Source organism: endosymbiont of Lamellibrachia barhami (assembly GCF_011947365.2).
Lineage (GTDB): Bacteria > Pseudomonadota > Gammaproteobacteria > Chromatiales > Chromatiaceae > QGON01.
In genome coordinates, this window is record NZ_JAAVSH020000001.1 from 121,917 (window position 1) to 179,587 (window position 57,671).

General features: G+C 55.5%; 49 protein-coding genes and 2 pseudogenes (1 of these 51 only partly in view). 23 read left to right on the top strand and 28 right to left on the bottom strand.

All coding sequences use genetic code 11. From position 1 onward, the window contains the following. Positions 1 to 3 precede the first annotated feature (3 nt). From G9Q73_RS00560 to G9Q73_RS00625, 15 genes and pseudogenes are all read right to left on the bottom strand, one after another. Positions 4 to 204 (bottom strand): hypothetical protein, encoded by a 201-nt coding sequence (locus tag G9Q73_RS00560; protein WP_177418012.1) that lies wholly within the window; start codon positions 202 to 204, stop codon positions 4 to 6. Between the two features lie 155 nt (positions 205 to 359). Continuing rightward, positions 360 to 515, bottom strand: a pseudogene (locus tag G9Q73_RS20640) (transposase); the annotation flags it as partial. A 335-nt stretch (positions 516 to 850) separates the two neighbouring features. Further along, positions 851 to 2,074, bottom strand: a complete 1,224-nt coding sequence (gene trpB / locus G9Q73_RS00565) for a tryptophan synthase subunit beta (protein WP_177418013.1) — start codon at positions 2,072 to 2,074, stop codon at positions 851 to 853. Positions 2,075 to 2,213: 139 nt separating this feature from the next. Next, positions 2,214 to 2,405 (bottom strand): CPXCG motif-containing cysteine-rich protein, encoded by a 192-nt coding sequence (locus G9Q73_RS00570; RefSeq protein ID WP_177418014.1) that lies wholly within the window; start codon positions 2,403 to 2,405, stop codon positions 2,214 to 2,216. Positions 2,406 to 2,414: 9 nt separating this feature from the next. Then, positions 2,415 to 2,828 (bottom strand): hypothetical protein, encoded by a 414-nt coding sequence (locus G9Q73_RS00575; RefSeq protein WP_177418015.1) that lies wholly within the window; start codon positions 2,826 to 2,828, stop codon positions 2,415 to 2,417. 22 nt (positions 2,829 to 2,850) lie between these two features. Beyond that, on the bottom strand, positions 2,851 to 3,078 hold the full coding sequence (locus tag G9Q73_RS00580) for a DUF2835 domain-containing protein (protein WP_177418016.1): 228 nt from the start codon (positions 3,076 to 3,078) through the stop codon (positions 2,851 to 2,853). Positions 3,079 to 3,086: 8 nt separating this feature from the next. Next, entirely contained in the window at positions 3,087 to 3,752 is a 666-nt protein-coding gene (locus tag G9Q73_RS00585; RefSeq protein WP_246344889.1) for a tRNA1(Val) (adenine(37)-N6)-methyltransferase, read from the bottom strand. A 115-nt stretch (positions 3,753 to 3,867) separates the two neighbouring features. Beyond that, positions 3,868 to 4,737: a succinate--CoA ligase subunit alpha gene (gene sucD, locus G9Q73_RS00590; RefSeq protein WP_177418018.1), complete on the bottom strand. Its 870-nt coding sequence runs from the start codon at positions 4,735 to 4,737 to the stop codon at positions 3,868 to 3,870. A 155-nt stretch (positions 4,738 to 4,892) separates the two neighbouring features. Next, positions 4,893 to 6,053 carry an ADP-forming succinate--CoA ligase subunit beta gene (gene sucC, locus G9Q73_RS00595; RefSeq protein ID WP_177418019.1) on the bottom strand — a complete coding sequence of 387 codons (1,161 nt, stop codon included), beginning with the start codon at positions 6,051 to 6,053 and terminating at the stop codon, positions 4,893 to 4,895. Between the two features lie 146 nt (positions 6,054 to 6,199). After that, positions 6,200 to 10,717, bottom strand: a complete 4,518-nt coding sequence (locus G9Q73_RS00600; protein ID WP_177418020.1) for a 4Fe-4S binding protein — start codon at positions 10,715 to 10,717, stop codon at positions 6,200 to 6,202. Between the two features lie 8 nt (positions 10,718 to 10,725). Further along, positions 10,726 to 11,601, bottom strand: a complete 876-nt coding sequence (locus tag G9Q73_RS00605) for an RnfABCDGE type electron transport complex subunit B (RefSeq protein WP_177418021.1) — start codon at positions 11,599 to 11,601, stop codon at positions 10,726 to 10,728. A 51-nt stretch (positions 11,602 to 11,652) separates the two neighbouring features. Continuing rightward, entirely contained in the window at positions 11,653 to 12,033 is a 381-nt protein-coding gene (locus tag G9Q73_RS00610) for a four helix bundle protein (RefSeq protein WP_177418022.1), read from the bottom strand. A gap of 167 nt (positions 12,034 to 12,200) precedes the next feature. Beyond that, entirely contained in the window at positions 12,201 to 14,672 is a 2,472-nt protein-coding gene (locus G9Q73_RS00615) for a ferredoxin (RefSeq protein ID WP_177418023.1), read from the bottom strand. A 27-nt stretch (positions 14,673 to 14,699) separates the two neighbouring features. Then, positions 14,700 to 15,653 carry a thiamine pyrophosphate-dependent enzyme gene (locus G9Q73_RS00620; protein ID WP_177418024.1) on the bottom strand — a complete coding sequence of 318 codons (954 nt, stop codon included), beginning with the start codon at positions 15,651 to 15,653 and terminating at the stop codon, positions 14,700 to 14,702. A 13-nt stretch (positions 15,654 to 15,666) separates the two neighbouring features. Beyond that, positions 15,667 to 17,577 carry a 2-oxoacid:acceptor oxidoreductase subunit alpha gene (locus G9Q73_RS00625; protein ID WP_177418025.1) on the bottom strand — a complete coding sequence of 637 codons (1,911 nt, stop codon included), beginning with the start codon at positions 17,575 to 17,577 and terminating at the stop codon, positions 15,667 to 15,669. A 485-nt stretch (positions 17,578 to 18,062) separates the two neighbouring features. On the opposite strand from G9Q73_RS00625, the gene G9Q73_RS00630 reads away from it, so the two are divergent. Further along, complete coding sequence (locus G9Q73_RS00630; protein ID WP_177418026.1) at positions 18,063 to 18,416, top strand: hypothetical protein; 354 nt, start codon at positions 18,063 to 18,065, stop codon at positions 18,414 to 18,416. Positions 18,417 to 18,520: 104 nt separating this feature from the next. On the opposite strand, the gene G9Q73_RS19270 is transcribed toward G9Q73_RS00630, so the two are convergent. Continuing rightward, the gene (locus G9Q73_RS19270) at positions 18,521 to 19,039 is read right to left on the bottom strand and encodes an NADH-ubiquinone oxidoreductase-F iron-sulfur binding region domain-containing protein (RefSeq protein ID WP_246344891.1); all 519 of its coding nucleotides are present in this window, start codon (positions 19,037 to 19,039) and stop codon (positions 18,521 to 18,523) included. A gap of 205 nt (positions 19,040 to 19,244) precedes the next feature. Here G9Q73_RS19270 and G9Q73_RS00640 point away from each other — a divergent pair. After that, positions 19,245 to 19,818: pseudogene (locus G9Q73_RS00640) on the top strand (translational GTPase TypA); the annotation flags it as partial. 16 nt (positions 19,819 to 19,834) lie between these two features. Here the strand turns inward: G9Q73_RS00640 and G9Q73_RS00645 are convergent. Continuing rightward, positions 19,835 to 20,044, bottom strand: coding sequence for a hypothetical protein (locus G9Q73_RS00645; protein WP_177418027.1), 210 nt, complete (start codon positions 20,042 to 20,044; stop codon positions 19,835 to 19,837). A 343-nt stretch (positions 20,045 to 20,387) separates the two neighbouring features. Between G9Q73_RS00645 and dtd the strand changes: the two genes are divergently transcribed. Further along, positions 20,388 to 20,825, top strand: a complete 438-nt coding sequence (gene dtd / locus G9Q73_RS00650) for a D-aminoacyl-tRNA deacylase (RefSeq protein WP_177418028.1) — start codon at positions 20,388 to 20,390, stop codon at positions 20,823 to 20,825. A gap of 23 nt (positions 20,826 to 20,848) precedes the next feature. Here the strand turns inward: dtd and G9Q73_RS00655 are convergent, their stop codons facing one another. Further along, entirely contained in the window at positions 20,849 to 22,321 is a 1,473-nt protein-coding gene (locus tag G9Q73_RS00655) for an MltF family protein (protein ID WP_177418029.1), read from the bottom strand. Between the two features lie 115 nt (positions 22,322 to 22,436). On the opposite strand from G9Q73_RS00655, the gene lexA reads away from it, so the two are divergent. The 9 genes from lexA (at position 22,437) to der (ending at position 31,776) form a co-directional block, all read left to right on the top strand. Continuing rightward, entirely contained in the window at positions 22,437 to 23,078 is a 642-nt protein-coding gene (lexA, locus tag G9Q73_RS00660; protein WP_177418030.1) for a transcriptional repressor LexA, read from the top strand. Between the two features lie 146 nt (positions 23,079 to 23,224). Next, positions 23,225 to 23,914, top strand: coding sequence for an urease accessory protein (locus G9Q73_RS00665; protein ID WP_177418031.1), 690 nt, complete (start codon positions 23,225 to 23,227; stop codon positions 23,912 to 23,914). 153 nt (positions 23,915 to 24,067) lie between these two features. Continuing rightward, the gene (gene rlmN, locus G9Q73_RS00670) at positions 24,068 to 25,153 is read left to right on the top strand and encodes a dual-specificity RNA methyltransferase RlmN (protein ID WP_439654683.1); all 1,086 of its coding nucleotides are present in this window, start codon (positions 24,068 to 24,070) and stop codon (positions 25,151 to 25,153) included. Next, positions 25,150 to 25,938, top strand: coding sequence for a type IV pilus biogenesis/stability protein PilW (pilW, locus tag G9Q73_RS00675; protein ID WP_177418033.1), 789 nt, complete (start codon positions 25,150 to 25,152; stop codon positions 25,936 to 25,938). Before rlmN ends, pilW begins: the two co-directional genes overlap by 4 nt. After that, positions 25,938 to 26,960 carry a RodZ domain-containing protein gene (locus G9Q73_RS00680; protein WP_177418034.1) on the top strand — a complete coding sequence of 341 codons (1,023 nt, stop codon included), beginning with the start codon at positions 25,938 to 25,940 and terminating at the stop codon, positions 26,958 to 26,960. The genes pilW and G9Q73_RS00680 overlap by 1 nt, the downstream gene beginning before the upstream one ends. A 104-nt stretch (positions 26,961 to 27,064) precedes the next feature. Beyond that, positions 27,065 to 28,336, top strand: a complete 1,272-nt coding sequence (gene hisS, locus G9Q73_RS00685) for a histidine--tRNA ligase (protein WP_177418035.1) — start codon at positions 27,065 to 27,067, stop codon at positions 28,334 to 28,336. A gap of 235 nt (positions 28,337 to 28,571) precedes the next feature. Continuing rightward, positions 28,572 to 29,198: a YfgM family protein gene (locus G9Q73_RS00690; RefSeq protein ID WP_177418036.1), complete on the top strand. Its 627-nt coding sequence runs from the start codon at positions 28,572 to 28,574 to the stop codon at positions 29,196 to 29,198. Then, a complete protein-coding gene (gene bamB / locus G9Q73_RS00695; protein ID WP_177418037.1) occupies positions 29,170 to 30,369 on the top strand; it encodes an outer membrane protein assembly factor BamB in 1,200 nt (399 codons plus the stop codon). The genes G9Q73_RS00690 and bamB overlap by 29 nt, the downstream gene beginning before the upstream one ends. Before the next feature lie 9 nt (positions 30,370 to 30,378). After that, positions 30,379 to 31,776, top strand: a complete 1,398-nt coding sequence (der, locus tag G9Q73_RS00700; RefSeq protein ID WP_177418038.1) for a ribosome biogenesis GTPase Der — start codon at positions 30,379 to 30,381, stop codon at positions 31,774 to 31,776. Positions 31,777 to 31,819: 43 nt separating this feature from the next. Here der and G9Q73_RS00705 read toward each other — a convergent pair whose 3' ends face one another. Then, a complete protein-coding gene (locus G9Q73_RS00705) occupies positions 31,820 to 33,241 on the bottom strand; it encodes a Glu/Leu/Phe/Val family dehydrogenase (protein WP_177418039.1) in 1,422 nt (473 codons plus the stop codon). A 60-nt stretch (positions 33,242 to 33,301) separates the two neighbouring features. Further along, positions 33,302 to 34,063 carry a pteridine reductase gene (locus G9Q73_RS00710; RefSeq protein WP_369408797.1) on the bottom strand — a complete coding sequence of 254 codons (762 nt, stop codon included), beginning with the start codon at positions 34,061 to 34,063 and terminating at the stop codon, positions 33,302 to 33,304. Between the two features lie 59 nt (positions 34,064 to 34,122). On the opposite strand from G9Q73_RS00710, the gene G9Q73_RS00715 reads away from it, so the two are divergent. Further along, complete coding sequence (locus tag G9Q73_RS00715) at positions 34,123 to 35,328, top strand: class I SAM-dependent methyltransferase (RefSeq protein WP_177418040.1); 1,206 nt, start codon at positions 34,123 to 34,125, stop codon at positions 35,326 to 35,328. On the opposite strand, the gene G9Q73_RS00720 is transcribed toward G9Q73_RS00715, so the two are convergent. The 3 genes from G9Q73_RS00720 to G9Q73_RS00730 form a co-directional block, all read right to left on the bottom strand. Then, on the bottom strand, positions 35,325 to 35,834 hold the full coding sequence (locus tag G9Q73_RS00720; RefSeq protein ID WP_369408798.1) for a thioredoxin family protein: 510 nt from the start codon (positions 35,832 to 35,834) through the stop codon (positions 35,325 to 35,327). The genes G9Q73_RS00715 and G9Q73_RS00720 overlap by 4 nt on opposite strands. 115 nt (positions 35,835 to 35,949) lie before the next feature. Continuing rightward, on the bottom strand, positions 35,950 to 36,504 hold the full coding sequence (locus tag G9Q73_RS00725) for a thioredoxin family protein (protein ID WP_177418041.1): 555 nt from the start codon (positions 36,502 to 36,504) through the stop codon (positions 35,950 to 35,952). 175 nt (positions 36,505 to 36,679) lie between these two features. Further along, positions 36,680 to 37,639: a complex I NDUFA9 subunit family protein gene (locus G9Q73_RS00730; RefSeq protein WP_177418042.1), complete on the bottom strand. Its 960-nt coding sequence runs from the start codon at positions 37,637 to 37,639 to the stop codon at positions 36,680 to 36,682. A 128-nt stretch (positions 37,640 to 37,767) separates the two neighbouring features. Between G9Q73_RS00730 and G9Q73_RS00735 the strand changes: the two genes are divergently transcribed. Continuing rightward, a complete protein-coding gene (locus tag G9Q73_RS00735; RefSeq protein WP_177418043.1) occupies positions 37,768 to 38,583 on the top strand; it encodes a sulfite exporter TauE/SafE family protein in 816 nt (271 codons plus the stop codon). Here the strand turns inward: G9Q73_RS00735 and G9Q73_RS00740 are convergent. Continuing rightward, positions 38,569 to 39,282 (bottom strand): hypothetical protein, encoded by a 714-nt coding sequence (locus G9Q73_RS00740; protein WP_177418044.1) that lies wholly within the window; start codon positions 39,280 to 39,282, stop codon positions 38,569 to 38,571. The genes G9Q73_RS00735 and G9Q73_RS00740 overlap by 15 nt on opposite strands. A gap of 342 nt (positions 39,283 to 39,624) precedes the next feature. Here G9Q73_RS00740 and G9Q73_RS00745 point away from each other — a divergent pair, with 342 nt between their 5' ends. The 6 genes from G9Q73_RS00745 (at position 39,625) to G9Q73_RS00770 (ending at position 46,710) form a co-directional block, all read left to right on the top strand. Next, entirely contained in the window at positions 39,625 to 40,074 is a 450-nt protein-coding gene (locus tag G9Q73_RS00745; protein ID WP_177418045.1) for an Rsd/AlgQ family anti-sigma factor, read from the top strand. Positions 40,075 to 40,302: 228 nt separating this feature from the next. Further along, positions 40,303 to 42,702 carry a nucleotidyl cyclase domain-containing protein gene (locus G9Q73_RS00750; RefSeq protein ID WP_177418046.1) on the top strand — a complete coding sequence of 800 codons (2,400 nt, stop codon included), beginning with the start codon at positions 40,303 to 40,305 and terminating at the stop codon, positions 42,700 to 42,702. A gap of 360 nt (positions 42,703 to 43,062) precedes the next feature. Then, complete coding sequence (gene asnB / locus G9Q73_RS00755) at positions 43,063 to 44,136, top strand: asparagine synthase (glutamine-hydrolyzing) (protein ID WP_177418047.1); 1,074 nt, start codon at positions 43,063 to 43,065, stop codon at positions 44,134 to 44,136. A 278-nt stretch (positions 44,137 to 44,414) separates the two neighbouring features. Next, on the top strand, positions 44,415 to 44,666 hold the full coding sequence (locus G9Q73_RS20255) for an HDOD domain-containing protein (protein ID WP_218649995.1): 252 nt from the start codon (positions 44,415 to 44,417) through the stop codon (positions 44,664 to 44,666). After that, complete coding sequence (locus G9Q73_RS00765; RefSeq protein WP_177421190.1) at positions 44,560 to 45,192, top strand: HDOD domain-containing protein; 633 nt, start codon at positions 44,560 to 44,562, stop codon at positions 45,190 to 45,192. The genes G9Q73_RS20255 and G9Q73_RS00765 overlap by 107 nt, the downstream gene beginning before the upstream one ends. A gap of 117 nt (positions 45,193 to 45,309) precedes the next feature. Beyond that, positions 45,310 to 46,710 carry a methyl-accepting chemotaxis protein gene (locus G9Q73_RS00770; RefSeq protein WP_177418048.1) on the top strand — a complete coding sequence of 467 codons (1,401 nt, stop codon included), beginning with the start codon at positions 45,310 to 45,312 and terminating at the stop codon, positions 46,708 to 46,710. Between the two features lie 97 nt (positions 46,711 to 46,807). On the opposite strand, the gene G9Q73_RS00775 is transcribed toward G9Q73_RS00770, so the two are convergent. Both G9Q73_RS00775 and mepK read right to left on the bottom strand, forming a co-directional pair. After that, on the bottom strand, positions 46,808 to 49,222 hold the full coding sequence (locus G9Q73_RS00775) for a DNA polymerase II (protein ID WP_369408799.1): 2,415 nt from the start codon (positions 49,220 to 49,222) through the stop codon (positions 46,808 to 46,810). Next, positions 49,155 to 49,733 carry a peptidoglycan L,D-endopeptidase MepK gene (mepK, locus tag G9Q73_RS00780; RefSeq protein WP_177418049.1) on the bottom strand — a complete coding sequence of 193 codons (579 nt, stop codon included), beginning with the start codon at positions 49,731 to 49,733 and terminating at the stop codon, positions 49,155 to 49,157. The genes G9Q73_RS00775 and mepK overlap by 68 nt, the downstream gene beginning before the upstream one ends. 500 nt (positions 49,734 to 50,233) lie before the next feature. Between mepK and G9Q73_RS00785 the strand changes: the two genes are divergently transcribed. Next, positions 50,234 to 50,584: a hypothetical protein gene (locus tag G9Q73_RS00785; RefSeq protein WP_177418050.1), complete on the top strand. Its 351-nt coding sequence runs from the start codon at positions 50,234 to 50,236 to the stop codon at positions 50,582 to 50,584. After that, entirely contained in the window at positions 50,577 to 52,958 is a 2,382-nt protein-coding gene (locus G9Q73_RS00790) for a PKD domain-containing protein (protein WP_177418051.1), read from the top strand. The genes G9Q73_RS00785 and G9Q73_RS00790 overlap by 8 nt, the downstream gene beginning before the upstream one ends. Positions 52,959 to 52,992: 34 nt before the next feature. On the opposite strand, the gene G9Q73_RS00795 is transcribed toward G9Q73_RS00790, so the two are convergent. Continuing rightward, on the bottom strand, positions 52,993 to 54,702 hold the full coding sequence (locus tag G9Q73_RS00795; protein WP_177418052.1) for a L,D-transpeptidase family protein: 1,710 nt from the start codon (positions 54,700 to 54,702) through the stop codon (positions 52,993 to 52,995). A 194-nt stretch (positions 54,703 to 54,896) separates the two neighbouring features. Next, entirely contained in the window at positions 54,897 to 55,955 is a 1,059-nt protein-coding gene (locus G9Q73_RS00800) for a GGDEF domain-containing protein (protein ID WP_177418053.1), read from the bottom strand. A gap of 492 nt (positions 55,956 to 56,447) precedes the next feature. Here G9Q73_RS00800 and G9Q73_RS00805 point away from each other — a divergent pair, with 492 nt between their 5' ends. After that, positions 56,448 to 57,671 carry the 5' portion of an NADP-dependent malic enzyme gene (locus G9Q73_RS00805; RefSeq protein WP_177418054.1) on the top strand. 1,038 nt of this gene lie beyond the right edge of the window, so 1,224 of the gene's 2,262 nt are visible here — the first part of the coding sequence; the start codon lies at positions 56,448 to 56,450; the stop codon falls past the right edge of the window.

The window sequence follows — 57,671 nt, forward strand, 5'->3', positions numbered from 1 at the left end:
ACACTAATCCAGGATCGTATCAAAGGGCTTCTGAATCTCCGCAAAGGCGCTCAGACTGTTATGGGCATGGATCAGCAACCGCCTGGCCTTGTCTGTCTCGCCGTCCTCCAACTTCACCAGAGCAGCACCAATATGATCCCGAACAGTGTTCGCCCATATTGCATAGCGGGGAAAGACTGCAATGTCCTCTTCACACTGGTTCATGACTGAGGTTGGAATCGATAGGGTCAGACTCGATTGATGTATCTCGATTCTCGGTAAATCTTTGATTTCCGATCACCACCTCGTGCCTTCGCCGCCGTAGGTCTGTTCAATTGTTCTTCGACCCGGAACCTGAAGCAATCATTTCCAAGCCCCCACGCCTTGTTGGTGACTGGCCCCTCCTCACGGGACTTCGCCACCAAGGCATCGAAATAGACGATGGGATAGACTGATGAAAGTGGGTGGCCCTGCTACACCTTTACCTCTTCCATCACCTGTGCCGTGACGTTGGAGATCAGTGTGGGAGAAACCTCCGAAGTGCCATTCGGGTCAGTTTCGATTGAATCTCAAGGTATCGCGAAACATTATTGACCCGCGATCCCAATCAATCGAAACTGACCCTTTTGATCTCGGCTGTAAATCCCTGGATGGCGATCAAGTCAGTTTATCGAACGAGGCGAATAGTGGGCCTATTTAATGAGTTCGATAAGCTGATTTGATTCGCCCCCAGTGATTTTCGCTTCAAACGGATAAACCCGACAGTCTCCTAGGCCTGATCAAGCGTAGCGGATCGGGCAAATTCCGAATGGGTAGAATGCTTGCCGATTCCGCTGTGCTTGAACCGGCCTGCTCCAGTCCTCTGCTTGGCTTACAGCAGATTGCTCACCCCGTATTCACTGCCGTAGAGTTCGGTAATGAAGTCGATATCCTTATCGCCCCGGCCGGATAGATTCAACAGAATGGTTCCCTTCTCCCCTTCCTGCGCCATTTTTATTGCGTAGGCGACTGCGTGGGCGGACTCCACCGCAGGGATAATGCCCTCCACCCGGGAGAGTTCGAAAAAGGCGTCGATCGCCTCTTTGTCGTTGATGGTTTTGTACTCCACCCGCTCGATATCTTTCAGATAGCTATGTTGCGGACCGACGGAGGGATAATCCAGTCCGCTGGCAACTGAATAGACCTCCTGGGGTTCTCCTGCCGCGTCCTGGAGCATGTAGGATTTGAAACCATGCATGATGCCGGGCTCACCCTTGGTCAGGGTGGCGGCATGTTCGCCGTCCTGATTGAGGTCGCGGCCGGCGGGTTCTACGCCAAACATGCGCACCGACGCGTCATCGAGAAAGGCATCAAACAGTCCCAGCGCATTGGAGCCACCGCCGACGCAGGCAACCAGGTTGTTGGGGTCACCGCCGGTCATCTCCTGAAACTGCACCTTTGCCTCATTCCCCACGATAGATTGAAAGTCCCGCACCATCATCGGAAAAGGGTGGGGGCCGACCACGGAACCGATGGCGTAAAATTGCGTGACCGGGTCTTTGACATACCCATCAAAGGCAGCATCCACAGCCTCTTTCAGCGTCCTTCTGCCATGGGTGGCCGGGATAACTTTGGCGCCGAGGATCTCCATGCGCACCACGTTCGGGTGCTCCTTTTTAATATCGACCTCGCCCATGTAGATATCGCATTCAAGTCCCAACAGCGCGGCGGCGGTGGCGAGTGCCACCCCGTGTTGTCCCGCACCTGTCTCGGCGATCAGTTTCTTTTTTCCCATCCGTTTGGCGAGCAGCGCCTCTCCCAGACAGTGATTGATTTTGTGCGCGCCGGTATGGTTGAGATCCTCCCGCTTCATATAGATCTCTGCACCATATTTTGCCGACAGGTTTTTCGCGTGGAAGATCGGGCTGGGACGTCCGACATAGTGATCGTAGAGGTCTGCCAACTCGGCCAGAAAATCATCGTCCTGGGTGATCTGTATATAGGCGCTGGTGATCTCGTCGATGATCTGCTGCAGCTGCTCGGGGATAAAGCTGCCGCCATACTCTCCAAAAAATCCCGATTCGTTGGGAAGTGTATGTTTGAAAGTATTCTTCACAAGACCTCTCCTTACTGTTTTAGCTGCGCCGTGTGGATCTGATTCATCGATGATACAACTTTGGTAAATGATTCACCCGGTGATTTATTGATAGAGACTACTGATCGGCATGGAAGATGGAATTGGACATTTCAGTACATCAACACTCATCTTCCCGTTGGGCATTTAGGGTGATTGTCTCCCCCTCGATATCCACCAACAGAGTGATGGGGCGGCAGCAGACACTGCAATCCTCGATATATTGCTGCTGGTCGAGGCTGCAATCGATTTGCACCTCAATCATTTCACCGCAGTAGGGGCAGCCGATCTGGCGGGATTCAAGGGCGAGCATGGTACTTTGCTAATCTTGGTTGGCTGCGGATTTTCCTGCACGGAAGGCTTCGTGCAAGGCTGCTTTCAGCGAAGGGTGTTGGGCGCAATCCTCTCCCTCGAAGTGGTGCTCGATGATGGCGTCCAGGATGGAGAGTTCATTCTCTTCACGCCAGCGTTTTTCAAAGCTGATGAAATCGAACTCAGTCCCTGTGAGATAGTCGGCGGCAAAACCTGTGGGGTTGCTGAATTCGATCGGTTGGGATTCCATCACCTCGTAGAGATAGGAGTAGCTGTCGATGCCGTTGGTTCTGGCAAGCAGCGGGCGGAGCGTGTCATGGGCATTGCCCCCCTTTACCAGTTCATCGAGATCGAGACTGGCCGATGGAGTATGAGTTTCACCTTTAAAGGAGAATGTAATGCGGATGCTGATGCGGTTATCCAATGAGGTGACCTCCGTGATTAGATCAGTTGCTGAGTCGATTGAGCCGTTGCAGACGGTTATTGTCATCGATGAGCAGTTCAAAGCGGCCCTGTACACCACTCTTGGTGACAAAGGGCCGGAGTGCGTTGGCGGGAAACTCGATCCGACGCCCGTCTTCAGCAATCACCGAGACATTTTTGGCATGTCCCTGATAGTGGCTCAGGTAGCGGTCGGCGTTGAGGTTCAAAAAGAAACGAATGCGGTCTGACATGGAAAAACTCAGTTCTGTTGGGAGAACCTTAGCAGAAAAGGGGAAAGGTAGTGCGTACTCTCCTGTGAGTAGATCCGATCCGACTGGTAGAGGGTCAACAGCCCGGACCTGCAGGGTTGTTGTTGATGGCAGAAAGTCAGTGCGGAAACCTTTGCCTGATTATGGCAGTGGCCGCGAAAATCGGTTTGTTCGATAAGGTGCAGGCCGTGTTCCAGCGCCATCCCGGCAAATCCTGTGGCTGCATGGCTTGGCAGGAGCAGATAGAAGTGCCCGCTATCTGCGAGCAGTCTATCCACGCTGGCTAGCAGATCAGGAAATGGCAACAGGTCTGTGTGGCGGGCCTGTCTTTTGAGTTGATCTGAAGTTTTGCTGTGGTTATGAAAGAAGGGTGGATTGCTGATGATGAGGTCATAGCGGTCCGGGGTGTTGACCGAGAAGTGCTGGATGGAGCAGTGAACGGCTTCCATCCGGCCATTCCAGGGGCTGTTGCAGAAGTTGAATTGGGCTTCATCAAAAGCCGCTTCAGTCAGCTCAACCCCAGTGATGTGAGAGGCGCCAAGTTGAGCGGCCATCAAAGCCAGTAGACCCGTGCCGGTGCCGATATCCAAGACCTGCTCGCCCCCTTTGACCGGCGCCATGGCACCGAAAAGCGTGGCGTCGGTACAGACCTTCATGGCCGACTTTTCCTGGCGCACGGAAAACTGTTGAAAGCGAAAGGTCGACATGGCCTGTCAGGTAAAAAGGAGAGCACAGCCCAGATGCCCCAGACACCGTCTGGGGCATCCTGGCCTAGCTCAGTAGCTCCGCCATACGCTTGCCCATTTCTGCAGGGGAGCGGACTACATGAGCGCCAGCGCCCTCCAAGGCCTCGAACTTGGCTTCGGCGGTACCCTTGCCGCCACTGATGATGGCTCCCGCATGGCCCATGCGTTTGCCGGGGGGCGCGGTGACGCCGGCAATGTAGGCGACCACCGGCTTGGAGACGTGCTCCCTGATGTAGTCGGCAGCCTCCTCCTCGGCGGAACCGCCAATCTCGCCTACCATGATGATGCCTTCGGTTTGCTCATCCTTCTCAAACAGTTCCAGACAGTCGATGAAGCTGGTGCCGTTGATGGGGTCGCCCCCCAGCCCGACGCAGGTGCTCTGGCCAAGGCCCGTCTGGGTGGTCTGGTGAACCGCCTCGTAGGTCAATGTGCCGGAGCGGGACATGACGCCAATCCTGCCGGGCTGATGGATCATGCCGGGCATGATGCCGATCTTGCACTCTCCGGGTGTGATGATGCCGGGGCAGTTGGGGCCAATGAGGCGGGAGCCGGTGGATTTCAGCGACTGCTTTACCTTCAGCATATCCAGTACTGGGATGCCTTCGGTGATGCAGGCGATGACCTTGATACCGGCATCGGCTGCTTCCAGGATCGCATCGGCGGCGAAGGGTGGCGGCACGTAGATCATGCTAGCGTCGGCGCCGGTCTCGGCGACAGCGTCATGCACGGTATTGAATACCGGGCGATCCAGGTGGGATTGGCCACCCTTGCCTGGGGTCACGCCACCCACCAGGTTGGTGCCGTAGGCGATGGCCTGTTCGGAGTGGAAGGTGCCCTGTTTGCCGGTGAAGCCCTGGCAGATGACCTTGGTGTCTTTGTTGACGAGTATGCTCATGTTCGGTTTAGGCAAAAGGCAAAAGGCGAAAGGCGAAAGGAATCAGTTCCCTAAGCCGGCGTCTTTGTTACCTTTTTTCGCCCCCCCTTGTTGTTTAGATCTGAGTGGAGTTAATCTTGTTAGCCGTTAGCCGTTAGCCGTTAGCCGTTAGCCTTCTATGCAGCCGCTGCGACCGCTTTTTTGGCCGCTTCGGTGAAGTCGGCGGCGGTGATGAAGTCGAGTCCGCTCTCCTCCAGCATCTTCAGCCCCTGTTCGGCATTGGTGCCTTCCAAACGCACCACAACCGGCACCTGCACGCCGACATTCTTAGCGGCGGTGATGACACCCTCGGCGATCAGATCGCAACGCACGATGCCGCCGAAGATGTTGACCAGCACGGTCTTCACCTTGCTGTCGGAGAGGATCAGCTTGAAGGCCTCTGTGACCCGCTCGGCAGTGGCGCCACCGCCCACATCGAGGAAGTTGGCCGGGTCGCCACCGTGCAGTTTGACCATGTCCATGGTGGCCATCGCCAGACCTGCGCCGTTGACCATGCAGCCGATGCTGCCGTCGAGGGTGATGTAGTTGAGATCGTGTTTGGCGGCAGCCGCCTCCTTCTCATCCTCCTGACTCGGATCGCGCAGGGCGACGATATCCTGGTGGCGGTAGAGGGCGTTGCTGTCGATGTTGATCTTGGCGTCCAGCGCCATCAGGTCACCATCGCCGGTGACGATCAGCGGGTTGATCTCGATCAGGCTGACATCCTTCTCCATGTAGAATCGGTAGAGACCCATCATGATCTTGCTGAACTGTTTGATCTGGTCGCCTTCAAGCCCCAGGCCGAAGGCGAGCTTGCGGCACTGATAGGGCTGCAGACCGGCTGCCGGATCTATCACAGTGGTGAGAATCTTCTCCGGTGTCTCCTCGGCGACCTCTTCGATGTTCATGCCACCTTCGGTAGAAGCCATGAAGGTGATACGGGAACAGGCGCGATCCAGCAGTGCGCCGAGGTAGAGTTCACGGGCGATGTTACTGCCCTGCTCCACCAGCACCAGGTTTACCGGAAGCCCGTCGGGACCGGTCTGCTTGGTGACCAGGGTCATGCCGAGGATCTCCTCCGCAGCGGTTTCAACCGCATCCAGACTCTTGGCCAGTATCACTCCGCCCGCCTTGCCCCGACCGCCGGTGTGGGCCTGGGCCTTGACCACCCAGATTTCGCCGCCAAGCGCCTGGGCTGCAGCCCGTGCATCACTCGGCGTGGAGACCGCCTTGCCCTCGGGGACAGGGATGCCGTACTCGGAAAAGAGCGCCTTAGCTTGGTATTCGTGTAGATTCATGATTCTTCCTCTGGAAGAAGAGGCAAAAGGCAAAAGGCGAAAGGCGAAAGGAAGCGTTCCCCAGCGCCAATGCAAAATCTACCTTTTTCACTCCTAGTTGTTTAAATCTGAGTCGAGTTTAATTTGTTAGCCTTTAGCCTTTAGCCTTATCTGTATCCCGCAAGCACCATCAGCCGCTCGCGAATGTGTCCCGCTATCTCCTCCTCCGCGCCTTTGCGAGAGGCGTTGAGCTGCGTCTCGAATTCGGCCCGGAGGGCGTTGATCTCTGTCTCATGTTCTGCTGCGACACGAACCTCTGCCGCCTGCTCCACGCGGGCGGTGAAGGGTGTGACTATCCCGGCCAGCTCCTGCAGGGTGCGCCAGGCATCGAGTTGTTCCACCACGACTTGGCCCAACTGCGGATCGACACGGTAGACCTCTGCACTCTCCTCGTTACGGGGTACAGAGATGATCGGGGTCTTTTTAGCGCGGCTGGCCGCATCCAGGGCGAGCCAGTCTTCCAGGGCGGTGGGTGCTGAATCATCGTCCGCCAGGGGCCGGAAGCGGCTGGCGAAGCGGTCTTCAGTCAGTGCCCAGTGAGCGAGAGTGATGACCTGCTGATCGCTGCTGTTGTGTAGCAGGGTGCCCCGCGCCGGATTGCCAGCAAGATTGAGGCGAGAGCCGAACACGCCTTCCCCACGGGGATCGTACTGGAATAGCGGAAAGGCCCGGCTGTGTACTGCCAATCTCGCCTGATCCAGGGTCCTGTCGGTGGCGAAGCCGTGTCGCGCCGGGCTGGGAGTGTGGATGCGCAGCAGCGCCGGACCCTGGAAGGCCAATGCTGCCGAGACGCTCTCCCGCAGATGGGCTGGGTCGGCAATGCTGGTCTGCGCCACATAAGCATTGCGCTGGGAGAGGGCGAGCAGTCCGAGGTTGCCCTTGGGGTCGCTGAGACGTTGCAGGGGTGCGTCTTCGAGACCCCGGCTGTCGAGTCCGAAGTCGAGCTCTGTGAGGGTGAGTATCTTGATCGGCAGGCCGGAATTCAGCAGCCAGGCGACCTGGCTGAAGTTACGCCCGCCGAGGGTCTCTTCGTTACCCACCAGCAGCAGCGGTGGGCAGAGCGCCTTCTCTTCATCGGTGAGATCCTGCCAGCTGAGCAGGTCGGGGTCGCTGGCATTACGCCCACCCTCCCCCAGCTCGATCTTTGCCTTGCGGACCAGCCGAATCGAGGTGAGAGCCTCCCCTATCTGCCCTTCCAGCAGGCCGGCAGCGAGCTGGGCGGTTTCGCCGCTGCTGTCCAGCGCAACGGGAACCTGGAAGGGGTTATGCGGAAATGACGCCGCCCAGGTGGCCATAATGCCGGGCGCCAGCGCGAGACCGTAGCGGGCGCGTCCGAGACCCTGTTGGCCCTCTGTCAGTCGCCAGTGCTGTTCTGTCAGCTGCTGAGCCAGGGTGGTGAGACGGCGCAGATGATCGGCATCGACACCGCTGTTCTCCAGGCTGCCTTCGGGCTGCCGGGTCAATTCGTTGATGTCGATCTGACCGTCGTCGAGCTCTGCCAGTCTGCCTGCGAGACGTTCGAGGTCCTCGGTGGGCAGCGCGTCCACCAGGGTCTCCTTGATGGCATCATTCAGCCGCTGCTTGAGTTGTCCTACTTCTCCGGCAAATCGGTGCAGCAAAGGCTGCTGACGATATTCGATGGTTGCCAGGGTCAGCCGGACCGCGATCTTCTCGCCGGAGCCGGATTCGGCGCTGTCGCCGCTGGCCAGCGAGAGCAGACTGTAGCGGGAGAGCAGTTGCGCGGCCATGGTCGTTAAATCGGGATGGGCGGCAACCCGTTCGATGGTCTCGGAGGCAGTGTCAGGCGTGACTTCCCAGGCGGCCCAGATCTGGTGGCTCTGCTGCAACAGTTCAGGCGTCTGTGGAGCGATGCTCAAGGATTGTGGTTGGCAGGCAGCGATGCAGAGTCCGCAGGCCTTGCAGGCGTCGGGATTGATACCCAGGGCCAGCAGTTCACCGCCATCTTTTTTCGCCTGTTCACCGGCCTGGAAGAGTGGCTCGGTGACGGCCAGAGGCAGTGCGCCGTAGAGTTTTTCCAGATCCTTGATACCGCTCTCTGCGGCGCTCCTGCGATCTTTGGCCAGAGGCGCTTTCTCCTGCAGCCAGTCGAAGGCCTCCCGGATCAGATCCGCCGCGCTACCGCCCTGTATGGCGTTCTGCCGGCCGCGGGCGCTGATTCGTCCACCAAGTTTGGCGGCCAGGGGGCGCAGGGCGCTGGCTCCGGCAAGGCCGATACCGACATTGATCAGCGTGGTGGGTGAGAGCGCGGTGACGCCAATGGCGCCATCAGGGCACGCGCTCCAGCAGTCGCCGCAGGCGGTGCAGGTCAGGGGGTCGAACACCGGCAGCAGGCTGCGGCTGCCGCTGTGGTCGCTGAAGGTGGCGGAGAGCGGTGGCACCAAACCGGACGCCAGATAGGGGTCGGGTGTGAGGCTGTCGAGGTCGCCGTCCCGATAGAGTATACCGGTCTGGTCCCAGAAGCGGGGCAGACTGTCGTAACTGTCGTTGTTGCCTGCCAGATGACGGACGGCCATAGGTGTCGGCCTGGGAGCTGCCGCTTCATCTTGGGTGCCGGTTTCCGCGCTGAGGTCGGTGGCAGAGGTCTGTTCCAGGCCTGTTCTGAAGGCCTCGGTCAGAATCCCCTGTTGAAGATGCTGTTCACGTGTGGTGATGAGCTTGCGGGGCTGTAGCGGCAATTTCTCTTCCGCAATCAGAACGCTGCAGATTGCACCGAGGCAGGTCTCACGGCGGGTTGTTTCATCCATCCCGCTGGTGGAGGGCATGCGATAGCACTTGAGCCCCCGGCTCTGGATGGCCTGGCGCAGGACAGGCGAAAGAGGAGATTCGGCGCCCTCTTCGTCTGCTGCCATCAGCAGGCAGCCGCCCCGGGGGAGTTGCCTTGCAGGGATCAGTTGCGGATGGTTCAAGGGGCCGTCGAGCAGGACCAGATCCAGGGGCATTTCACTGCCGCAGTCGCGCAACCCTTCGGGGGCCATTACCACCCGGTCGGTCAGCCACTCACCCCAGGCGTTCCAGCTTTCGCCGCAGCGGATACGCGCCTCACCTTCCACGAGCTGGTAGATAAAGGTTGCGGTTTCGGCTGCAAGTCCCTGATCCCCCTCGCTGCTGAGACGCTGCACTGCGAAACTCAGGGATGCGTCGGGACGCAGGTCCCGAGCGGGGGTTTTGGCGCAGATGCCGAGATCGTTGATCTCCGGGTAGTCGCGGCGCAGCGCATCGAGCAGTACCTGACGTTTGGGATGTTTATCGTTGGCACGGGTGAAGTCGATGCCCAGATAGCGCCCCTTTGGCTCTGCCTGGCTGATGAGGGTGACGAGGTCGGCGCTGTTCAGCGCCAGTCCGCCCAGGCCGTAGATGACCGGGCGAAGGCGTGGCAGGTCACTTTCGCGCAGTGCCGGCAGACCGGGATGTGTCTCTTCCCCGAAGCGACCGTTTTCCAGTGCCTGGCCCAGCGCCATGCGCAGTTCCCGCAGCAGGGGTGGGTCTCCCGCCAACGGCGTTTCGGTACGCTCAAGAACGGTGACGGTGGCTTTGCCCTGCAACAGATTCAGCAGTTCCGCAGAGGGGAAGGGGCGCAAGGCGTGGATACCGACGATGCCAATCCGTTGTTTGTCGTGCTTCTTCAGGTGGGCGGAGAGTGCAAGCAGTGTCTCTGTGGCCGCGCCCTGAACAAGAATCAGCTGTTTGGCTTTTTCCGTGTTCAGTGTGGTGATGAGCGGCTGGCTGCGACCGGTCTGCTCTGCAAAGGTATCGCAGGCGTCCTGCAGGGTCGTACTGATGTGGCCGTCGAAGAACAGCGTGTGGGCGGCACGGCCCAGACCGTGGCTGCGCCGGTCCATCAGGGGTTCCTGCAGTACCGGCCGATCGAGATTGTGCCGCCGTGGCAGACGGCGCCGGGTCTCGCCATGCAGTAGTTTCTCAGCGGCGCTGGCGCATTCAACCTGTTCATCGGCCCTGCCCAGGTAGCGCTGGATCAAGCCAGGTGAAAGCAGATGGACGTTTTGTATTGCAGCGGCGGTTTCGTCCTGATCGATAACCACCAGTCCGGGGGTCAGGGTCTCTTCAGCGACGCGCCGGGCAATCAGGGTGAAGTCGACCGCTTGCTGGACGTTACTGGCGAACAGGACAAAAAAACCGGCATCGCAGATCTGGTGCAGGGCTTGGTGACAGGTGCCGGCACTGCCCCCCAGTGCCCGGTTGTTGGCATGCAGCACCAGTGGCAGTTGCCTGGCAGCGGCGCTGTTGAGCAGGTCCAGTGCGGCGGTCAGATCCGGTGTGAAGAGGAATGCGGTGGCGCGTCGTCCGGCCATTGCGAGGCCGCTGGCGGCAGCGATGGCGCCTCGGGGACTCTCCACCGGATGAGTGCCAAGCAGTTCGCCGAAGACGTTGTGCTGTTGACGGGTCTGTTCAGACTGCCACGCAAGGTCTGCACCACTGGCCGGAAATGCGCTGGCGAGTGCCGCGTTCTCGGCGATACAGGCCTCGGTTACAGCGACGGCGCTGTTGCCGTCAAGCAGGGTATGGATTCCCGTGTCCTTTGGTCCAAGTCCAGCCGGTGTGCCGAAGAGTCGGCGATAGAGGCGGATTGCGATATTAGCGGACATAGGAAACCTCAATGGAGCTGGGCATAGCGTTTTTCACTCTCAGCTTGCTCAGACGGCTGGCGGGTAAACTGTCCCTCCTCCAGCCATTGGATAGCGTTGGTGGGGCAGCGTTTGATGGCGATCTTGGTCATGGGGGCGCCGGAGTCGAGATCGATGGCCGGCAGGTTGTTTCGCATATCGATCAGGCCTGGGGATGCATCAGCCGCACATTTACCGCAGGCATCACAGCCCACGGAGCAGAGCACGGTTACCGCCTCGCCCTCCAACGGGTTATTGCACTGGACGTAAAGTTTCTGGTTCAAAGGCAGGATCTCGAAGAGGTCCTTGGGGCAGGCCTCGACGCAATCTTCGCAGGCGGTGCACTTATCGACATCGACGGTGGGCAGGCCGTTGGCGTTCATGTGGATGGCATCGAAATCGCAGGAGACCTCGCAGTCAGCCAATCCCAGGCAGCCCCAGGAGCAGCCTTTACCGCCTCCAGAGACTGTGGCGGCGGCGCGGCAGCTTTCGAAGCCGTCATATTCGGCGATTTGAAAGGCCTGTGATTTACCGCCGGCACATCTCAGCCGGGCGACCTGCTTGTCGGCCTGACCGGCATCGACCCCAAGAAAATCGGCAATGGCATCGATGGTGTTCTCATCGGCCACGGTGCAGCCGCTCGGCTGCACACTGCCATCCACCAGGGCTTCAGCAAAGGGCAGGCAGCCTGGTTCGCCGCAGGCACCGCAGTTGGTGCCGGGCAGCAGATCTTCTGTGGTGGCGATGCGGGGATCCTCCTCCACCTTGAGGAACTTGTAGGCGACCGCCAGCACCACGCCGAAAAACAGAGCGATGCCTGTCATGATGGCTGGGGCGAGGACAAAATTGGATAGAGTGTCAGGCACGGAGGGATTCTCGTACTCGGGGAAACAGGAAAAAGGATAAAGGATAAAGGATCATGTGGGGGCTGTACGTGACTGTTGGCGCACAAAGTTGCGCCTTGTCCGAATCAATCCGGCAAGCATGACGGAAATCTGTTTTGATTCTGTAATCCATCTTTTTCCAGTCACTGTATCGATATAGCCGATTTTGATGCCAATGTAGGTCTGTGTGCGCAGTTCGCCGCATGAGCCTTTAGCATATGAGAGGAAGTTCAAACTCTCTTTGAGCGATTCTCTCTCAAAGCCTTCTGCAATATTGCTCGGAACGGAAAGCCCGCTCCTGCTCAGCTGATCTTTGAAGCTGTAATCCCGGCAATCACGCAGTACTTTGTAAATCTCCACACTCAGACGGGCAGAGCGTTTCCAAACTTCAAGTTCTTCAAACTGTGTAGTCATCCATGACTCCGAGTTTTAAGTAAGAGACTTAAGGAGCCTCTAAACGAAGTCTGAATCCCAATCTGTTTCGCCCAGATTTATTCAGAGGCTCCTAACCTTGGGCCAAGGTACCATTCTGGCGTGACCCGCCAATCCCAATTCTTATCCTTTAACCTTTTTCCTTTCGCCTAGTTATATTTCGCCGCCCTTTCAATCAACTCATCCAGCCCTGCTTCGGAGTCGCTGAGGGGTTTCCCCGGATGGATGCAGTCGGAGGGGCAGATCTCCGCCGCTTCCACCATTTGGGCATAGGTGCCGGCGCTGGCGTCAGCGATGTAGGCCTGGTTCTCGTCGTTGTAGACAAATACCTGGGGATTGATCGCCAGACAGTCGTTGCAGGTGGTGCAGAGAACACTGTCGATCCAGGGCTCTTCGCTGCCGAGATCTTCCTCTTCTTCGACAGGCGCCGCAGACGCTTCCGCTGTGGGTTCTGCCGTGGTTTCCGCAGCTGTTGTGGTTGCATCAGCCGTTGGTGCGGCTGGCATTCGTGGTGCGCCACTGGTGAAGTCCATGCCCAACAGCACTTCGGTGAGGCGGGACATGACCTCACCGGCAGCTTCGTTGCGTGCCTCGACCAGTTTTTGGTCCTGTTCAGCTGTCAGCGCCTCAATCTTTGCCTCGGCTGCGCTGTTGATCTCTGCGCGGGCCTCGGCAATGCCTATCTCAAGATAACGGCTGCGAACACCCGCCATCTCCTGCAGGGCGTGCCAGAAATTGAGACGGTCACGGCAGGCATGGATCAGGGTGCGGCTCACTGCCAATTGGCGCAGCTCGCCCTTGCCGTTGAGGGCAAGGATGTAGGGGATGTGCTGGGCCGACTCTTCTTCCGGCATGGCCAGATAGTCGGCGATGGGCAGCAGAGAGTCGGTCTCACAGATCAGGGGGACTGGGGTGAAGTGCCCGTGCAGGCGAGGGATCAGTAGTGCATAGTCGGCAAAGGTGAAGGCCAGTTCGATAGTCATGGCCTCGCCGTTCTCATCCCGGTAGCTGAATTCGTGAACCGCCCAATCCCTCTCTGGTTGCGGGTTGCCGCTGAAGTCGACCCGGTCCGCAAAGCTGTCGCCGACGGAGGGATTGATCTGGAAGAAGGGATGAACCCGCCCTTCGAGTGCGGCACCGGCCACCAGCCAGCCATTGAGTCCCACGTCCTGTCCAGTGGGGCGAAGCCCGACGTTGATGACATGCAGCCCGGTGCGGGTCGCGTCGAGTGCGGTGGAGAATTGATCCAGGAGGTGCTCGTGCCTTGCCGCCGAGGTCTGGGAGACGAAAGCCTGGCGGTGACTGATGCCGAGGTAACCCAGTTCGGTGCGGAAGTGGGCAAAGGGGTCTTTGTCGGAGTCCCGGCCGGGATTGGCGTGTCCCAGAACCCGCACCAGGATCTGCACGGGACGACCGGAATTGAGCAGACGGGAGAAGTCGGGCATCGCTTCACCGGCTACGCGCAGGGCGGTCTCCAGGGCAATGACCGCCGGTACCAGTAGCAGTTCATCGTGGGAGAATGCCTCCCAGTTGAAGGTCTCAAACCAGGGGTCATGGATGGATTCGTCGTAGAGATCGTCGATCTCCAGTTTGGCAATACGCGCGGCGGCAAAGACTTTGGCAAGGCGCGCCGCCTGTTCGTCGAAGATCTCCTTGGCGCGAATACAGGGATTGTCGGAGACGACGCTCTCGAAGCCGGGGATGTCGCCCAGCAGTGTCTCGTCCAGGCCTTCGGTGTGAACAAAGCGTACCAGGACCGACTCCCGACCGTAGGATTCCAGCGTCTTCAGCGCCCCTTCCACCCGCTCACGGCGAACTGTTGTCATGCCGATGGAGCCGTGGGAGTGGTCCATCACATCTGCGAGTGCGTTGGCGTCGAACATGTGGGATGAGTGGCCCACGGCCTCTTCCAGTGCGGCCGGCGCTTTGGCTTCGTCTGATTTTTCCTTTTCAACCGCCAGCAACAGCTTGAGTCCGCGGATATACTTCTCGATCTCCCGCTGGAAATGTGCATGACGGGGGATCACCTGGCTGCGGATGACGTGGATCATCAGATGCAGCGCCGGGTGTTGTCCGTAGGCCAGGAACTGGCCACTCTCGGGGATCGAATCCAGCAGGTCGTGCAGATCACTCTGCAGTTTTTCTGTACTGCCGCTGTCGAGCCCCAACTGTTTCACCATCCAGCTGGAGAGCTCGCTGAGCAGGGGTTTTGCGGGTACGGGGGTCTGGCTCTCCTGCAGGGCGAGGCGCAGAGCCTGCTCGAGACGTGGCAGGTTGTCTTTCAGGATGCGGGCGCTGCCCTCCCCCGGTGCAACAGCCTCGGTGGCTTCAGCCAGAAAGGCTCCCAGAGGCTTGGCCAGTTCGGCGCCCCGGCGCTCTTCGTCGCCGCCCTCGGCGGGATAGAGAAACAGCGGGTAGTCATAGCGCAGCCGGGAGGCGTCCCGATAGGGGGCCATCAGTGCGGGCAGAAAGTCGTCACCAAGCGGCTCCAGTTGACCCCTGACGCTGGGATTTCCAAGGTGGAAATGGCGCAGGGTGTGCAAAATCGTCTTGGTGGCCTCCGCATCCTTGATGGCGGAGGGCATGGCCGGCGTGGATTCGCCTGTCTGTACTGCTGTCATCGTAGGATTTTCCCGGCTTTGTCTGACTTAGATCGCGAAGGCGTCGAGAGCGGTGTTGATTGCAGCCAGCTTCTCTTCGTTGGTTTTGTTGAGGCCTTTCGCGGAGAAATCCTCATACACCACGGCGTCTGGATCATGATAGAGCAGACCCACCGGCAGTTTCGACTCGTCACGGGCGACCTTCATCGCCTCCAACCAGTCTGCAGGATCGTGTTCAATCTGCTCCTGGAACAGCCGTTTCACATTGTCTTCGGTCGGGATGCCGTTTTCGTGGGTCAGCAGCAGCATATTCTCAGGGTGGTCCTGATAAGGCTTGCAGAAGCTGTCCGAGAAGACGGGGCAGCGCTGTATGATGCGCACGAAGCTGGTGCCCCGGTGTTTATGGGCGGCCTTGATCGTTTCGTAGAGCAGCGGAGGATTCCAGTCCGGCACCTGTGCTACGAAGGATACGTTGGTGATGCCCAGAGTTACCGTGAGCGGGTTCATTGCAGGCAGCAGCGAACCTTCTGGATGAGTATTGGTACGTTCGCCAGTGGGGGTGGTGGGCGAGGTCTGCTTTTTGGTCAGGCCGTAGATGCCGTTATCGAAGATCAATATGACCATATCCATGTTGTAACGCATGGCGTGGAGCCAGTGACCTCCGCCGATGGAGAAGCAGTCGCCGTCGCCGGTGCCGACCCAGACGTCAAGGTCGGGACGGCGCGCCTTGACACCGTTGGCAAGCGGCAGGGCGCGGCCGTGCAGACCGTGCAGGCCGTAGGTGCCGACATAGTGGGGCAGGCGGCTGGAGCAGCCGATACCAGAGACGACGACACTCTTCTCCGGTGGCATCTGGGCATCGCGCAGCACGCGGTGAACGGTGTTGAGTACGGCAAAGTCGCCGCAACCGGGGCACCAGCGGGCTTCACCGCCGGCGTAGTTACCGAGGGTGAAGTAGCGTTCAAAAACATCGACGGACCAGTCAGCTTTCAATCCAAACATTTGGCTAATCTCCTCAGTTGTTCAGGGCATCGAGCCGCTGGTTGAATTCTGCCTGCAGCATACCGGGTTGCAGCGGATGGCCGTAGACCACAGACCAGCAGTCTATGTCGATCAGGGTCTGCGCCCGCAACATCATGGCGAGTTGCGCATAGCGGCGGTTCTCTTCGGTGATCAGCGGGCCGTTTGGATCATCGCTGTAGTTGATCTCCACCGTCATGACCTTCTTGAATTTGCTGAAGATCTCTTTCAGTCCCGGCTCCAGTGGTGAGAGGAATCGCAGGTGCAGGGTGGAGATGCTCTTGCCCTGCTCGCGCAGGGTGTCGACCGACTCTTCGATGGCGCCCATGGTTGAGCCCCAGCCGATGATGAGCAGATCGCCGCCCGCTTCATCGCCATGGACCTTCGGTGGCTTGAGGGTTTTTTGCAGGGCCGCCAGTTTGCGGCTGCGGTGGGCCATGCTGGTCTGGTTGGTGTCGGAGTCGTAGGCCACCTTACTGCGATCGGTGTGGGAGAGACCGGTCAAGACATATTCGCCATTGCGTTGTCCTGGGATCGGACGCTGGGAGAGACCCGTGCCTTGGTCCCAGTCGAAGGCCGGTACGGCGTCATCCCAGGGGGACTGATCGACTGGTGCGGAGAGCCACTCCTCCTGAATCTCAGGGCGGGTGTAGGGCTGTACGCCGGTAGCCAGATTGGCATCGGTGAGCAGAATGACAGGGGTACGGAAGGCCTCCGCCAGCTTGCGCGCCAAAACCACGAAATGAAAACACTCCTCAATGGTGGCGGCGGCGATGACCACCTTCGGGGCATCCCCCGGCTCGCCGTATATGGAGGAGAGCAGATCAGCCTGCTCCACCTTGGTGGGCAGGCCGGTGGAGGGACCGCCACGCTGTACGTCGACGATGACCAGCGGTACCTCGGCCATTACCGCAAGACCGATCAGTTCGGTCTTCAGCGCCATGCCGGGACCCGAAGTGATAGTGCAGGCGGTCTTGCCGGCGTAGGAGGCGCCGAGGGCAAAGCCCATCGCGGCGATCTCATCCTCGGCCTGATGGACGAAGCCGCCGACATTGTCGAAGACATCCGCAACATAGTGAGTGGCGGAGGTGGCCGGTGTAATCGGGTACATGGAGATCAGCTCCATGCCCGCCGCCATGACCCCCAGGCCAACCGCCTGGTTGCCATTGGTGATGATGGTCGGTTTGGTCGTGTCAGTGGTGTAGGGTGGAATTTCCCACAGATAGTCGAGATGTTCAGCGGCGAAGGCGTAGCCAGCGTCAAACAGATCGATGTTGGGCTGGATTACCTTGTCACCCTTGTGAGCGAAGGTGTTGGCGATCTCTTTACGCCCCAGATCAGGCTCGCGGCTGAAGATATGACTGATCATGCCGAGTACGAACATGTTCTTGCCCTTGCGGGCATTTTTGACGATCTTCAGGCACGCCTCTTCCATCGGCAGCTCATGCACGATCAGTCCGTGCTCGGCAAACTCTTTTACCGCTGCGGTGTATTGATTGCGGATCTTCTCGTCGGGATCGGTCTCCCACTTGTTTTCCAGCAGAACGATGGTGCCCTCTTTATAGGCGCCGTTGGCTATGCGGGAGAAGAGTACCTGCTCATTGAAGGCGACAACCAGTTCGGCCTCGTTGCCCATATTCGTAATGTACTTTGAGCCGATGCGAATACGGATGCCGGATGCGCCTGCGGGAGAGCGGGCCGGGGGTTGGATCTCCGCCGGAATGATCTCAACGGTCCAGACGCCGTTGCCCATCTTACCGCTGATATTGCCGAAGGTCTGGCCGCACTTCTGCGCGCCCTCGCCTGAATCGGAGACGATCTCGACAATATATTCATCTACCTTGGCGGCGGTTTTGTTCCCGCCAATCTGCACGGCACTCTCGCCGTTGTCAGCCTGTTGCGTCATATACCACCTGTTTTATGCTGCGTGTTGCCGTGGGCCGAAGGCCCTGCTGAAAAGGCGCGAGCGGTTCAAGTCTGTCGACTTTCCTGGGGTTTGTGCACCGGCAGATCGAGGATCTGCTAGGGATGGGGCCTACCACGGAATTTCTATCGCCGGTCCGGTATGGAACGCAAACCAGCGCCTGGAAACATGTGGTGCCCCGAGTCCCAACGGACAGGAGAGCGCAATTTCAAAAGGGGAAAATATCTCAAAACCAACGGTTTGGGTCAATGTTTTTGTCCTGTTAAATCATGGGTTTTCCTGATAACTCTTTAGTATTCATGTGCTTATTCCATGTATGACGCTTCTGTCAAAAGATGAGCATATGGTGATGTTCCAATAATCAGCCTGCCAGAATCAATCGTCCACGAGGGCGTGAATTTTTCTGAAGTGGCTTATCTGCTAGGCTTGGCGTTGCATCAATAATTTTAATGAAGGTTTGAGTTGGCATGCCAAAGGATATTTTTAGAAATTTTGCCTTGGGGTTGGCGATCATCATGCTGGGCGTCTGGGGTGTGATCCTGATCGTCGCTCCGGGAGAGATCACCCACATGTTCAGCAATGAACCGGTAAATCATGCATTCGCCGGCATGATGGGTGGGGCGTTGCTCGGTCTGGCACTGATCTCTCTGGCAAGTATCACCCAGTGGATGAGTGCGCCTCGGGGACTGGGGCTGGCGATGATGATTTTGGTGGTCGAGGCCGCCTACCTCATGCTCGTTACCGGGGTGATGCTGGTGACGCCGCTGACCACCGTGAGCCTGGTAACGGCAGCGGCTGTGGCCTTTTTTCTCTTGATCTGACATGTTACGAGTCGGCCGGTTCAAGCATAGCGGAACCTGCAATCCATATGTCCCGGTAATTCGACAAGGCCCGATCCGCTGCGCTTGATCGAGCCTGCGCCCTATCAGTCGGTGCCGCCAAAATTCCCCATTCCAAAACGGATGGTGGGCATGATCGCCTCCTCATACTCCTCCTTGAAGTGGTAGAGGGAGCTCTCCACCACCTTGACCGCGCCGTCCAGCAGATGGCAGCGACCGGTACCCGGCAACATTTCGCACAGACTGTAGAGTGAATCCAGATCGGCCTGACTGCCCTGCCCCGTGTCTATCTTGCTCAACAGGCGGGAGATGTAGTAGGTGCCGGTCTTGCATGGCGGGCATTGGCCGCAGGAGGCGTCGGCAAAAAAGTTGACGTACTCGGTGACCCGCTTGACGATGCCGGTGCCCTCCGAGACGACGATCATGGCGCCGGTGCCCAGCGCCGAGCGGCGTGCCGCCACTGAATCGAAGTCGAGAGGCACGTCCAGGTCCATCGGGGTCAGGATGGTGTTCGAGGGGCCGCCGGTAAACACTGCCTTCAACAGTTTACCCACCAGCATGCCGCCGCCGTAGTCGAAGATCAGATCCGCCAGTGGTGTGCCCATCGGCAGTTCGTAGGCACCAGGTTTGAGGACATCGCCACTGAGGCAGTAGATCTTGGTGCCGCTGGCTTCACCGAGTCCCTGGTCCTGGTAATTGCGCCGCGCTTACGCTTGATGATAGCCTTACATTGGCGATGGTCTCGGTGTTGTTGATGAGTGGATGGCCGTACTCCTGATTCAGTGGAAACAGTATGCTTCGTTCAGTTACATGTGCTCTTTGGGTGCCCGCAAAGGCGAGCTTAAGGATATGGTGCCCGATGGTCAGGGGCGTGTGCGTCTTGACTATGTCATCCCTTCCCGTGGCTTGATCGGCTTTCAGACTGAGTTTATGACCAGCACCTCAGGTACCGGTCTGATATATCACGTGTTCGACCATTATGGGCCTGCTCAGCACGGTGGTATCGCGCCGCGTAAGAACGGTGTGCTGATCTCCAACGGTCAGGGCAAGTAAGGTGCTGGGGTTCGCTCTGTTCAACCTGCAGGAACGGGGCAAGATGTTCGCTTCACCGGGGGATAAGGTCTATGAGGGGCAGCTGGTGGGTATCCATGCGCGGGCCAACGATCTTGTTGTCAATCCGCTGAAAGGCAAGCAGCTTACCAATGTTCGTGCCTCAGGCAAGGATGATGCGATTATGCTTACAACGCCGTTGAAGTTTACCCTGGAACAGGCGCTGGAGTTCATTGAGGAGGATGAGCTGGTGGAGATTACCCCCAGTGCGATTCGCCTGCGCAAAAAGCATCTCAAGGAGCACGAGCGGAAGAAAGCGGCCCGGGGCGGCTGAAGTCAGCCTCCTGGATTCAGAAGAGATCTATATCGCCGCTCGACATTTCGTTGGTCTGCACTGATTTTTCCTTGAGTCTGCCGAAATCCTGCTGAATCTGCTGCAGTATTGATGAGAGTTCTGTCAGGGGTGGTTCGCCCCCCTGATGGTGCAGCAGGATGCCGCTGATCTGGTTGGTGACTTCTGTAAGTCGCTCGAGCCAGAAGTAAACGTTAAGAGTTTGCAAGCTTCGCAGAAAAGAAAAACCCCGGCGGCATTCCATGCTGTCGGGGTTTTAGTCGCCTGGTTGTGGTTGGCAAAGGTGTTCTATCCGTAGCTGCGCCGTTCCTGCGCATTTCGTCGTTCCATCTGCATCCCTGCCGGCGACAGGTAGAGACTCACACAAAGCGGTGAAATTTTGTGTGGGCAATAACCTCATCTCTTGTAGGAATTTTCTGAACATTGTGACTGTTGCAGGTGAAATATGCGGTGTTTCCCTGCGGGTTGTCAGGGTAAACTCTCGATTTCATGACAACTATCTATTCTAAAATCGAAAGCTGCGAAACTCATTGCTTTGCCAGGAGAGAGAAATGATTGGACTGCTGCAGCGAGTGTCAAATGGAAGCGTAAAGGTAGAGCAGGAGGTGATCGGAGAGATCGGTCGTGGGCTGCTGGTGCTGGTTGGGGTGCAGAGGGACGATAACGAGACCAAGGCCGACAGACTGTTGGAGCGTCTGCTCGGTTATCGGGTATTTCCTGATGAAACCGGACGCATGAATCTGGGGTTGCGTGATATAGGTGGCGGTCTCTTGCTGGTGCCTCAGTTCACCCTGGCGGCGGATACGCATAAAGGAAAACGCGCCGGATTTTCCACTGCGGCACCCCCTGCAATGGGGGAGGCCCTTTTTCTCTATCTGCTCGATCGTGCACGGGAGACTCACGGGGATGTGGCGAATGGTCGCTTTGGTGCGGACATGCAGGTGGCGTTGACCAATAAGGGTCCAGTGACCTTCTGGTTGGAAACGTGATGCTCTGACAGAGCGCCTCCCTCCTACTTCTTTGCTTTTCTGGTCGCCTCACGCAAGTCGAATGCCAATCGATATGCCGTATAGTATTTGACGATATTACGTGTATAGCGCACGGTCTCCTGTCCTACGATCCTGAGCGCTGCGTACTCGACATTGAGGAACCAGCGGTTCCTGTCCAGCCCCATTTTTGCGGCTTTTGCGCGCATTTTGCGTACTTTTGCCGGGCCGGCATTGTAGGCGGCCCGGCTGAAAAAAACGCTGTCCTGCGGTGAGATGGAGGGATCGCTGAAGTAGTGTTTGCGCAGCCAGGCCAAGTATTTAATCCCGGCGTGAATATTGTTCTCCAGCTTCTCAATGTCCGAAATGGCGACATGTTTGTCGGCGGCTGTCGCCTTGCGTATCTGCATGATGCCGATAGCCCCTGAGGGATTGCGTTTGCTCTGATCGAGTCCGGATTCCTGGTAAGCCTGAGCGGCAACGACCAGCCAGTCGAAATTATACTGTTCGGCATATTTTTTAAAGAGGTCACTGACACGATTCAGGCGGTCATGTTCATTGGGTTCCAGGGGGTTTTTAATCCATCTGGTCTTTTCGTAGTAGCGCTTGAACATCATGTTGCCGAGCAGGCTGCCCTTTTTGATCTTCCCCATATAGCTATTAAGGCTTTGCAGCAGTTTCGGATTGTTCTTTCTTACCGCCCAGGCAAGCTGGCTGCCGGAATGGATAGGGTGTCCTGGAAATAGCTGAATATTTTTCAGCACCTGTGACCAGATCCTGGCGATGTGGTCGTCGGCGACCGTGTAGTCGATGACCCCGGCGTTGGCCATTTCAAGCAGATCTTCGGTCTGCAGGTATTCACTCACTTCGATGACCTTGACCGGCAGCCGGTTTTCCCTGCGGAATCGTTGATTGAGCTGTTTCAGATGTGTGACGTAGCTGCTGCCTTTCAGCAGATGGAGGGTCTTCCCCGCCAAGTCATTCAGGGAATTCAGGGGTGCGGTGGATTTCGCGGCTACGATGATCTCCTGCACGTCGGGCAGATAGGGTTTGGTAAATGCCACCATTTTTTCCCGATCCGGCGTAATGGTCAGTCCGGCTGCGGCGATGTCCCCTTTGCCTGCGAGTAGAGAGGGCAGCAACTGATCGAAAGGAACAGGGATAAATACCAGGGCGGTATTGATCTGGTTTCGCTTATTGTCTTTGTTGAGGTGTTCTTTATATTGCTCCAGCAATTCGGCTTCGAATCCCTTGCGGTTACCGTTGTGGAGAAAAAAACCGGTGCGGTTGTAACTGACCAGTACACGAATGGCGGCACGTGCCTGTATCTCGTCGAGATCGCCGGAGAATTTCCGGGTGACGGTCTCGAGTATGGAAGTGCCGTCCGACGCAAAGAGGCCAAGAGGGAGGCAGAAGAGCAGCAACAGAGTGACCAGCGTTTTTATGTCGGCAGGTTTATGGTTGCGTTTGTCCGGTTCTGTTTGAGTGGGATATTTCATTTGTATGAGCTCTGGTGGTTATTATTCTCAAATCCCTGTTCAAACTATCCTTCTCTTGCGCCATAATCGATACTGTATATAATAACAGTATGAAAATAACCACAGGTCAAGCCCGATGAAGTTGACGCCAAGACAGACAGAGGTTCTTGAGTTGGTTCGTTCTCACCTGGAGGTGACAGGTTTTCCACCAACCCGCGCGGAGATTGCGGAGGCTCTGGGTTTCCGTTCTGTGAATGCCGCTGAGGAGCATCTGCGGGCACTTGCGAAAAAGGGGGCCATTGAACTTCTGAAGGGCCGTTCACGCGGAATTCGGCTATTGTTGCCGGGCAAGCCGGATGAAGGCATGCCCGTGGTTGGCCGGGTGGCGGCAGGCAGTCCGATTCTGGCAGAAGAGCATATTGAAGAGCGCTACCCTTTCTCTCCGGAGCTTTTTCATCCACCGGCAGACTATTTGCTGAGGGTGTCGGGTGCGAGTATGCGGGATGTGGGCATTATGGATGGTGACCTGCTCGCAGTACATCGAACTTCTGAGGCGCACAACGGCCAGATCGTGGTGGCGCGTCTGGATGATGAGGTGACAGTAAAACGGTTTCATCGCGATGCTCTGCATCGGCATCTGGTGGTCCTGTTGCCGGAGAATGACGATTTTGAGCCACTAAGGGTTGATCTGCGGGAACAGCACTTAGTGATTGAAGGGTTGGGTGTCGGTGTTCTGCGCCAGGGACTGGAGGTTTCGAACCGTTTCAGGCGCACCTAAAAGCGTTGTACCGTATATACTGGGATCCAGGAAGTCTTTGAAATCATGGGCCTCCTGGGCGATTGCCGGCGCTGTGTAACTGCTGAGATCTACACGGGTCGTTGTCGCTGTATTGTCGATTTCGTGCAGGCAGGGGAGACGGTTAGGTGCTGGGAGTTCTGTTACTGGGGTTTCTGATAGGCCTGCAGCACGCGATGGAAGCGGATCATGTTGCTGCAGTCGCGTCCCTGGCAACTCAAAACCGTACACTCGCACAGACAGCCAGGCAGGGTGTTGTCTGGGGTTTGGGACACGCCTTGACGCTGTTTCTCTTTGCTGGCGTGGTGCTGGTTTTCGACCTGATCTTGCCTGAGTCTCTGGCTCGTACCCTGGAATTGACGGTGGGCGTGATGCTGATTCTACTGGGCGTTGATGTTTTGCGTCGTCTGATAAGTGAGCGAGTGCACTTTCACGCCCACAGTCACGGAGAACTGACCCATTTTCATGCCCACTCCCATCAGGGAGGTGGTGCGCATAATGCTGACCCGCATTTGCACAAACACTCCGAGCGGTTTCCCCTGCGGGCACTTTTTGTCGGCATGATGCATGGTATGGCGGGTTCCGCTGCGCTGATCCTGCTGGCGCTGGAGACAGTGGTGTCTCCTCTTGAAGGTCTGCTCTATATCCTGGTTTTCGGTTTCGGTTCAATAGCCGGGATGGGGCTTTTGGCGCTGGTGATCGGTCTGCCCCTGCGTCTCTCATCCCGTTCTCTCACATGGGCGCATAACGGCCTGAAAGGGGGGGTGGGTTTTCTCACGGTGGGGCTGGGCGCTGCTGTGATCGTGTCGGTCATTTAACGTTTTTTTCCGTATCCGCTGACGGTGCATCACACTTTGTCTGCACGGGTGGATGGAACAAATTGCCTGATTCCCCAGCTCCGGTTAAACTCGACAGTTGATAACTCCCGATTTTTTCACAAATATTCAGCTACGGAAAAACATTTGGAAGCGGTGCAAAAAACCAATCTGCTGGAGTTCGACCTTGAGTCGATGGAGGCTTTTTTTGTCGACCTGGGCTCAAAGGCCTTTCATGGCCGCAATGTGTTCAAGTGGATTCACAAACACGGGGTGGTTGATTTTACGGCCATGACCGATATCTCCAAACGGTTGAGAGAACAACTGGAAGCCGTGGCCGAGGTGCGTCTGCCAAAACTGGTTTTCGAACAGCCATCCCGGGACGGCACCCGCAAGTGGGTATTGGAACTTGAGGATGGCCAGCGCATCGAAACCGTTTATATCCCGGACGATGGGCGCAGTACCATCTGTGTCTCCTCGCAGGTGGGTTGTGCTCTGGACTGCTCCTTCTGCTCCACCGCCCAGCAGGGGTTCAACCGTAACCTGAGTGTGGCTGAGATTATCGGTCAGGTCTGGGTGGCGGCCCGGGAGCTGGGTCACTCCCCCACCAATGTGGTGATGATGGGCATGGGCGAGCCACTGGCCAACTTCGATCCTGTGGTGACCGCGATGGACATCATGCAGGACGATCTGGCTTACATGCTCTCCAAATACCGCGTGACCATCAGTACCTCCGGGATCGTGCCTGCCCTGCGGAAGCTGAAGGAGGTGAGCGATGTCAGTCTCGCCGTCTCCCTGCACGCGCCGGATAATGCGCTCCGTGATGAATTGGTGCCGATCAACCGGAAATATCCCCTGGAAGAACTGATTCCCGCCTGCCGTGACTTCATAGAAGGTGATAAGCGGCGCAAGGTGACCTGGGAATATGTGATGCTTGATGGGATCAATGACAGCATCAAACACGCCAAGGCGCTGATTCGCCTGCTTGAGGGGACACCCTCCAAGGTCAACCTGATTCCGTTCAACCCGTTCCCCGGCAGCGACTATAAAACCTCATCGCCGGAATGTATCGAGGCCTTTCGCCAACGGCTGAAACGCTCGGGTATTATTGCCATGACCCGCAAGACCCGTGGTGACGACATCGATGCCGCTTGCGGCCAATTAGTGGGTAAGGTGCGGGATCGTAGTCGCCGTGATCTCAAACGCAGGCAATCGCAGCCATTGCAGGTAAATCTCTCGTGAAAGGTATAGGTGTGCTGCCTCTTTTTAGTGTGTTGTCAGTGGTGTTGTTGCTGGGTGCCTGCGCCGGTCAGGAGACCAGGCAGGAACAGGATAATATTGGAGATCTGGGAAGGAGTACGCAGGAGAGCCCGGCCGATATATATTTACAGATGGGCATTGCTTATTTGCAGGATGGCCAACTGGCGATTGCGCTGAAGAAGCTGAAGAAGGGGCTTGTTATTGATACTGACAATGCCGAGATTCACAATGTAATCGCCATTTTATACGAACGTTTGGGCGAGATGCAATTGGCTGAAACGCACTACGGTACGGCGGTAAAACTGCAGCCGAAAAACCCTTATATCCATAACGCCCGCGGCAGTTTCTTTTGCAAACAGAAACGCTATCAAGAAGCGAAGGATGAGTTTGAACGCGCGGTGAGTAATCCGCTCTACCCCACTCCATGGGTCGCACTGGCAAATGCAGGAATCTGCGCCGAACGGGCTGACGACAAGACCCTGGCAGAATCCTATTACCGGCGGGCGCTCTCCAGCAAAAAAGACTATCCGCTGGCGCTCTACCAAATGGCGGAAGCCAGCCTGGATCAGGGGAACTATCTGCCGGCACGGGGTTATCTGGAACGTTACAATTCAGTGGCTCAGCCAACTGCAGGGTCATTGTGGCTTGGAGTGCGGATCGAGCATGCATTGGGTGGCCGGGAGCAGGCCGCTGCATATAAAAAGCTGCTCAGGGACAAGTTTCCGGACGCCCCTGAGGTTCAGCTCCTCAACAAAATAGAACGATAATGAGTGTGCTTACCAATAGTGAAACTGAGTCGGAAGCGGCAGCAGAGTCCATTGAGGGCCCTGGGGCGCGTCTGCGCAAGACGCGTCAGTCTCTAGGCTTGGACCAGTCGAAAGTTGCCGCCGAGCTTCATCTCAGTGAAGGAATGATCGAAGCGTTGGAGTGGGATGATTTCGATACCCTGCCCGATGCGGTTTTTGTCCAGGGTTATCTGCGTAACTACGCACGATTATTGAAGCTGCCGGAGGGTGAGATACTGGAAGCTTTTCTGGCCCTCTCTCCCGCTCAGCAGAATTATGGCTTTCCCGGCGGCAAGGTGGCGACAGTGGGGAAAGAGGTGCGCAGCAGCCATGGTGCTGTACGCATGATGACTTGGCTTATTGTGATCTCTCTGTTGGTGCTGCTGGGCATTTGGTGGCAGGGTCAGCTTGATTTGAGGTTGGGTGGTGATCCCGTTGATACCCTGGGTGAGATGGCTCCTGTCAATGAGTCATTGCCGGAACCACTGAATGATCCTGGCGTGTCAACGCCTAGCTCACTCCCAGTGCAGGAAGATGTGGCGCCTGATGAATCTGAAGAGGCTGTCGCAGATTCTTTGGAAGATGAGGTGCCGAGTGAGGCTGAAGCGGCCGAGACAGAGAACGTGGTGGATACGGACCAGGAGGCAGCGCAGGAATTTGTTGCTATTCAAGAGGAGGGCGCAGCGGAAGTCGTTGCGACGGTTGACGAACCGCCTCCGGCGTCTGTGGAGATCCCGGCTCCAGCCCCCAGCGCCCCAAAGGTTGTGTTTGAATTTTCTGAGCGTTGTTGGGCAGAAGTGCGTGATGCCAACGGCAAGGCGCGTATTTTTGGCGAGATTGCCGCTGGTACCACGCGTTTGCTTGATAAAGGCCCCGCCCCCTACACAGTAGTGCTGGGTAAAGCATCGGGTGTCAGCATAACCGTTGATGGGGTCGCTTATGACCTTGAGCCGCATACCCGGGCGAATGTGGCCCGCTTCAGTTTCGATCCGTCAAATTTGTAGTTTGGATTATGTGATTTCCCCCGGCACTGTGCCAGTCTGCGTCATCCGTGTTAATCTACGCGGTTTTAACCGTTCCACTTAGCGATTACCGGTAGTTCCAGCCGATGGCAAAAAACATCCAGGCAATCCGCGGGATGAAAGATATCCTGCCTGAGCAGACACCCCTGTGGCAGTTTCTCGAAGATACCGTGCGTTCGGTTCTTAGCCGCTATGGATATGGCGAGATGCGCATGCCCATCGTCGAGCTGACCGAGCTCTTCAAGCGCTCCATCGGCGAGGTGACAGACATCGTCGAGAAGGAGATGTATACCTTCGAAGATCGCAACGGGGATAGCCTGACTCTGCGTCCGGAGGGCACTGCTGGCTGTGTCCGTGCCGGTCTGGAACATGGCCTGCTGTTCAACCAGGTGCAGCGCCTCTGGTATCGTGGCCCCATGTTTCGTCATGAGCGGCCCCAGAAGGGACGCTATCGGCAGTTTCATCAAATCGGGGTGGAGAGCTTTGGTCTCGAAGGACCCGATATCGACCTGGAACAGATACTCATTACCCATCGTATCTGGCGTGAGCTGGGCCTGGATGGACTGGAGCTGCAGCTCAATACTCTGGGCACTGCGGAAGAGCGAACTGCCTACAAGATTCTGCTGGTAGACTATTTTCGTAGTCGTATCGACGAACTGGACGCGGACAGCCGCCGTCGTCTTGAGAGCAATCCGCTACGGATTCTGGATACCAAGAACCCGGATATGGCTACAGTGGTGAGCGATGCGCCGACCCTGATGGACCATCTTGGTGATGCTTCGCGCACTCACTTTGAAACCCTTTGCGCCGGTCTGGATGCGGCGGGGGTGGCCTATGTCATTAATCCGCGTCTGGTGCGAGGGCTGGATTACTACGCCCGCACAGTGTTTGAGTGGGTCACCACGCGGCTCGGTGCTCAAGGTACGGTTTGTGCCGGCGGACGCTATGATGGGCTGGTTAAACAGCTGGGAGGACGCCCCACGCCGGCGGTAGGTTTCGCCATGGGCCTGGAGCGGCTGATTGCCCTGCTGGAAGAGAGTGAGACAGCCAAGCGTCTGCCGTCGGTGGGCCTCTATCTGGTGATGATGGGTGAAACTGCGCAACGTGAAGGAGTGCAACTGGCTGAGCGCCTGCGGGATGAGCTGCCGGATCTGAGGTTGATTGTGAACTGCGGTGGCGGTGGTTTTAAGAGCCAGTTCAAGAAGGCGGACAAGAGCAATGCCCGTTATGCCCTGATCTTTGGGGACGATGAACTGGCCAATGGAGAGGTGGGTCTAAAGCCACTGCGTGGCGAAGGCGAGCAGCAGCAGGTGAAATTGAGTGAACTGGCGGGCATTATTGCCGGTCTGACAGCGTAAAATCACATTAGGAGGCTATCGGGTTTATCTGTTTGAAGCGACTAATCCGCAGGTTCGGATTGAACAGCAAAGCTGGCCCCGAAGGGTGCGAGGCAGGACGCCGAGCATCAATAGTGGATCTATTTAACGAATTCGATAAGCTGAGTTGATCGCCAACCAGGGATTTGCAGCCAAACAGTGTTAAATCCGATAGCCACTTGGTGGTGATTATTTTTGACTGAACAAAGGAAACCGGATGAGCGTTTACCAGACTGAAGAAGAGCAGGTCGAAGTGTTAAAAAAGTGGTGGCAGGAGAACGGTAAATCCGTAGTCGCCGGCGTGGTGATTGGATTGGGCGCCGTATTTGGCTGGCAGTCCTGGGGCGATTACAAAGAGCGGGTTGGTGGAGACGCCTCTGTCGCTTTCAACCAGATGATCACAGCTGTAGAAACTGGTGACAGTGATTCTGCCAGCAAGCAGGCAGAGCTATTGCGCCTGGAGTACGAATCCTCGAACTATGCGGTTTTCGCAGCGTTGGCGCAGGCGCGTATCAAACTCGAGGCAGGGGACTCCCCGGCAGCCCGCTCACAGTTGGAATGGGCTATAGATAACGCCTCTGAACCCGGTCTGAAACAGATCGCACAGTTACGGTTGGCGCGTATTCTGTTGAGCGAGGGCGACCTGGACGGCGCTGCCGTCCAAACGAAGGTCGATAGCGGGTCCTATGCAGGTGAATTTGCCGTACTACGGGGCGACATTGCCCTGGCCCGTCAAGATAATAACAGCGCCCGCGACGCCTATAGTCTGGCCCTTGCCAGTGGGGTGGGTAACAGCGCGCTGGTGCAGATGAAACTTGACGATCTGGCAGTGGAAACACCCTGAGGTCGTTATGAAGCGCGTCTGGTTTGGGTTCTTTCTGCTCTCGCTGCTGTCTGGCTGTAGCAGTCTCTTTCCCGCCAAGGATAATGCAGATCCACCGGCGGAACTTGTGGATTTCACTGCGGCCCTGGAACTTGAAACGCTATGGCAGCTCACGGTGGGCGGCACCGACGGTAAGTTTCTTGAGATCGCCCCTGCAGTTGCTGATGAACATCTCTTTATCGCAGACCCGAAAGGCCGGGTGGTGGCGGTTGACCGCCTCAATGGCAAACAATTGTGGAATGTGGAGACCAAGCTGCAGGTAAGTGGTGGCCCGGGTGTGGGCAATGGTCTGGTGTTACTGGGTACTGCTGAGGCTGAACTGGTGGCGCTTGACGCAGCAGATGGCAGTGAGAAGTGGCGGCGCCGGGTCAGTAGTGAGGTGCTCTCGGTTCCTGCTGCGTCCCGAGGCGTTGTGGTGGTGCGCACTGTCGATGGACGGGCGGCCGGGCTGTCGGCTGATACAGGAGCCAGCCGTTGGACCTTTGACCATTCAGAACCTGTTCTCACCCTACGTGGCAACAGTTCACCAATCATCAATGAAGACCAGGTATTCATCGGCTTTTCCAACGGTAAGCTTGCCGGACTCTCTCTGGATAGCGGCACTGCCAATTGGGAAGCAACGGTTGCCACCGCGCACGGGCGGACCGAACTGGAGCGGATAGTGGATATCGACTCCGATCCGGTGGTGGTGGAGGGTGTCATCTACGCTGCCAGTTTTCAGGGGCAGGTTGCGGCGGTTTCCGAAAGCAGCGGCGTGGTGCTATGGAGGCGGGATATCTCGGTGCACGCTGGTCTGGATGCGGATTGGAGACAGCTCTATGTCACTGACGACGAAGACTCTATCTGGGCACTCGAAGCGGGCAACGGTGCGACCCTGTGGCAACAGAAGGCACTTCGCGCAAGAAAGTTGTCGGCCCCCGCGATTATCGGCAACTATCTGGTAGTGGGAGATTACGACGGTTATCTGCACTGGTTATCCCAGGAAGATGGCCGCATGGTTGCACGCATTCGTGTGGGCAGTGAGGGTATTCGCGCCAAACCCCAGGTGGTGGACGACATCGTCTATGTCTTTGACGACAGTGGAAAGCTGACTGCATTGCGCATACGTCTGCCCGCAACGGAAACCCCCTGAGCCGAGGCCATGCTTCCTGTCATAGCACTTGTCGGTCGCCCCAATGTGGGCAAGTCCACGCTTTTCAATCGCCTCACCCGCAGCCGGGACGCCTTGGTGGCGGATCAGCCCGGTCTCACCCGTGATCGTAAATATGGCACCGGAAAGATGGGTGACAGCCCCTATGTGATCGTCGATACCGGCGGCATCAGTGGTGATGAAGGAGGGGTTGAGTTCCTGATGGGGCAGCAGGTGCGCCAGGCCATTGGCGAGGCGGATCATATCCTCTTTCTGCTGGATGCCAGAGAGGGCTGTACCGGCAGTGACGAGACGATTGCCGCTGAGCTGCGCCGCACCGGCAAGCCGATTACCCCGGTGGTGAATAAGAGTGAGGGTTTGGAGGTGGAGATGGCCACTGCCGACTTCTTCTCCCTGGGACTGGGTGAGCCCTCAGCGATTGCCGCAGTTCACGGTCAGGGTGTGAATACCCTGATCAACCAGGTACTCGACACCCTGCCACCGGTGGAGACGCCGGACGAGGAGATCAAGGGGACGCAGATCGCGGTGGTTGGGCGCCCCAATGTGGGTAAATCGACGCTGGTCAACTGTTTGCTGGGAGAGGCGCGGGTGGTGGCCTTCGACCAGCCGGGCACCACCCGGGACAGCATCTTCATCCCTTTTGTCCACGACGAACGTCCCTATACGCTCATCGATACGGCGGGTGTGCGACGGCGTGCGCGCGTCACGGAAGTGGTCGAAAAATTCAGTATCGTCAAAACCCTGCAGGCTATCGAGCAGGCCAATGTGGTGCTGATGGTGCTCGACGCTCATCAGGGTGTGGGAGAGCAGGATGCGACGCTGGCGGGTCATGTGCTGGAGAGTGGCCGTGCACTGGTACTGGTGGTGAACAAATGGGATGGCCTCACACCTGACCAGCGTGAGCATATGAAAGAGGAGATTGGCCGGAAACTGCCGTTTCTCGGTTTTGCGCGGCTGCATTTCGTCTCTGCTCTGCACGGTTCAGGTGTGGGTGACCTCTACCAGCTGGTGGATCAGGCCTATGAAAATGCCATGCGGAACATGGCGACGCCCGAACTGACCCGGTTGCTGGAGCTGCTGGTGCAGGAGCATCAACCGCCATCCGTGCATGGGCGGCGTATCAAGATGCGCTACGCGCATCAGGGTGGAAAGAACCCGCCGATTATCGTGATTCACGGCAATCAGACCCAGCATGTGCCGAATCCCTACAAACGCTATCTGGTGGGCCGTTTTCGCGAAGCGATGAAATTGATCGGGACGCCGATTCGCATCGAGTTCCGCTCAGGCGACAACCCCTACGAGGGCAAGAAGAACAAGCTGACCAATCGGCAGATACAGAAGCGCCAGCGACTGAAGAGACACGTCAAACGCCAGGATCGAAAAAAATAACAGTCAGGTGTCGCCCGACCCGCAAGCTTGATCGGACCTGCGGCTAGAACACCCCCAGATCTTGATAAGAGCGCGCCAGCTTGCTTACCGCGATATAATAGGCTGCGGTGCGGTAGTCCTCGATCTCCTCTTTACGGCAGCGGGTGTCGATGATCTCCTGTAGTGCCTGGCGCATACTGTCATCCAGACCCGAACACACCAGATCCTCCTCATTCGCCCCCTTCTCCAACTCACTTTTGATCCACTTCGGAACAGTCCGGTCGCTGGTCTCTTCCAGCGCTTGCAGGATATGACGCCCGCGGCTCTCATCGTAACGGCGTTCAAGGCGGCCGAAACGGATATGGGTGAGGTTCCGAATCCATTCGAAATAGGAGACCACGACACCACCGGCGTTGACATAGACATCCGGCAGGATGGTGATACCGCGGCTGCGCAGGATGCGGTCTGCCTCGAAGGTGATCGGACCGTTGGCGGCCTCGGCGATCAGTTTCGCCTGGATATTGGGCGCGTTCTCTTCGGTGATGGCGGCTTCGACGGCGGCCGGGATCAGTATGTCGCACTCCATCTCCATCACCTTGGCGCCATCCTCCTGAAAATCTGCCCCGGCAAAGCCCTGGAAGCCGCCGTGGGAACATTTATGGTAGAAGGCCTCCTCGATATGGATGCCGTCAGGGTTGATGAGCGCCCCGTCGTGTTTGATGATAGCGATGATCTTGGCGCCGTCCTCCTCAGAGAGAAACTTGGCGGTGTGGTAACCGACATTACCGAAGCCCTGGACGATGATGCGTTTCCCCTCCAGATCGCCATCCAGACCGGCCTCATTGCACTCCTCCCGATGTCTGAAAAACTCCCTCAGGGCGAACTGCACGCCACGTCCCGTGGCCTCGGTGCGTCCCTTCAGACCGCCGTGGGCGACCGGCTTGCCGGTGACGCAAGCCACATAGTTGATATCTTCCGGATAGAGATGTTTATAGGTATCTGCAATCCAGGCCATCTCCCGCTGGCCGGTGCCGACATCGGGAGCGGGTACGTTGGTGGCTGGATTGAGGAAGCCTTTGCTCGCGAGTTCCCGGGCAAAGCGGCGGGTGATGATCTGTAACTCATCCCGGGTATAGTTATTGGGATTGATGTGCAGTCCCCCTTTGGAGCCACCGAAGGGGACATCCACGATGGCGCACTTATAGGTCATCAGTGCTGCCAGAGCCTCCACTTCCATCTGATCCACTTTCTCGGAAAAACGGATACCGCCTTTCGATGGCAGACGATGGATGCTGTGCACTGCACGCCAGCCGGTGAACACCTCGAGGTGGTCACGTATCTTTACCGGGAAACTGACCTGGAGTACTGAGGTGCAACTCTTGATGGCGTTGTCGACCCCCGGTGGCAGATCCAGGATTTGCAGTGCCCGGTCGACCATGTGATCGATGCTCTGACGAAAAGATAGGCCGCCTGGGACTTCTGTCATTTTGGAAACTCCTGAATCGGGGAAAGAGTTTTGCTGTTTGAAGTCTAGTTGATGGTGCGGTTACTGCTGCAGCGTGCGGCCTCCATCGACAGGGATAATCTGGCCAGTGATGTAGCGAGCGTCCCGCACCAGAAACAGCAGGGTTTGGGCAATATCCTCAGGGCTGCCGGGGCGCTTCAGGGCCGTGCGGTTGAGGATCAGTTCCTTTTCCTCGGCATCCAGGCCCTGTTCCGGCCAGAGGATGGCGCCGGGTGCGATGCCGTTGACGCGGATCTCCGGTCCCAATTCGCGGGCCAGGGATTTTACCAGCATGGCGTTGCCCGCCTTGGCGATGGAGTAGATCGGATGGGCCTTGAGTGGCCGTTCTGCGTGGATATCCACCAGATTGACGATGCAGCCGTCAGACACTTTCAGCAGAGGGGCGGCAGCCCGGGAGAGAAAGAAGGGGGCCTTCAGATTGCTGCCGATAAGGTCGTCCCAGTCGGTCTCGGTGGCTGTTTCCAGCGGGGTCGGGTAGAAACTGGAGGCGTTGTTGACCAGCAGGTCGAGGCGGCCGAAGAGAGTCTTGGCCACTTCAATCAACAGTGGCAGATCTGCGGTTTCGTGCAGATCTGCCTGCGCGAGGGCGACTGATCCGGGGCGCTTGGTTTCAAGCTCCGCCTTTAGTCTTTCAGCAGCCTGGATGGAGTTGCGGTAGTGCAGAACCAGGTTCATCCCTTCCCGATGGAGGGTGCGGGCGATTTGGGCGCCGATGCGGTGGGCGCCGCCTGTGATCAGTGCGCACCTGCCGCTGAGTGGCGTGGTGATCGTTTTTTGCGTCACGCTCGTACTCCGTGGTTGAATGCGCCACTACTCTAACGCATTACCCCGGTTTCTACATTATGTCCGATTGTCTTCAGTCGCCGCACCACTCATCCCCCAACAGCCTGCCGTCCCCGGATGCCGCTGCACTGGCTGTCAGTGAACAGTTGGCGCGCAGGATTCGTGATGAAATGGAGCAGGCGGGCGGTGCAATCCCCTTCGATCGGTTCATGGAACTGGCGCTCTATGCGCCGGGGCTGGGCTATTATGTGGCGGGCAGCCGCAAGTTTGGCGAGGCGGGGGATTTTATCACTGCGCCAGAGATCTCGCCTCTGTTCGCCTGCTGTCTTGCCCGTTCTGCACAGCAGCTGCTGGCGGAGATCAACGGCGGGGCGATTCTGGAGTTCGGTGCCGGTTCAGGTCTAATGGCCGCCGATATGCTGGCCGAGCTCGAACGGCTGGATGCGCTGCCGCAGCGCTATCTGATCATGGAGGTCAGTCCGGAGTTACAGGCGCGGCAACGAGAGACCATAACCCGGCGGGTGCCGGAACTGTCGGCGCAGGTCGAGTGGCTGGATCATCTGCCGGATTCTTTCTCCGGGCTGGTAGTGGCCAACGAACTTCTCGATGCCATGCCGGTACACCGTTTTCGCATGCGCTCAGGGTGTGTGGAGGAGAGCTTCGTCGCCTGGGATGAAGCGGGATTTGTTGAGCGTTTCGAGACGGCTGTCAGCCCGGAATTAGACTCAACTATTGGGCGGATCCAGGCGACCAACGGGGAGTTGGCGGAGGGTTATGTCTCCGAGGTCAATCTGCGTCTGCATGGTTGGATGAAGGCTTTGGGAACTATGATGCAGCGCGGTGCCGTCCTATTGGTGGACTATGGCTATCCGCGCAGCGAATTCTTTCATCCACAACGCACCAGCGGTACCCTGATGTGCCACTATCGCCACCGCGCTCACCCTGATCCTTTTCGTTGGGTCGGTCTGCAGGATATTACCGCCCATGTCGATTTTACCGCTGTTGCAGAGTCGGGTGTTGCAGCAGGGTTTGAACTGTTGGGGTATACCACCCAGGCGCACTTTTTGATGGCCAGTGGACTGGATAGCCTTCTGGCGGGTTCGGATCCCAATGACCTGGTCAGTCACATGGAGCTGGTGCAGGGGGTGAAACGCCTGACCTTGCCTTCGGAGATGGGTGAAAGATTCAAGGTGTTGGGGTTGGGTATGGATGCCGGGCAGCGTCTCAGTGGTTTTAGCCTGAGGGACTTACGTGACCGACTCTAGGGTTGGACCTCTGATTTTGCAGTTTCCCGGGGCTTTAGCTGGACCAAAGCCTCGTCAATTGCGGCATCAAGGTAGAAGGAGAACATCTCCACCGTGTTGATGCCGATCATGCGTTGGCGTACCTCTGAGCCCTCCCCATTGAGAAACAGCAGCGTTGGGCTTAAATGGACATCGTATCCATGGACAAAATGGGAGGCATCCTCGCGTTGGCCCTCGAAGTTCGTGACGTCCTGGCCCAGGTCGATAAGGATTTCGCGCATGATGATCTTCTCTTCATACTCCCCGCTCAACAACATCGGATGCAGTATTTCCTGTTTCATCAGGTCGCAGAATGGACAGTGGTCCTGAGAAACCATCAGGAGAATGGGGAGTTGCCGCTGGATGGAGAGCCTGCCATCCTGCTGTAGATCGGTGGTGATGGGGATACGGATTTCCTCGGTGGAGAATGCCGGGCAAGAGAGCAGCAGAAAGAAGCCGGCAAGACAGCCGATTGTCAGGTTTCGCACGATATCTCCAAGCTGTCAGTGGGACGAACGCAGTATAAAGAAATCTACTCTCATCGTCCCGTAGGATGCCCTTGTGGAGATTATCTGTCAGTGATGAAATGACTAAACCATACTCTTAATATGGAAAAGACCCCAAGTTGACCGGTTTGGCGGATCCGGCGATAGCATCTGTCGGCAGCCCGATCTTCTGCATGGCTGTCCGGGAGTCTCTGAGCGCGCTGTCGAGTAGGTCTTCGTAGTTCTCCTTGCCGTTGAAGCCAGCGATGGGTGCTGTCAGAGGGTTGCCATTGGGATCGAGAATTACCACCGTTGGGGTGGCAAAGACCTTGTAGCGTCTGGTGAACTGGCGGCTGCGGATTCGACTGCCGTCAAAATCGGTGATTTTGCCGCCATTGCTGATGTTGTATTCCAGAATTGTGGCCTTTTTAGCGGCCTCTGGATCGGCGAGCATCGGTTTCAATACCTGCTCTTTGAGTAACTCGCAGTAGCCACAGCCATCGGCAGTGAATGCCACCAAAATCGGACTATCGGTCCTGGCGGCCTGCTCAGATACGGCCTCCCAGTCAGTGGTGCTCTTGAGTTCTGTTGCGTTGGAGACAGAAAAGACCAACAAAAACAGAAAGGCTAAAAGTAATCGAAACTGCATGATCATCCGAGTTATCAAATCCATGATTCACACATAAGAATATCATGAAGCTTTAATATATCAACTACTTCTCAGGGTTTTTGCCACTAACTGTGAAAGGGTTCATATCGCCGATATCTTTCTTTTCAGCTTGAGTGGATCGGTTTGAGTGAAACGGGAGGAGATGGTGCTACAGGCCCTGACATGCTATCGACTTTCCTTAACGGGCTGTGGTTGAACGATAGCGCTGAAAACGGCCACGATAATTTTTTCCGCCCAGATAGAGCGGCACAATTTCATCGATATCCTTGGGTTTGATACCCAGGTCGGGAAAACCATTTTCACTGCAGGTGCTATCCATTTGCAGGGAGAGGTAGTTGTCCTGAGAGAAAGGTTTACCGGGGAGGTGCTCCAGAAGGCGGGCTTGCAGTTGGGAGGTGCGGTCTCCCAAACCGACGACTCGCCGCTTCAGATTAAGCATCTGCGCGGTATAGAGGACCAACTCCCGCAGAGAGAAACTGCGTGGCCCGCAGAGATCGAAGTGTTTGCCAAAGGCGTGACGATTTTTCAAAGCCCGGCTGAATGCTTCAGCCACGTCGCCAACATAAACGGGTGCGAAGCGGGTTTCAGGGCAGGCGAGGGGGAACATGCCGGGTGTGAAGCGCAGTAGCTGAGCGAAGCGATTGAAGAAGCTGTCTCCAGGGCCAAAGATGACCGAGGGACGAAAACTGGTGACCTGCATAGAGGCGCTGCCGTGAGTGTGGGCGCGGTTTTCCCCCTCGCCTTTAGTGCGGAGGTATTGGCTGGTGCCGTTTGCCTCGCTGGCGTTTAATGCGCTCATGTGCAACAGTCGGGGAACCCCTGCGTCACGGCAGGCATCGACAAGCGTATCCACCAGTTCAACATGAATTTTTCGGAAGCTGCCCGTGTAACTATCCTCGTTGAGTATGCCGATGAGATTGATCACCGCATCGCAATCCATAAACTGCCCTGCCAACGCAGCCCGGTCGAAGATGTCGGCACTGACGAGTTCGCAACCAGGGTAGATCTTGAGATGAGAGAAACGTTCGGGATGGCGGGTAACTATCCTGCAGGCGGTGTCCGCTTTGCTTAGCCGCCCCACCAGATGTTGTCCAACAAATCCGCTTCCACCGAGGATACAGACACGAACATCCGCCATCACATTCTCTCCATCGTTTTTATACTTGTAGTTGGTGAATAATGGACCCGAACCGATAGTGGTTCAACTATCCTGTTTCTGTTTGATATTCATGAAATTCCCCGTAGCTGAGTGAAGCCAAGGCGCCGATGGAGAATCTAACCCTGACATTTGGACTCTATCCGACACTGCTCTTCCTTATTCTGGGTGGCGTTGTGGGTATAGTTGCCGGTCTGTTTGGTGTGGGCGGCGGCTTGGTGGTGGTGCCTGCACTGATATGGGGATTGCCACTGGTGGGGGTTGAGGTGGATCTGGTGGTTCATATCGCCGTGGGGACCTCACTCACAACGATAGTTTTTACCTCGCTGGCTGCTATTCGCGCCCACCAGAAACGTGGTGCTGTGATCTGGGTGCATGTCTCGCGATTGACCCCGGGCATACTGGTGGGCAGTTGGCTTGGAGGGATCGCCGCCGGCGCGATGGATGCGATTATGTTGCAGCGGGTATTTGGTACCTTTGCCGTCCTGGTGGCGCTGCGGATGTTTTTTCTCGGCAACGGCAGCCCTGTCTATCGCCTGACACAGGCGTGGTTGATGACTCTGGCGGGCAGCGGTATCGGCTTGGTGTCAGCGATCGTCGGCATTGGTGGCGGCACAATGACCGTGCCGTTGCTGCACGCCGGCGGGGTGGAGATGCGCAAGGCTGTGGCAACATCGAGCGCCTGCGGCCTGCCGATTGCGCTCGCCGGTGCCGCCAGTTTTGCGATAACGGGTTGGGCTGTGGAAGGGCTGCCGGCTGGGAGTACCGGTTATCTCTATTGGCCGGTTGGCCTGATCATCGTAATGACCAGTGTGCTGACAGCACCATTTGGTGCGGCATTGGCGCATCGGCTGCCGGCAGCGATTTTGAAACAGGTGTTTGCGATTTTTTTACTGTTGATGGGTACCCGGTTACTGTTGGGGTAGAAGCAACTGCCTCGATTGTATCGCGGAAGGACTGGGCAGCTGAATCGGCATTTTGCGAAAAAGCAGGAGTTGATTCTGAGTGCCTTTCAGCACCAGGCGTCCCTGGTCGTGGGCGAACACATAGGTCTGGGTTTTGTTCGACTTGGGGTCGTGAATCAGGAGTTGGTTCTGCCCGACTCTGTACTGTCCATCCAGGTAGTGATCGCGGTTGGCATAGATTCGGAAATGACCGTATGCAAGAATCAGAACCTTTCCATCCTGTCCTTTCCAGACGCCATCCAATGGAGACTGGGACACGTTGAGCAGTTGAGTGGCGCTAGCAGGCGCAGTTTGCTGGTAAGGCTGAGCGTTGGGTGTGGCAGGTGTAGCACCTCCAGTGATCTGGTTCCCCAGGTTCTGCAGCTGTTCCTGTCCGGATTTGGCCAGAGCGGGGGCCTGCGACATCATGCCCTGCATTGGCTGTTGCGTAACAGATGGCATAGCTGGTGTAGCCATGCCTGGCATCATCTGCTGACCTGGAATCGTACCCCCCGGCATGGTGTAGAGAGACCAGGGTGCGGGGGTCATATTCTGCCAGCTGTTGAAGGGCTGAAAGTTGTTGCCGGAGGACCAGTTGGCCCCGTCATTCTGGTTGCTGCCCTGAGACTGATTGGCAATCTTTCCCATCGCATCCATCATCGACAGCATTGCTCTTGCCATGGTGTTTGAGGTGGAGTTCCCACCTGCCATTACGAGCGGGGAGCAGAGGATGAGTAATAATAACTGTTTGTTGAATCGAAACATCTTTAGTCTGTGGTTTAACCTCAGGTCATCTCATTCTTGGACAGGGGTTGAGTGGCCGCGCCGCTCTTGTCAGGAAAGGCTAATGGTGGTTAGCTATGCGTAGAGCCGTCAATTGACTGCCGGAGCTGCTTTCTGTGATTCCGATACCGCAAATGGTAGCAGGGTTATGGGCAGATGATATGCCTGAATGGTTGAAAATAAGATGACAATAAATACCGAGACTCAAATTTGCTTGGGCGAGGGGAGAGAGTAGATTCAATGAACACGCAACAACGATCTGATGGAGAACGTCGAACCGGTACCCAGGGAATGATTGACAAACTGCTCGACGAGCGTCAGGAGATGCTGGTGCTTTTTTGTCAGGTGGCCGGGCTTGAACCCTATTCACGGACGGAGTCATTGGAAAAACTGCTGCAGACTTTTTGCCAGGTCCTGGTGGATTACACCGCCTTTGGTCATTTCGAAGTCTTCGGTCATATCAGTGACGGTTCTGAGAGACGTAGTCGTGTGATCAAGGTGGCCGAAGAGATCTACCCCGGTTTTGTCGAGGCTACAGAAGCTGCAGTGGACTTCAACGATAAATATGACCTTTCAGACCATGAATTGGAACTCGACAAGTTGTCAAATGACCTCTCTTCTCTGGGTGAAGAGTTGGCGATTCGTGTCGAACTTGAAGACCGGCTGGTTGCAACCATGTTGGCGCGTTGAGCTTCCAATCCCCAAAAAATGAGAACTTTCACTTAGTAATCAGGAATTCAAGTCACATTTCTGCGAGGATTCCCTACTTGTTGTCGATATAGATAGGGCGAAAATAGTAGATCAGTACCTGGAGTTGCTTGTCTGTCAAGGCAAATATTCTGAACTATTCAACATTTGCGCAACATTTATATGGAATTGGTGTAACATCCGCTCAGTATTAAAAACAGCTTGGTGGGTATGGGAAAGCGACTGAAAAAGCTGTTTCATTGGCAGCCTGGGCGTGCAGAGTTCCTGTCGCCTTTAAGGAAGCTTACGCGCCCGGTTTTGCCGCTGGAAAGATTTCAGATCGGCATAGATAACACCCACATCGACATCTTCCTGAGCCCGAAGATCAGCGCCACGGCCAGTGAACTTGTCAGACGCATAGTCAATGAGGATCTTGCCCGGAACAATTGGGGCGAGGTGGGACCAGAAGCCTCCAGCAAAGATTTTGACGCTTTCAGAGATGCCTACAGCGGTTTGATGGAATTGGTCGTAGAGCGGGTGCATGACCGTGCAGTGGCGACTGAAGTCATTCAACTGTTGCATATGTCGTTATTGAAGCTCCTGCTGGAGTTGCCTGGTCAGGAGATTAAACGTCTGCGGCATCAACTGCAGCAGGATTCCAGCAATTTCTCACCTCAACTGGCAGGACGATCACTGGAGCTCCATGAGCGGGCCGTGGCGCTCGCAAAGCTTGAACCCGGGGTCACCTATCGGACCCTGCGGCGTCTATTCAAGGTGGTTCAGCGACAGGAATCGACCAGTTTGCGCAAGATGCGCAAGTCGGTACTCGGTGCTTCCTGGATGGTTCCTAAGCTGGCACTCTTCAATCCCTTATTGCACCTGCCGAGCCTGACCTCAGAAGAGTATTTCATGAACCACTATCCATTGCTCTGCATGGATAATGGCGAACAGAATTTTTTTGCGCTTACCAATCAGATTGTCTGTGATCTGTTTCAGGATTATCTGCCCGAGTGGGCTGTTGCGGCGGATGAGTTATCCGAGCGTAATGTTCCCCAGGGGCTTCGGATTAAGGAGCGGGATACCGGAGAGGGGATCTCCGGCTTTCTTGAAGGGCAACGCCTGCTTGAACAGTCACTGCAGGATGAGGAATTCATGGTGCCGCGGACATCCTGGCTGGATGTCCCAGACAATATCGAACGCCTCATTCAACCTGTAGGCGGACATTGGCTTTTCGGGTCGATAAATAAAGCGCCTCAGCCCAATGCGCCATGGCATGACAAAAACTGGCCGGAATTCCAGCAGCGTCTTGCGAGTGAGTTGTTTCGGCGTTGTCTCAGGGCTGATATTACGCGCCGAGCCGTTGCCTCCTACCGGGCTCCGCGTCTCTATAGGCAGTTGGAAGGGCGCATACCTGTCCAGGAGGTCTACCAGTATCTGGCTGGTGTCATACCAAAAAGGAAACTGGTACGCCGGCTCAGCGCACTGCCCCAGAGTGAGAGCAGCAATGATATGGTCAAGGCGCTGGACATGGTATCCAACCATATTAGGCGCATGTCCACGGCCAAACAGCAGGAGTATGTGGTCCGCTATATCCGGGATTTTCTTGGTTTTCGACGCGACCTCAAGCTGGCCTATTTCGTGAACCGGGCAATGGCACGGCTGAAATTGCTCTCCTCGCCAGAAGATATCAAGCTTTCGAAAGATAACGGCAGCCTCTACGACTACCCGCTGCGTACCGAGGTGGAGCCGGATGAACAGAAGATCCAGGCGCATGTGATCATGAAGGCGGATCTGCGGGGCTCCACTGAAATTACCAAACAGCTGTTGGCCAAGAGACTCAACCCGGCCACTCATTTCAGCATGAACTTTTTCGGGCCGATTACCAAGCTGTTGAATGATTTCGGCGCACAGAAGGTATTTGTTGAGGGGGATGCGCTGATCCTGACCATTCTCGAATATGAAGGTGCGTCTCCCCAGTGGATGAGTGTGGCAAATGCCTGTGGTATGGCGCGCAAGATCCTCTCTGTGATGGATACGCAGAACACGCAGAATCGCATGCATAATCTGCCGGAACTCGAACTGGGATTGGGCATCGCTTTCAGTGAGGATGCGCCAGCCTACCTCTACGATGAGCGCCGCAAGATTATGATTTCTCCTGCGATTAATCAGGCTGATCGGCTCTCCTCATGTTCGGCTGAGTTGAAGCGCAACCTGCAGTGGTCGAGACACAAGGGCCACCGGGTGGAAGTGATGACAGCACTTGGGCAGGATAGCGAAGCGGGCAGATTGTTACGCTATAACGTCAATGGTATCGAGCTTGATTCACCAGCATTTTTTAAGCTTAAATCGGAGTTGGCGCTGCACAAAGTACGGTTACGGGATCGTGAAGGAGATTCACACTACTATCATGTCGGCCGCTATCTGGATCGCCACGGCACAACGCACTGGCTGGTGGTGCGCGAAGCGCCGGTGTTGCTCTGGCAAGGTGATGTTACGGCAGGCCCCGAGCCGCTTGGACGTCATTTCTTTGAAGTCGTCACTGAACCCAAACTGGTCGCCCGAGCCAAATCCAAACTCAGTTCAAAGCGTAAGGATTCACATAACGGTCGGCAGACGGGTTCTGCCGGGTAGTTCGTCAAGTCGGCCGGATCCTCAGTGTGGTGATCTGCCGAGACTCTCTTCCTCCGCTTGAATGTGCCCGCCCCGAGATAAGTGCATTTGCTGATTTTATTGCACCAAGAATATCCTCTGCACCTGATCATCAATGACAGTCGCTCCCTGATCCTGCCCCGTTATCACTATCCGAACCCCCTCTCTAATGATCTGCTATATGAATATCGCTGAATAAAAGTTTCAGTAATTAATTTCTCATGAGTCCTGGATCTTACCTTGTAATCTAAAGAAAGGCGCTTGTCTGCCGCAAAGAATAAACAGAATTCATAGATACGGAGCAGGCAATAAATAATTAATAGTTAATGATTATTTTATTTTTTGTCTGGCAAAAAGATTGTGTGTGGTATTGCGGGCATTGCAGCTAATTTGGTAAATGGTGCGGGAAATCTTGGACGGGTCCGTCGCATGATTTCGCAAATCACTCATCGTGGTCCAGATGATGAAGGGTATTTTTTTGATTCCGGTATCTGTCTGGGACATGCACGTCTTAGCATTATTGATCTGGATAGTGGCCATCAGCCCATTGCGAACGAAGACAAGTCGATTCACGTTGTATTCAACGGTGAGATTTTCAATTACATTGAATTACGCTCAGATCTCATAAAGTCAGGACATCACTTTTCCTCCCATTCCGACACCGAAGTTATTGTTCATCTTTACGAAGATTATGGTGACGATTTTGTACGCTTTCTCAATGGGCAGTTTTCCATCGCCTTGTGGGATAAAAATAAGCAGAAACTGCTTCTTGTACGGGATCGAGTAGGGATCGTTCCTCTTTTCTATACATATGTTGATAACCATCTGATTTTTGCCTCAGAAATAAAGGCAATTCTTCCAGCGCTCCACTCTTCCCCGAGCATAAATATTCATGCCTTGGACCAGATAATGACGTTCTGGAATTCCGTAGGGCAGGAAACGATATTTGAAGGGATTTATGAGCTTGAACCTGGAAACATGATGGTATTTCAGGGCGGAGAGATGACTCATTCTCAATACTGGGAGTGGGAATTTACCGACGCGCATTATGGTGAATCTGACCGTGATCTGGCTGAGCAACTAGAAGATATCCTTGATGATGCAACCAGATTACGATTGCGTGCAGATGTCCCTGTTGGCGCCTATTTATCCGGTGGTTTGGATTCATCAGTACTGACCGCGTTGGTTCACCGATACAAGAAAGGCAATCTGAGAACATTCTCTATCGGCTTCGATGATAAAAGTTTCGATGAAAGTGACTATCAAAAGGAGATGATTGAGTACTTAGGAAGTGATCATAGTCACCTATCCTGCACATATGGGACATATCTGATAGTTTTTTGCAATCTATCTGGAATATCGAAGCGCCGTACGGTTACGTATTGCTCCCCGAACCGCCATTCCTGCAGTGCTTAGCGGCGCTGCCTGACTATTTTTCAGGAAAATGGCGATATGGGTGCTTTACCTCAGAAGAATAAAGCCTCTCCCCTCAAATCGACTGGCATCGCCAGTGGACTCTCCTTCGTTTAAAACCTCAGTCACGAGAGCAGTTGCTGTTTCTGCGTGACGCCGGGTGCGATGATGTGCAGGGTTACCTGTTCTGTTATGTTTTAAAAGGAATTACCGGTGGTATTTGATACAAACGAAACGTTAAAACTTATCGAGGGTATAACAATACCTCTTGCACCTTTATCCTGAAACAACTTCATCAAGAGTTACAGAAGGATGAACCCGTCCTAATGGACATTGCAAATATTATCTCCCAAGACGTTGGAATGTCCGCTCTTATATTGCAAACAATCAACTCTTCATTCTTCGGCCTGAGGACGAAAATGTTCTATTCAGCATGCTGCCAGCCTGCTTGGTATAACTTATGCCATCAATATCGTAACGGGATTGTCGTTAAAGCGCACTTTCGAGGAGTCAGGAGGTGCAAATCCACCTAATTACTGGGACTCGCCGACAAATATTGCAATGATAGCCGCAGATGTTGCACGAGTTGTTTCAGGTGTTGAACCTGACGAAATGTACATGCTTGGTCTATTTCATAATGCTGGCCATGCATTATTGAGTCAACGTTTTCCAGATTACAAGGAGTTCCTCAAGAAGAATATTAATAGAGAGGACATAATCATTACAGAGATCGAAGATCAACAATACAACACTGATCATGCAGTGCTCAGTTATTATCTTGCGCGTTCCTGGAAGCTAGATAGTCATATTGTGGAAGTGATAAGAGATCATCACAATACTAAAGAACAGTTGACTGAAATGGATGGGGAAGCTTGCACAAAGGGAAGACTATTAGCCATTCTAAAAATAGCAGAACACGTGGACAAGATATTCTGGAAGATGGATCCTGATAGTGAATGGGTGCAAATCGAAAATGTAGTACTTGACTATTTGGGTATGAGTAAACCTGATTTTGACGATCTACAAGCAGACATGTTAGACAAGTTAATTTCTGGTTGAATCAAATATCGTTGTTTCGGCGTTAACGTTTAGTAGAAAACATAACAATCGGTTGCACTCCGACCAATAAGCGGGCGGAACTTCAGGCAGATAACGGGCATTTCAAGGAGAACTCTCTTGGACAACGAAGAGAAGAACACAGGGAACATGTTGCATCGCCTCGTGGGTGGTTTTTCCTATTTCAGCATCAAACAGCGACTGTTCGCCGGAGCAGTATTGATTGGACTGATCTTCTCTCTGGGCCTGGCCAGTGCAGCCCACTCCCAACATGAGATCGAAACGAGCCTGCATGCCGTTGCGACACTGGCACTGTCACCCCAGGCGGAAGCGGTAGTGGCCGAGGCATTGACCCAAGTAAGCAGTGGCGCACAACGTCTCTATCTGATCGGCGGCACAGGATTCCTGCTGCTTCTACTATTGACCATGAGTGGATTCTATATCCTCACCCACCCGCTTGGGCGATGCGTGAAAGCCATGCAGGAGTTTGCGAATAACGGAGATCTCGGGTGCCGCATGCCGGTGCGGGGAAAGAATGAATTCACCGAACTCGCGGATGCCTTCAACAATTTCGTAGGAAGGATGAGCCAGATTGTGGATCTGGTGAATGCCTCCTCGGGTACTCTGGTGGCAGAATCACAACGGCTTACCACTGTTACCAGCCTGAACCGAGAGTGTGCAGGTAACCAAAATGAGCGGGTTCAGGAGGTGACGGTTGCTGTTCAGGCAATGAATGAAACCCTCTCCAAGATCGAGGCACTGACCTCCGATGCGGCCACCAAAGCAAAAATGGTGCGCGACGAGGCGGATCGCGGCAGCCGGATTGTGGAGAATACTGTCGGGGCGATCAACGAAGTCGCGGCCCAGGTCGAAAGCGCAAACCAGGCAATCGGTGAACTGAAAGCAGCGAGTGAACGCATCGGCAACATCGTGATCCTGATTGACGGTATCACCGATCAGACCAATCTATTGGCCTTGAACGCCGCCATCGAAGCCGCCCGGGCCGGAGAGTACGGTCGTGGTTTTGCCGTGGTGGCCAACGAGGTGCGCGCGCTATCACATGAGGTGGCGGAGCAGAATGCCCGCATCGGCCAACAGATCAAAGAGTTGCAGTCGGCCACCAACAAAGGTGTGGACATTATCAGCAGCGCATTTGAGAAGGCCCACAACAGCGTGGATGTGGCTGCGCAGGCCGGTACTGCCCTGATTGCCATTACCGAAGCCGCAGAGGAGATATCCGGTATGAACGCGCACATTGCCGATGCCATGGCCGGTAATCGCAAACAGACACGGCGTGTCGATGACAATCTGGATCGAATCGTCGCTCTCTCCACCGAGACGATGGGGATCGCCGACGAGACATCAGCCATGGGTAACGAGTTCAAGGTACTGGCCCAGCAACTGGGCAGTCTGGTAAGCCAGTTTCTGGGTGGTGAGCGCCAATCGCCAGTTAGCGAAGTGGAACAGCGATCAAACAAGGGAACTGAGAGCGTCTTCGGAAACGGCACTGAACTGTTTTGACTGCACGCTATTGTAGGAGCGGCGCCTCGCCGCGATTACTCCGCAGATGGATAAATATCGGCGAGGCGCCGCTTCTACGGAATCAAACCCAAAAGATTCAAAACAGGTCCATCTGGTTGGTGGTGATACGTTCAAAACTTCCGCCGACAAAATGGAGGATGCCATCCGCCACAGGGGCCAACTGCCGATCGATGTAGTGTTGATAATCAATGGGACTGCGCAGATCAGCAAGCGGCTCCGGACCGTTGAGGGTGATCAAATAGCTGATCCAACGGCCTGCGCGCTTCAGTTTGCGGGCCGCCTGAATATGGGGCGGCACATTGCGCCGATAACTTTCCAAAGGATTGCGGATGCGCTTACGATAGACCAGCTGTTCATCGAGTGCGCCCGACTTGAGGCTTGTGAACGTCTCCCGGATGTAATCGTCCCAGGGTTCATTGAAAAAGACCCGCCGGTAGAGTTCCCGCTGAAAGACCTGAGCCAGTGGGGTCCAGTCACTACGTACACTCTCCAACCCCTTGAACACCAGTTCATACTCTCCCACCCCATTACGCACGTAACCCGCATAGCGTTTTTTGCTACCGGTTTCCGCTCCCCTAAGGGTAGGCATGACAAAGCGGATGAAGTGGGTCTCAAACTCGATTTCCAGGGCCGATTCCAGACGGTATTCTGTCTGTAGTTTGTCACTCCACCACTGGTTGAGGGAGGTCTTGAGTTGCCGGCCGATACGCTTTGACGCCGCTTCGTCGTGATCCGCTCCAAGCAACACGAAGACCGAGTCGGTATCCCCATAGATAACACGATAACCCTGCTGTTCGATGTAGTCCCGAGTGGTAGTGATGATCTCATGCCCCCGACGGGTGATGCTGCTGGCCAGCCGGGCGTCATGGAAACGGCAACCGCTGGAACCCAGCACCCCGTAGAAGGAGTTCATGATGATCTTGATCGCCTGGGAGAGTGAACGGTCTCCCTGCCGTTTGGCCTCATCACGCTGTTGCCAAAGCTCGGTGATGATCTCCGGCAGAATCGACGCTTTGCGGGAAAAAACAGCACCCAGAAAACCCGGCACAGGGTCATCTCCCGGACGGACCAGACCGAGCGGGTCTATGAGGAAGGTACGGATGATGCTGGGATAGAGACTCTTGAAATCGAGTGCCAGCACATTTTCATAGAGCCCCGGCTGGGAGTCCATCACATAACCGCCGGGACTGGAAACGCCGTCTGTGTTGGCGCCGATATCCGGGGCCACGACACCTGCCCGGTGGAGTCTGGGCAGATAGAGGTTGTCGAAGGCGGCTACCGATCCACCCTGGCGCCCCAGTGAAAGCCCCGTCATCACCGATCGCTGAATCACGAAATTGAGCAGATCGGTCTTTTCAAAGATCGCCTCCACCAGTCGACAATCTTCCAGGTTATAAGCCGCCAGTGCAGGTTTATCCTCCCGGAAGAGCCGAAGAATCTCCTCGACCTTACCTTCACTCCCTTCGATCAGCTTCTTGCGGCCCAACAGTTTATTAGCCACTGAACCCAAGGCAAAACTGTCGAAACGCCAGAAGGCTGCCTTCAGATTGTCGATACCATCCAGCACCACCCTGCCGGGAATGCTGGCAATCCTGACCTGTCCTGTCTGCTGGGGCTGCAGAATCGCCGCCTGCTCTCCCCCGCGTCCCATGTCGAATCGTAAACGATGGTGGCGACATCGCAACTCGATGGTATTCAGATCGAAGTTGATGACATTCCAACCCAGGATAAGATCCGGATCCCACTCGCGAAATCGAGCAAAGAACCCAGTCAGCAGATCACGTTCGCCGGGAAACCATTCGACAGGCAGATCGGTCGTCCAGTCCGCGCCATCTCCCTGCATCAAAATGGCCTCACGATCCCGGCAACTCAGGGCGATGGAGAGGATTTCGCCGCTGAATGCATTGGTCTCGATATCGAGACTGGCGTAACTGAGTTCCGGGGTGATCATCGCTGGGCGAAGCCGTGGATTGACCAACTCCCGGTAACCCGCCTTTTGGATCGGCTGACCCAGCACCTCCAAGCTCGCAGTGATAAAACGCTCCATCAAATAGCGGTCATGGGGTTTGATGTCCGATTCGTAGAGGGGAATGGCATCGGCTGCGGCCCGTTCACGAAACTGCTGCAGCGATTTCTGAGCAGAAAAGTAGAGTCCATCGACGGCCACACCATCCAGCCCATGAAGATCCAAAGGCTTGCGTTCAGGACGGCTTCCCGGCAGGTAATCCGGCCCCAACTGGATTTCGGATGGAATGAAACAGACAGCACGCTGCCCCGGATAGACACAGCGCAGCGGCCCTTCCTGGGTGTGAACCCAAAAGACAAGATCGATCCCGTTAGGCCGGTCTCTCCAGTGACGGGTTAGCAAAAATCCGGTATGTGCAGTGCAACCATCAAGAAGGTTTTCTGAGTGGATCAGTGCCCTACCAAAACCGGACGCGGCCGGTATCCAGATGGACAAAATCTGATTTGGGATAGTAACCGACGCCACCGCCCTTCAGCGCCAGTGCCGCCTTGCGAAGATTGTGAAGCTCAGTCCCGGGCAGGCGCACGTCGATCGCCTTGCCCTGCATGTGCAAGCTGCGCTTGGCCACGCCACTCTTCCCACTCTTACCCCGCAGCATCGCGTTGGTATGGGGGGAACGATAACCTGAAATAATGCGGAAGGATCGGTTGGAACCGAGTCCTGTTTTCAGTGTATGCAGCAGGTCCAGCAGATCCCGGTCGATTGCCAGGGCGTCTCCGGTACGGTGATCTCTAAGCAGCTGACTGATCTCCTGAAGCCCGCCATCCAGGTACTCCCCATCGGCCCAGTAAGTGGCCGTCAGCCGCTCCCCGGTATGCAGATGGCGAAAAGCCAGACTCCGCGTTTCACTACGGGCGGCAGCGGCGACCCAGGATGGGGCTATCAAACCACTGGCCACAACGGCGCAACCACTCAGAAAGCGGCGACGACTGATGGTGTCTTGATGATCGGCAGAGATTCTGTTCTGTAACTTCATGAGCCTTCAATCTTCATCCAGCAGGTTGTTTCTGCTAACTATTTTCGGCCATCCGGCAGATAAATTGAGGGCAAGGTTAACAGAATATGAGGAAGAAGTGCCAAATCTGTGACCAAATTCACGGGGTTGGGCGGCTATTCGGCCGGTTTACGGTCCTCTCTCCCTTAGGAAGAGGGTTAGGGCGAGGGAGTTTACGGGGACTCTAAATACCTTATCTGTAGCGACCTGATCGCTGTTTATCGACCCCGCATCTGGAATAATCGCATAACGATTGATCTGAATCATTCGGGTCATCCGAATAGCAAAGAAGCCATCACGAAATTAACTAATATTGGAGTAGAGGAGGCGGCAGATGGCTGCTTTTGGACGTTCGGGTCGGATTTTATCGACGGTGGCCCTAGGGCTGTTGTTGCTGGGGGGGGCTTGTTTATTTGCTTTGCCGCAACAGTTCGTCAGTCTATTTCCTGGCAAGCCTCTTTCCTGAACCGATTGCTTACTCCATGTCGGCCGCAGCTGTTTGTAGTGCGGTTCCCTCCTTCATCCATATCTATGCATTTATTTTACTCACAGCCGTCGTGCTTAATCCGTCCAGAGCCGGACTGATCCTGATCTGTCTTGGCTGGATAGCCATAGAACTCTTTTTTGAATTCGGTCAACATCCATTTTTCGCTCAATACCTGACGGATAGGATACCCGCGTGGTTTGAAGATTTTCCTTTCCTGGAAGTGGCGGACACCTATTTTCTAACCGGCACATTCGATCCTCTGGATGTGCTCTTCATTCTCTTTGGCACAGCTGCGGCATTACTCACTTTGCATAAGGTCCAGCGGTGGGAGGTGGATCATGTTTAAGAGCAATATGGGCTTACAGGTTTGGCGGCTGCTGTCGCTCATGCTGGTGGTCGTCTTTGGTGTCTTGTCGATACTCGGTTCGAGTGGCAGCGACCATCTGTGGGGTATTGGTGATCCATACGGTATTGCGGATGCGGGGCCTGATCAGCATGTTGAGTATTCGTCAACTGTCTATCTTGATGGCAGTGGCAGTAACACTCCCCTTGGGACAGATCCAAGCGATTATAGCGTAGTCTACGGTTGGGAAATGCTAGAAACACCGGTAGATGCTCAGTTCTGGCTCAGTGCCACAGATATTATCAATCCAATATTTCGTACCTATTACCCAGGTGAATATGTTGTTCAGCTAACGGTCTGGTATGACGACCATATAGGGTCGGATACGGTCAAGATCACCGCTTATAAGGAGGCTGATGAGGTTCGGCCGGTTGCCAAGGCGGGTGCGGATATTGTTGCAAAACATGGTGCCTTGGTTGAGTTGAATGGCAGTGATAGCTTCCATGACCGCATCAATATGCCGCTCAGCTATAGCTGGTTCATGACGGAGCAACCTTTGGATAGCACATCAGTGCTCTCTTCAATCGAGGTGGTCAATCCCTCTTTTATTGCTGAATTTAATGAGAGTGACAGGGGGGGACGCTATGAGGCTCGCCTGCATGTGATCGATGAGAATGAGTGGGTAAGCACCGCTGATCATGTCAGCATCTATGTCTACCCTTCAGAGGGGTATCTCCATCCCACACCGATCACCGGACCGGATCAAAATGTCACTACAGGTACGCAGGTAAGCCTCAATAGTAGTGAAAGCTATGATATAGATGGACGGCCCCTGACTCACGAGTGGCAGTTCTACTCAAGGCCGCTGGGCAGTCATGCAACACTCTCAAATGCCAATACCCCGACACCCTCTTTTACCCCCGATGTTGACGGTCTCTATGTGCTCTTTCTAGCAGTCGATAATGGTGAATATAACAGCAGTGGATATTTTGATCATTTCGACTTTATTCGAAGTAGTTATGACCAGCAACGCCGGGACCGGGTAAAGGTGCTTGCAACATCAAGTGCGCCTGAACCCATCGCCATCCTTGGGCCGGATCAGCGGATTGCCTATGCCGGGGCGGATAGTCTGGTACTGGATGCCAGTCGCTCCACCCCTGTCGTCGGTGGAGAAACCTGGTATAGCTGGTGGCTGATCAACAAACCGGCCACCAGTAACGCCACTGTTGTAGCTTCTGATCAATATGATCCCAATGGTGGTCAGCTGAATTATGATATGGAGGGGGATTATGTTGTAAGAGTGACTGCAAAAAGTGTTCCTTACGATACAATCGTCTATAAGGTCACCACGAATACCCCGCCGGTCGCGGATGCGGGTATCGATCAGAATGTCACGGCCAATTTCCCGGCCACCTTGAACGGCAGCAATAGCAGTGATGTTGACTTTGACCCTGTAGCCTATAGCTGGAGCCTGGTTTCCACGCCTGTAGACTGGACATCCTGGCCAGGCGCATGGCCGCTGCTTTCCGAAGGCAGAGAGGCCAGTCCGACCTTTACCCCAACGGTGAATGGCAACTATCTTTTACGGCTGACCGTTAATGATAATCAGGCAAACAGCGAAGCTGACAGTGTAACGATCAGTGTCTCCGGATCGATGATCAATTCACCGCCGGTCGCCGATGCAGGCCCCGACCAGCCCGATGCGGTAACAGGGGTACAGGTTACCCTGGACGGCAGTGGCAGCAGTGATCCGGATACGGATCCAATCACCTTCCTCTGGCATTTTGAATCTGTGTCTCCGGGGAGCATGATGTCCGATGCCTCACTCGCAACGCCAACCCTTGAGCAACCGGTGTTTACACCCGATGTTGAGGGTATCTACCAACTCTCGCTTGTGGTAAATGACGGCCAGCTCGACAGCACTGCGGATACGGTAAATGTAACCGCCACAGATCCGGGTAGTGTTTGCAGCAATCCACTCACCCTGCAAACCACTTTGCCTTATCTACCAGGACTTGGAGAGGCGCCAACGATAATTCAGATTGATGCCTCAGGCGCTGACACAATCCGGCTGGTCACCTTCGATGATCCCAGTGCTTCTACGGACGTCTCGGCATTGCAGGCATTCATTCCTGATCTGAATCAGGCATCGGAAGTTAATTTTATTACGATCAATGGAAACTGGACGATATTCAGCAGGACGCATGACAATCCAGTGAGTGACACCGTATCGCCGTCATTCATCCTGGAGCGGCAGAGCGATAATATCTTCTTTAAGATCGATGTGGCGTTCACCGGTTCAGACGCGCTCGCCGAGGTGCAGATCGATTCACTGACGGCTTGTCGTTGTGGTGCGGATGTGGGGGATTGTCCATAAGTCCAGGCCTCCTGAGCGGGGTCGACACCCCGCTTTAGCGAGTCATCGAATTGGAAGAGACTGGAAGTCCGGCCACCGACAGACTGGACAACTTGTTGCCACCGGATTCCAAGGCTTGAATCAAAGGGGCATCCAGGCCATAGACGTCAGCCCGGAACTGGGGGATGCCATCCTCATTCGCCCATGCAGAGAAGTAGGCCAGATAGACCGGTATCGGTTGTTTTAGCCGCCAGATCATCGTCTGACCGGAGTCGATACCCTCCTGCAGCGCCAATGCCGAGGCCTGTTCGCTCTCCCCCTGTAGCAGCTGTGTAGCCAGTAGGGAGGCGGACTCAACCCGCACGCATCCTGAACTGAAAGGACGTGATGGCCGTTCAAAGAGTCCTTTTGCAGGGGTATCATGAAGAAAAACCGCGTAGGGGCTGACCATATGAAATTTGATTTGGCCCAGGCTATTGCGGGGACCCGGCATCTGTTTCAAGACAAAGGGGAAGTCATTCTTGTGATACAAACTCCAATCGATGGCCACCGCATCCTCCTGAATCCAGTCACCCTCTTCTCCCTTACGAAATACCACAATCCCCTTGCTGTCGAAAAAATTATCGTCCTGCAACTGCTTTGGCAGTAAATCCTCCACTGCAATACGTCTTGGAACCGTCCATTGCGGGTTGAGCACCAGATGGGTAATCCGACTTTTGAAGGAGGGCGTTTCACGTTCCAGCTTGCCACCGACAGTACGTCGGCGAAAAACCTCTGCACCCTGATCCCTCATCGTCACTTCGAAACCTGCTGTGTTGACCAACAGGTAACGCTCTTCCAAAGAGTGGGGCAACCAGCGCCAACGCTCCATATTGGCCTTGATCTGGGCAATGCGGTGTCCCACGGACACATTCAGCGCAGCCCGTGTTTTCGGGCCAACCCAACCGTCCACATCCAGCCCATGGCGCTGTTGGAAACGTCTCACCGCAACTTCCAACAGTGGATTAAAATAGTCATCCCCGTCCGCCGGTGGTTCGAGATAGTCACCTTCCATACGCAACCGCTCCCGTAGCAGCAAAATCGAGGGATGACGATCACCCGGACGCAGGATCTGGATCCTGGGGAAGGTTTTCCAGCCCCCTCTGCTCTCTATTTCATGGTAATCGAAAAGCACCTGCCGCAAACGCTTGTACTCCAGCGAGTCTGGAGCCAGATCACTCAACAGGTCAGACAGGCCGTCTGCCGACAACGCGGCCTGCAGGAGCTCCATCGGTTCAGTCCGGTCAAATTCAAAGTGCCAGAGCGGATCCAGATCTGCCGCTTTGACACGGCCTCCACGAAGATCACCTGCATAGCGGAAAAAGGCATCGGTGAGCAGAAGTTCCCGCTCCAAAATCACAGCCGGATCCTGCTGGTGCCGTGATACTTTCAAACGCGGGAAATGATAGTCAACAGGCTCCAAACCTTCCGTCAAGGCACTGTCAAGCAGGGTCAGTAGTGTCTCACCCTGAGCATTGAGTTGTTCACTCTCATGCCATACCGCTCGTCCCTTCCGGTCTTTGTAGAAAGCCTGCAACTGCATCCAGTTGGGTTCGCGGGCGGGAATGGCGACTTCAACATCCTGTAGCACAGCCTGCAGACGGCCACGAATCGCCGACACCCCGCGCAGCTCGTCTTCAAGCGATGCACTGTTCGCTGTTCCACACCACAGCGTGACAAAGAACAATCCGATAATAGTAGATATGTGGTTATGCGATTTTCCCATCCTGTTACCTGAAAACATCCTCAACCGTTGCGCAGTTGCGGCTTTTCCCAGGGGCAGTGTGCATGGAAAAAGTGGCCGGTACACTGATGCACACAAGCAGGCTAACTCAGCAACTCCTTACATTCTAGAGTATAGAGGCCAGAATAGATTCAACTGCGATTACCCTTTTCTATCAAGGGTCTGCCATATTGTGGCTAGAAAAGATCGATCTCACCGATTTGCGGTTGCTCAGTGTTTTCCAGCAAATTCTGCTCGACCAGATCTTCGTAGATATGCAGCTGATTCCGCCCGTTGTTCTTTGCGTAGTAAAGCGCCCTGTCGGCACTTCCGATCACCTCTGCAGTACCGTTTTGATCTCTGATTTCAACGGCCCCGATACTGATAGTGATACGGCCTGCCTGCGGCATCTCATGGGATCCCACCGTCCTAAGGCAACGCTCCAACACAGAAACCGCATCTTTCTGGGAAAATACCTTGAGTATGACGACGAACTCTTCACCGCCATAACGAAAAAGCAGATCCCCATCACGGAAGGTATCTGTCAGCAGACGCGCTAACAGGATAAGCACTTCGTCCCCAAACAGATGACCAAATCGATCATTAATCCTCTTGAAATAATCGACATCGATCAACGCCAACCAGTAGGTGACCTCATCTTCAGAGCGGCGTTTCACCTCAGACTTGGCGCTGTTGCGTTTGTGACAGCTCAACGTCAACTGTTTCATCACTTCGCTACTCAGGGTTTCACGATTCAGCAGACCGGTAAGTTTGTCCTTCTGGTTTTCGTCCAGCAGAGTGAGGTAATTTGAGTAGACTTTTAACAGTCCGTAGGTCAGGCGTTGAAATTCAAAACTGAGTTTTTCAGTAAACTGCACCAACACGGCGAAGACTTCGTTTCTGGTATTGAATACCGGATAGATCGTATCTGTTATGCCACGCCTCTCATCGTCCAACGAGACAACCTCGCCCTCCTCCACGGCAACGGCAATGCCCTCGGAAAGCGTTTTGGAGATATGCCGTTCAATCGCAGGAATATCTGAAACCTCTTTGTTCTCAACCATGTGGGCAAGCAGAAGCAGATCGAGATCCTCTGCCGCACCAACCACTTGGTAGAGACGCAGCTCCTTGCAGGGCGCAACCTCAGACAGGGTTTTCACCAAACTTCTTTCGATCAACTCACGGTCGTGAAACCGGGTGATCTCCGCCAGAGAATCGACTACCTGGACGGCTGAGACTTTTTTCAAGAGTGCCATCTGATTTCTTCTTTATTATTACTGACTTGAGAGGAAAAAATAGCGACAGAAACTGGCGCCTCCAGTTGCAGGAAAAATGTAGGGAAGCATGCTAAATTGATCATTTTCATGTCCATTGAAGACCCATGGAAAGATATTTTTTCCATATCTGGACACCCAATGCTTCTATTCCTTTTTCCTTGCCTTTACTCAGCATTCATTACAAAGCCGCTACCTGGAGAGGCATGCGCTTCAACAACTTATTTCGCAATTATTAGCGGCAGCTGATTTAAAACCTTAAATTGAAGAAATTTGGTCATTTAGCCTATCTATATTTGGCACAAAAACTCATATGAAGTAGTTCACTGGCACGTTGCAAATCTAACCCGCATTCCCCTCATCATACGGTGGAATAACTGGCATTTTTTCAACACGCTGGCTCTTATCGTCTATGGTTGAATCCAGGCAGCTGTCATATCCGTAAACTCTCACAAAACAGAAGGAAGTCTCTTCATGTCAGAGGACCCACAAAACAGCGCCTTGCGCTATCACCGATACCCCCGCCCGGGTAAGCTTGAGATCAAGCCGACAAAACCGCTTGCCAATCAGCAGGATCTTTCGCTCGCCTACTCACCAGGTGTTGCCGACCCCTGCCGGGAGATTGCAGCCGACCCTGCTAAGGCGGCTGACTACACTGCTCGCGGCAATCTGGTGGCTGTCATTACCAACGGCACCGCCGTGTTGGGTCTTGGCAACATCGGCGGACTCGCCTCCAAACCGGTTATGGAGGGCAAAGCGGTCCTGTTCAAGAAATTTGCCGATATCGATGTATTCGATATCGAAGTGAACGAAACAGACCCTCAGCGATTTATCGATATTGTCGCCGGCCTGGAAGCCACGTTCGGCGGCATCAACCTGGAGGACATTAAGGCACCCGAATGTTTCATCATCGAGGCGGGGTTGAAAGAACGGATGAACATCCCGGTCTTTCACGACGACCAGCACGGCACCGCCATCGTCGTCTCCGCTGCCATTCTCAACGGCCTGCGGGTGGTCGGTAAAAAAATCGATGAAGTTCGACTGGTGGCTTCCGGCGCCGGTGCTGCCGCCCTTGCCTGCCTTGATCTCCTGGTGGAACTGGGCTTGAACAGGAAAAACATCATTGTCACCGACATCGCAGGCGTGGTCTATCGCGGGCGTTTGGAAGCGATGGACCCCTACAAGGCCCGTTATGCCATCGAGACCGAAGCCCGCTCACTGAGCGACGCCATGGAAGGGGCTGACATTTTCCTGGGCCTCTCTGCCGCCGGGGTGTTGAAACCAGAGTTCCTGCAGAGTATGGCGGAAAGACCGTTGATCATGGCACTGGCCAATCCGGTTCCCGAGATCATGCCGCACGAGGCCAGGGCAGTACGTCCCGACGCGGTCATCGCCACCGGGCGTTCCGACTACCACAATCAGGTCAACAATGTGCTCTGTTTCCCTTTCCTCTTTCGGGGAACACTGGACAGCGGGGCGAGTGAGATCAACTGCGAGATGAAGAAGGCCTGCGTCCGCGCAATAGCCGACCTCGCCCTGGCAGAGGCTTCTGATGTGGTGCAATCAGCCTATGGCGGTCAACAACTTCAGTTTGGCCCTGAATATCTGATCCCCAAGCCGTTCGACCCGCGGCTCATGGAGCATATTGCACCAGCAGTGGCTCAGGCTGCGATGGAGACCGGCGTGGCCCAGCGCCCA

Bases quoted from the DNA above. Each gene is read 5' to 3' on its own strand.
- G9Q73_RS00730 (WP_177418042.1), bottom strand. From the start codon at position 37,639: ATGGCGGATGTTCGTGTCTGTATCCTCGGTGGAAGCGGATTTGTTGGA.
- G9Q73_RS00655 (WP_177418029.1), bottom strand. From the start codon at position 22,321: ATGAAATATCCCACTCAAACAGAACCGGACAAACGCAACCATAAACCT.
- sucC (WP_177418019.1), bottom strand. From the start codon at position 6,053: ATGAATCTACACGAATACCAAGCTAAGGCGCTCTTTTCCGAGTACGGC.
- G9Q73_RS00570 (WP_177418014.1), bottom strand. From the start codon at position 2,405: ATGCTCGCCCTTGAATCCCGCCAGATCGGCTGCCCCTACTGCGGTGAA.
- G9Q73_RS00680 (WP_177418034.1), top strand. From the start codon at position 25,938: ATGAGTGTGCTTACCAATAGTGAAACTGAGTCGGAAGCGGCAGCAGAG.
- mepK (WP_177418049.1), bottom strand. From the start codon at position 49,733: ATGAAGTTACAGAACAGAATCTCTGCCGATCATCAAGACACCATCAGT.
- G9Q73_RS00630 (WP_177418026.1), top strand. From the start codon at position 18,063: ATGCCAAAGGATATTTTTAGAAATTTTGCCTTGGGGTTGGCGATCATC.
- G9Q73_RS00725 (WP_177418041.1), bottom strand. From the start codon at position 36,504: ATGGATTTGATAACTCGGATGATCATGCAGTTTCGATTACTTTTAGCC.
- hisS (WP_177418035.1), top strand. From the start codon at position 27,065: ATGGCAAAAAACATCCAGGCAATCCGCGGGATGAAAGATATCCTGCCT.
- G9Q73_RS00750 (WP_177418046.1), top strand. From the start codon at position 40,303: ATGGGAAAGCGACTGAAAAAGCTGTTTCATTGGCAGCCTGGGCGTGCA.
- G9Q73_RS00715 (WP_177418040.1), top strand. From the start codon at position 34,123: ATGTCCGATTGTCTTCAGTCGCCGCACCACTCATCCCCCAACAGCCTG.
- der (WP_177418038.1), top strand. From the start codon at position 30,379: ATGCTTCCTGTCATAGCACTTGTCGGTCGCCCCAATGTGGGCAAGTCC.
- G9Q73_RS00625 (WP_177418025.1), bottom strand. From the start codon at position 17,577: ATGACGCAACAGGCTGACAACGGCGAGAGTGCCGTGCAGATTGGCGGG.
- G9Q73_RS00705 (WP_177418039.1), bottom strand. From the start codon at position 33,241: ATGACAGAAGTCCCAGGCGGCCTATCTTTTCGTCAGAGCATCGATCAC.
- G9Q73_RS00620 (WP_177418024.1), bottom strand. From the start codon at position 15,653: ATGTTTGGATTGAAAGCTGACTGGTCCGTCGATGTTTTTGAACGCTAC.
- G9Q73_RS00615 (WP_177418023.1), bottom strand. From the start codon at position 14,672: ATGACAGCAGTACAGACAGGCGAATCCACGCCGGCCATGCCCTCCGCC.
- G9Q73_RS00560 (WP_177418012.1), bottom strand. From the start codon at position 204: ATGAACCAGTGTGAAGAGGACATTGCAGTCTTTCCCCGCTATGCAATA.
- G9Q73_RS00795 (WP_177418052.1), bottom strand. From the start codon at position 54,702: ATGGGAAAATCGCATAACCACATATCTACTATTATCGGATTGTTCTTT.
- lexA (WP_177418030.1), top strand. From the start codon at position 22,437: ATGAAGTTGACGCCAAGACAGACAGAGGTTCTTGAGTTGGTTCGTTCT.
- G9Q73_RS00690 (WP_177418036.1), top strand. From the start codon at position 28,572: ATGAGCGTTTACCAGACTGAAGAAGAGCAGGTCGAAGTGTTAAAAAAG.
- G9Q73_RS00790 (WP_177418051.1), top strand. From the start codon at position 50,577: ATGTTTAAGAGCAATATGGGCTTACAGGTTTGGCGGCTGCTGTCGCTC.
- G9Q73_RS00735 (WP_177418043.1), top strand. From the start codon at position 37,768: ATGGAGAATCTAACCCTGACATTTGGACTCTATCCGACACTGCTCTTC.
- G9Q73_RS00740 (WP_177418044.1), bottom strand. From the start codon at position 39,282: ATGGCAAGAGCAATGCTGTCGATGATGGATGCGATGGGAAAGATTGCC.
- G9Q73_RS00585 (WP_246344889.1), bottom strand. From the start codon at position 3,752: ATGAAGGTCTGTACCGACGCCACGCTTTTCGGTGCCATGGCGCCGGTC.
- G9Q73_RS00580 (WP_177418016.1), bottom strand. From the start codon at position 3,078: ATGTCAGACCGCATTCGTTTCTTTTTGAACCTCAACGCCGACCGCTAC.
- G9Q73_RS00800 (WP_177418053.1), bottom strand. From the start codon at position 55,955: ATGGCACTCTTGAAAAAAGTCTCAGCCGTCCAGGTAGTCGATTCTCTG.
- sucD (WP_177418018.1), bottom strand. From the start codon at position 4,737: ATGAGCATACTCGTCAACAAAGACACCAAGGTCATCTGCCAGGGCTTC.
- G9Q73_RS00785 (WP_177418050.1), top strand. From the start codon at position 50,234: ATGTCGGCCGCAGCTGTTTGTAGTGCGGTTCCCTCCTTCATCCATATC.
- G9Q73_RS19270 (WP_246344891.1), bottom strand. From the start codon at position 19,039: ATGGGCACACCACTGGCGGATCTGATCTTCGACTACGGCGGCGGCATG.
- G9Q73_RS00745 (WP_177418045.1), top strand. From the start codon at position 39,625: ATGAACACGCAACAACGATCTGATGGAGAACGTCGAACCGGTACCCAG.
- G9Q73_RS00600 (WP_177418020.1), bottom strand. From the start codon at position 10,717: ATGTCCGCTAATATCGCAATCCGCCTCTATCGCCGACTCTTCGGCACA.
- G9Q73_RS00610 (WP_177418022.1), bottom strand. From the start codon at position 12,033: ATGACTACACAGTTTGAAGAACTTGAAGTTTGGAAACGCTCTGCCCGT.
- dtd (WP_177418028.1), top strand. From the start codon at position 20,388: ATGATTGGACTGCTGCAGCGAGTGTCAAATGGAAGCGTAAAGGTAGAG.